The following is a 57,671-nucleotide window of genomic DNA, read 5'->3' as shown; positions in this document are numbered from 1 at the left end:
GCATCCAGACCATTAAGTGGGAGCTCGAAGACCTTTCGTTCGCCGTGCTCTACCCCAAGCTCTACGTCGAGATTGAGAACCTGGTCAAGCAGCGAACCCCGCAGCGCGAAGAATTCGTGCAGCAGGTCATCGATTCGGTGAAAGACGACCTCAAGGCCTCGAAAATCAAGGGCAAGGTGGTCGGTCGGCCCAAGCAGTATTACTCGATCTATCAGAAGATGATCGTGCGCGGTCGCGAGTTCGACGAGATCTATGATCTGGTCGGAATTCGTGTGCTTGTGGGGTCCGTACGCGACTGTTACGCCGTGCTCGGGTCGATCCACGCGCGCTGGAATCCGATCCCCGGTCGTTTCAAGGACTACATCGCGACGCCAAAGTTCAACCTCTACCAGTCGCTGCACACCACGGTGATCGGTCCAAAGGGCCGCGCGGTCGAGATCCAGATTCGCACCGACGAGATGCACCAGCGTGCTGAGTTCGGTGTGGCGGCGCACTGGAAGTACAAGGAACGCGTCAACAGCAAGGGCTCCTCGAGCGAGACGAGCGATGACGGCGACATGGCCTGGCTTGCCCACATCACGGACTGGCAGGCCGAAACCGCGGACCCCAACGAGTTCCTCGATTCGCTGCGCTTCGAGATCGGTGCCAAGGAGGTCTACGTCTTCACCCCGCAGGGCAAGGTGATCGGCCTCCCCGCGGGAGCCACCCCGGTCGACTTCGCCTACGCCGTGCATACCGAGGTTGGCCACCGCACCATGGGCTCAAAGGTCAACGGGCGGTTGGTTCCGCTCGAGAGCGCCCTCAATTCCGGTGACGTTGTCGAGATCTTCACCTCGAAGAACCCGGATGCCGGTCCAAGCCAGGGCTGGCTCACTTTCGTCAAGAGTCCACGGGCCCGCAACAAGATCAAGCAGTGGTTCACGAAAGAACGACGCGACGAGGCGATCGAGCAGGGCAAGGATGCGATCGCGCGTGCCATGCGTAAGCAGAATCTGCCACTGCAGAAGCTGATGAACCAGGATTCCTTCAACGAGGTCGCGGCACAAATGCGATACGAGGACATCTCTGCGCTCTATGCGGCAGTCGGAGAGGGGCATGTTTCCACCCAGTCGGTGATCGAGAAGGTGCTCGGTACCCTGCACACCGAGGCGGAGACCGAGGATGTCGATATCCCGTTCCCCAGCAGGGGGCGGAGTAAGCAACTTCGTAATAGTGACTCGGGTGTTCTTGTGCGTGGAGCGCCGGATATTCTCGTGAAGCTCGCGAAGTGCTGTACTCCGGTGCCCGGCGATGAAATCGTCGGATTCGTCACTCGCGGTTCAGGCGTTTCTGTGCACAAGGATGACTGCCACAATGTGGCCTCTCTGCTGGCCGAGCCCGAGCGCATGGTCGACGTGGAATGGGCGCCGACCTCGTCGAGCATTTTCCTCGTGCAAATTCAGGTGGAGGCCCTTGACCGGGCAGGATTACTGTCGGACGTGACGCGGGTGCTCTCCGAGAGTCACGTCAATATCCTGTCAGCCTCTGTGTCGACCTCGAGCGATCGTCTGGCCTTGAGCCGTTTCGTCTTCGAGATGGGTGACACGACACACTTGGATGCTGTTCTCAACGCGGTTCGCCGCATTGACGCCGTCTACGACGTGTATCGGGTCAACGGCGGTTGACCCCAGCCTCTGTCTGAGCATGAGGAACAGGGCTAAGCAGTCTCAGCGCCTCATCGATCCGCTCGAGTGCGAGACGTTTGTGGGGCAGATTGCGGCGTCGGTCGAGCACCGCACGACACTCCTCGATTCCAAATCGTCCGATCCGCATCAGATCGCCGACGGCTCGAAGGTCGTCGTTTGTGAAATTCACGCTCGACCGCGCGAGATCCACTACCGTACGCAGCGGCGTGGTGACCAACAGCCCGGCGACGTGCACCAGTTCACTTGCATCGATCACGACTTCGCGCACGGTGATGGCGACGAGCGCAGGGGGCCGGACCCGCGCGGAGATATCCGCGCAGAATTGATGCTGCCGAGGCGCGCGACTGAAGGCGCCATAGATCCAGGCGGCGGTGCGTTGTTCGGCGATCAGTCGGGCAGGCACCGTGAGGGTCAGGGCCCTCGCTCGATTCCACAGCCAATCGATCTCGTCGACGGGGCTGAAGCACCGGTCGACAGGGTAGAGCTCACCGTCCAGCTTTGCCGCATGAAGTTCCGCCTCCGGAAGATCGGAGTGGAACAAAACGGCGGGGAGACGGGACATACGTTCCATGGTTCTGGACGGTAACGGTCGACATCAGGTACCCGCGCCAATCTGTGGACAAAGCGCGGTGAGCCGCCGCGCGGAGAAGTGGTGCTAGCCGATGGCCTTTAGCCAAGCCCTTCGGGCATCGAGAGCCTCTTCGGCATCCGTCACCTTCTTGGCATCGCCGCCCACTTTTGCCGTGACGAGCTCGGCTTCGAGCTTGGCAATCGCGTCCTGCAGCTGGCCGGCCAGGCCCTCCGCGCGCGCGAGGCGCTCCGGGTTGCTCTGGTGCCAGTGGTCCTCGTCGAGCTTGCGCACGGCGGTCTCGACCTTGCGCAAGCGATCCTCGAGGGGCTTTACCTTGTCACGCGGCACCTTACCGATGGCGTCCCAGCGTCGCTGGAGCGAGGCAAGCGCGTCCTTTGCCTTGACGCGGTCCGTCACGGCGACCAGCGGCTCGGCCTCGGCGAGAAGGGCCAACTTGAGTTCGAGGTTGGCGCTGAACTCTTCATTGTCCTTGGCATCCACCTCGGACTTGGCCGAGTAAAGAGCGTCTCCGGCGGCCTTGAAGCGAAGCCAAAGCGCGTCATCGAACTTCTTGCCCGCGCGGCCCGCCGCTTTCCAATCGTCTAGCAGGGTGCGGTAGACGGGGATGCCGTCTAGGCCCTGGGCGATGAGGGATTCCGCCTTCTCGGCGAGATCCTGCTTCTTATTGCGGGCATCCTTGTGCACGGAGTCGAGCTCGGCAAAGAAGGCCTTGCGATGTGTCTCGATAATGGTGCGGGCGGCCCGGAATCGTTTCCACAACTCGTTGCTCTCGTTCTTGGGCAGCCGGGGACCATCCGCCTGGTGCTTCTGCCAGCGCGCAAAGATGTCATCCAGCGTGACGCTGACCTGTTTCCACTGCGCCTTGGCCGGGTCCTGGGCGGCAAGCTTCTCGGCTTCGACCACGAGTGTTTCGCGTTCAGCCAGAGCCGCCTCCGTGGCTGCCTTGGTCTCGGCGGTCTGCTTTTCGGTGAGTTCGCCGACCGCCCCCTTCAGGGCGCCGAGTCGCCTGGTGAGGGAGGGCAGGTCGCCGACGGCGTTGGCAGAGCTGACCGTCACCGTGAGAGCGGCGATGGTCTTCGCGACATCCGCTGCCGCCGTGCCGCGCTTGATGCGCTGCTCGAGCAGCGTCACCTGGCCCGCGAGTTCGATGTACTTGCGCTGGAAGTAGGCCATCGCCTCTTCGGGAGTACCGTCCGGGTACTGACCTACCGCGCGCTCACCCTCTCCGTCACGCACGAAGACCGTGCCGGTGTCGTCAACGCGGCCCCATGGGGCCTGATCGTCTGTCGCCAAAAGTCTCACCTTTGCTTGTCGGCCATGCTGTGGAATAGCCGATCTCCAGCCTATTGCACGGTCAGTTGTGTGATCTTCGTCGGAATAACCGGGGTGCCATCGGTGGTGCTCTGCGCCGACGCTGTGACGCCCCCGTCAGCGATCTGGCTCACGAACGCGGGGAGACCGCTCGTGACGCTTCCGAAAAGGGTGTACCCACCGGTGGTGGAGGGCAACTTCGTGTCGGCATAGGTGATGAAGAACTGGCTGCTCTGCGAGTAGGCGGAGTCGCCGCGGGCCATCGCAATAGTTCCGGCGGGATAGACGCCGTCGGTCGGCACGTTCTCGAGCGGTCCAAAACTGAAACCCACATCGCCGGCGCCTTTGCCGTCGACCGAACCGCATTGAATGAGTTTGAACGAATCGCCGTTGGTGAGACGGTGGCAGGTCGCGCCGGTGGTCGTGTAGAAACTCTTCTTCGCGAGATCGATGAAGACCGATGCGGCCTGCGGCGCCTTTGCGCCGTCGAGCGAGATCCCCAGCTTCACAGTATTCAGAGCGAGCGTTCCGGTCCACGCACGACCCTTGGCGATGGTCTTGGCCGGGACAGGGCCGACGTTCTTTTCGGCTGACGCGCTGCTTGATGGGGAGGGTGAAGCGGTCGGAGCGGGCATCCCCGGACCTGCGGTGAAATAAAAGACCTGGGTGAAAGTGGCGAGAGCAGCGATCACGACGACGCTGACGATGGCGACCACATTGTCGCGTCGGCGCCGGGTGACCTGAAGGCTGTGCACGGACTGCCGAGCGTTGTATCGGCGTAGTCGGTCGCGCGCCTCGCGCGCGTCGCGGTCGGCGTTCTTGCTGGATGCCACGGCTAGTCCTTCGGGGTCGGCGCCGCGCTGACGGCAGGAATGTCCTCCTGCACTGTATAGGACGAGCGGTCACCGTCAGGGGCGCTGACTACCATTGATCTCATGGTGGACGACCGGATCGGACTGCGCGCCGGCGCGACCCCTCTCGCCGTGCGGATGCGACCTCGCAGCCTTGACGAGGTCGCGGGCCAGCGCCACCTGCTCACTCCCGGTTCGCCGCTGGTGAGCCTCGCCTCGGACAAGACGGGGGAGCAGGGCGCTACCTCAGTAATCCTCTGGGGCCCGCCCGGCACCGGAAAGACCACCCTCGCCCAGGCCATCGCGCATTCCTCCAGCCGTAAATTTGTCGAGCTCTCTGCGGTCAATGCCGGCGTCAAGGATGTACGCGAAGTCATGGAGCAGGCGATGTCCGCGCGCGACCTCTACGGCGTCACGACCGTGCTCTTCCTTGACGAGATCCATCGTTTCAGTAAGGCCCAGCAGGATGCGTTGCTTCCCGGTGTGGAGAACGGCTGGGTCATCCTCATCGCGGCCACGACCGAAAATCCCTCCTTTTCGGTAATCTCCCCGCTGCTGTCCCGATCCCTGCTCTTGACCCTCGAGGTACTGAGCAACGAGGACTTGGGAACGCTTGTCGACCGGGCAGTGGTGGACCCGCGCGGTCTGGCCGACAAGGTCGTGCTCGAGGACGAGGCCAGGGCCCTCATCATCCGTCTCGCCTCCGGGGACGCCCGGCGTGCCCTCACCGCTCTAGAAGCGGCGGCGCTGTCGGCGTCGTCGACGACCGAAGACAACGAGAAGCCGATCGTGACCGCCGACATCGTTGCGATGGCTGTTGACCGCGCGCTGCTGCGCTATGACCGCAACGGTGACGAGCACTACGACGTGATCAGCGCGTTCATCAAATCGATCCGCGGCTCCGATGTGGATGCCGCGCTGCACTACCTCGCCCGAATGATCGAGGCGGGTGAGGATCCCCGTTTCATCTCTCGCCGGGTGATGATCAGCGCGGCCGAAGACATCGGTATCGCCGACCCGCAGGCTCTTCTCATTGCCGTCGCCGCTGCAGACGCCGTTCAGTACGTCGGGATGCCCGAGGGGCGCATACCGCTGGCGGAAGCCGTCGTGTACCTCGCCACAGCACCGAAGTCCAACGCTTCGTACCTGGCCCTGGATGCTGCGATTGCGGACGTGCGCGCCGGTCGGATCGGACGTGTACCCAAGCATCTGCGTGACGCGCACTATGCCGGCGCAAAGAAGCTCGGGCACGGAAAGGGCTACCGGTATTCGCACGACTCAGAGCTTGGGGTGGTGCAGCAGCAGTACCTCCCCGACGAATTGCGTGACACTCGCTACTACACGCCCACCGAGCACGGTAACGAACGGGATGTGAAGGCACGATTGGAGAAGCTGCGGCGGATCATTCGGGGGGACTAGCAATCTGTTAGTCTTCTTGGTGGTTCTGAGGAGTTCTCTCGGGCCGAAGCCCTCTTCCCAATCTGTCCGCGCTCACGCACGGGCCTCCACGGTGCACTTCCGTTTCGTGGGGGCGAAGAGAATCGAAAGGATTCCGTGTCTACCCAGTCACGTACCCGCAGCAAGACGCGCCTGTCGCGTGCGTTGGGCATCCCGCTCACGCCGAAAGCCGCCAAGTACCTCGAGAAGCGCCCGTACCCTCCGGGGGAGCACGGCCGAACGAAGCGAAAGACCGACAGCGACTACGCCGTCCGTCTTCGCGAGAAGCAGCGACTGCGCGCCCAATACGGCATCCGCGAGGCCCAGCTCAAGATCCAATTCGAAGAAGCTCGCCGCGCCTCGGGGCTGACCGGTGAAAACCTGGTTGAGCAGCTTGAAATGCGTCTTGACGCACTCATCGTTCGTGCCGCGATCGCGCGCACTACCGCGCAGGCCCGCCAGATGATCGTGCACCGCCACATTCTGGTCGACGGCCAGCGCGTCGACCGTCCGTCGTTCCGCGTGAAGCCGGGACAGCTCATCCACGTTCACCCCAAGAGCGAGGGCATGGAGCCGTTCCAGGTTGCCGCGGCCGGCGGTCACGTCGACGTGCTTCCGAAGCTCCCGCCGTACCTCGAGGTCGAGATTGACAAGCTGCAGGCGCGCCTCGTGCGTCGCCCGCTTCGTGCCGAGGTTCCCGTGACCTGTGAAGTACAGCTCGTCGTGGAGTACTACGCGGCACGCTAGGCCTGAATAGGGTGCTTGGCACCCCGTTCGTTACAGTGGGAGCGGATCATCTTCGGATGGTCCGCTCCTTCTGTGTTACCTCGATCGATTGGTGCATCTCATGAGTGGTGGCGACATCGCCGGACTGATCAGCGCCGGCGTGTTTGCGGTGCTCGTCGGCCTCTTGGCTATCCCACTGGTCAAGCTCGGCCGCGTGTTCGACGAAGCAGGAACCGCCATCCGGGACCTTGGCACGAATGTGACGCCGCTCCTCGAAGAGGCCACCACGACGATTTCCGAGACCAACAAACAGCTCGCCCGGGTTGACACGATCACCAGGGGCGTCGCGGAGGCCACGGGCAACGTGGCGTCGCTCGTCGCACTCACGGCCGCCACCGTCGGCGGTCCGCTTATCAAGCTCGCCGGCTTCTCGGCTGCCGTCAAGGTCGCCCTTGGCGCCCTGAAGAGTGGCGCCCTGAAAAGTGGCGCCCGAGGGCCGAAATCTCGTGCGAAGTAAACTGGCATAACCCGCCGCGCCGCAGCATCCGCCACCACTCTAGGGAGCAACCATGAAGAACATCCTCTGGCTCATCGTCGGCGTCGGGCTGGGATTCCTCGCCGCCCACCAGATCAACAAGACCCCGGAGGGTAAGCGGTTCTTCGAAGACGTGGACAGTCGTGCTCACGAGTTCTCCAGTGCTGTTATCGATGGCTATAAGGAGCGCGAAGCCGAGCTTCGTGCCGCCGTGGCCGATGCCGGAGACGCCCTCTCCGATTTCACCGCACGCTGAAAAAAATTCTCTTCTTCGCCATCGGCGGCCCGGAGGGGCACGCCCAGACCTCAGGACACCATGCAGACCGCTGACATCCGAGCCCGCTGGCTCGACTTCTTCGCCGAGCGCGGCCACACCGTAGTTCCCTCCGCCTCCCTCGTGAGTGACGATCCGACGCTGCTGTTCACGGTGGCGGGCATGGTGCCGTTCGTGCCGTACCTGACCGGGCTCGTGCCGGCGCCGTATCCACGTGCAACAAGCGTGCAGAAGTGCATCCGGACCCTCGACATCGAAGAGGTCGGCAAGACGCCACGTCACGGCACCTTCTTCCAGATGAATGGCAACTTCTCCTTCGGTGACTATTTCAAGGAGGGGGCTATCGGCTATGCCTGGGAGCTGCTGACGACCTCCGAAGCCGATGGCGGGTACGGGTTCGAGGAGAGGGATCTCTGGGTGACGGTCTATGAAGAAGACGATGTCTCCTTCGACCTGTGGCGCCGCATTGCCGGGCTGCCTGAGCACCGCATCCAACGCCTCGGCAAAGATGAGAACTACTGGTCGACCGGTCAGCCGGGACCGGCCGGGCCCGACTCCGAGATATTTTTCGATCGTGGGCCGGCCTATGGTGCCGATGGCGGGCCGGCGACAGGGGATGATCGCTACGTCGAGTTCTGGAATCTCGTCTTCATGCAATACCTGCGCGGTGAAGGATCTGGGTACGACTTTCCGATCCTCGGCGACCTTCCGAAGCAGAATATCGACACCGGCATGGGACTCGAGCGGGTTGCCTTCCTCAAGCAGGGCGTAGAGAACATTTACGAGATCGACCAGATCCGCCCGGTGCTCGACCGGGCAGCTGCTCTCTCGGGCCGCCGCTACGGCGCCGACCCCGAAGATGACGTGCGGATGCGCGTGGTCGCCGACCACATTCGTTCCGGACTCATGCTGATGTCGGACGGCGTTACCCCGTCAAACGAGGGCCGCGGCTATATCTTGCGCCGCTTGCTTCGCCGCTCCGTGCGCTCCATGCGCCTGCTCGGTGTGGATGCCCCTACTTTCACGGAGCTCTTCGCTGCCTCGAAGGACGCGATGAAGGCGGCCTACCCGGAGGTCGAGTCCGACTACGACCGCATCCGCAATCTCGCAACGGCGGAGGAGGAGACATTCCTCCGCACCCTCGCCAGCGGCACGACCATCCTCGACCTCGCGGTGGGCAAGACTCAGCGGTCGGGCTCGAAGCAACTCGCGGGAGACACCGCGTTTCTTCTGCACGATACCTTCGGCTTTCCCATCGACCTCACGCTCGAAATGGCGGAGGAAGCCGGCCTCAGCGTCGACCGCATCGCCTTCGACGCCCTGATGCTCGAACAGCGCACGATGGCGAAGGCGGATGCCAAGGCCAAGAAGACGCTTCTGGCCGACCTCTCCGTCTACAGTGCGTTCCGGGCGCTGGGTGAGACGGTCTTCACCGGCTATGACCATTTCGACACCGACACGAGAATCCTCGGCCTCATTGTTGACGGGGTGTCAGTGACGAAGGCCGTCGCCGGTGAGATCGCGGAGGTGATCCTTGCGGAGACCTCGCTCTACGCGGAGGCTGGTGGCCAGGAAGCGGATGCCGGCAGCATCGTCGGCACCGGGTTCGATCTCGAAGTGCTCGATGTGCAGCGCCCGGTCAAGGGGCTCGTGAGCCATCGCGTGCAGGTGCGCAGCGGAGAGGTCGGGGTGGGGGATGCCGCTACCAGCGTGGTTGATCGCGACTACCGCCGCGGCGCAACCCAGGCGCACTCGGCGACCCATCTGATTCACGCCGCGCTGCGGGAGGTCCTCGGACCGGATGCTCACCAGGCCGGATCCGACAACCGTGCGGGGTACCTGCGACTCGACTTCAACTGGAACAAGCCGCTGTCGTTGGCGACGCGCACCGAGATCGAGGGTATCGCGAACGACGCCGTGCGGCAGAATCTCGAGGTGTCGACGCGAATCATGCCGCTTGATGATGCTCGCGCGCTCGGCGCGATGGCTCTGTTCGGCGAAAAGTATGGCGATGAGGTGCGGGTCGTGGAAATCGGCGGACCCTGGTCGCTTGAACTCTGTGCGGGCACCCATGTCGCTCGCAGCTCGGAGATCGGCCTCATCAACGTGATCAGTGAGGCCTCGGTCGGGTCGAGCAACCGTCGTATCGAGTCTCTGGTCGGCAGGGAAGGGTTCCGCGACCTCGCTGTTGAGCGCGCGATCGTCAGTGAACTGACGTCGACCCTGAAGACACCGCGAGATCAGGTTTCGGCGCGCATCTCCGAGTTGCTCGCCAGTCTCAAGGCAGCGGAAAAGCGCATTTCTGAGTTCGAGGACGCAGCGCTCACAGAGCGTGTTCCCGCGCTCTTGGCCGAGGCGACCAGGATTGGAGCCGTGACCGCAGTGATCAGCAATGTGGGCACTCTCTCTTCTTCCGACGACCTGCGTCTGTTGGTAACCTCTGTGCGCGGTCGGCTCGGTACCGACCCGGCCGTAGTGGCACTCGCGGCGGATGTCGCAGGCAAGCCCGCAGTGATCGTCGCCACCAATGAAGCGGCACGCGCCCTCGGGTCTCGGGCCGGCATGCTCGCCAAGAGCGCTGCGGGGATCCTCGGCGGCGGTGGCGGCGGCAAAGACGATCTCGCCCAGGGTGGCGGATCGAACGTCCGCGCAATCGCCACGGCGCTCGAGGCCATCTCGGCCGGACTTCCGAGGTAACGGTGCGACCAGGCGTGCGCCTCGGGATCGATGTGGGGAAAGTGCGTATCGGGGTTGCTTCGAGCGACCCGCACGGGATGCTGGCCACCCCGGTGAGCACGATTGCTCGAGGCGATGGTGATATCGCTCGGATCCTGGCCGAGGCAACCGAGCGTTCCGTGGTCGAAATCGTGATCGGGCTGCCACTCGCACTGTCGGGAGCCGATTCGGCCTCGACCCGGGATGCGCGAGACTTCGCGTTGCGGGTGGCGATGAGCGGCGACATCCCGGTACGGATGGTCGACGAACGGTTATCCACAGTGTCGGCGACCCGCGCGTTGCAAGCGTCAGGTCGCAACTCGCGCCGGTCGCGGTCCGTGATCGACCAGGTTGCGGCCGTGATAATTTTGCAGCATGCCCTCGACGTCGAGCGCACCGGTGGAGCACTGCCGGGAGCGGTTGTCGTCTCCCCCGAAGGACGGTAACCGTGGCCGATGATCCGAGCTGGGATGAGATCTTTTCGTCACAACCCCCGTCCGGCGGCGGTGCTACCGACGCGCCACCGCCAGCTGCTTCAGCTCCGAAGAGCCGCCGGGAAGCCCGAGGATCGGCGGCCACCACACACAATGCCTCCCACAATGCAGCCCGCGATCGAGCCGCGACCCGGCGAGGACACTCTGGCCGGGTTGACGAGCATGGCCTCGTGCGGCGCAAGAAACCCCGCCGGAGCCTCGCGTGGCTCTGGGTGTTTCTCTCCATCATCGTGGTGCTCGGGGTCGTGTCGACGGCGGTGTGGTTCACCTTCCAGCCCCAGATCCAGAAGGTCCTCGGGGTGGAACCGCCGATCGACTACACCGGTGGCGGCAGCGGAAAAGTCGTCGTGACCATCGAAAACGGCCAGGTTGGCGGGGACGTTGCCAAGACACTTGCGGTTAGAGGCGTGACGAAGACTACGACGGCGTTCTACAAGCTTCTGCTTGTGCAAGTCCCGCAGGTGACCTTCCACCCTGGTAGCTACCAACTCAAGAACCGCATGAGCGCCAAGGCCGCCCTTGCGGCGCTCGTTGACCCGAAGAATAGGGTATCGACCCGCGTCTCGTTTCCCGAAGGAATTACCGTCAAGGGCATCATCGCGAAGCTTTCCAACCTCAGCGAAAGCACGGGGGTCACCAAGGCCCAGCTTGAAGCCGCGGCCGCGGACTATACGTCATTCGGGCTCCCCGCGGCGGCCCCGAGCCTCGAGGGCTATCTCTTTCCGGCGACCTACTCGTTCGAGCCGGGCCAAACAGCCCACCAGATCCTCCAGGGCTTCGTGACCGAGATGTTCACGCGGCTGGATGCGGCGGGCGTCGCCGTTGCGGACCGGCACAGGGTGCTGACGCTCGCAGCCCTTACGCAAAAGGAGGGTGGTCCCGTCGCGGACTTCCCGAAGGTCTCCAGGGTTTGGGATAACCGCATCGCGAAAAGCATGAATCTGCAGTCGGATGCGACGGTGGCCTACGGCGCGGGGTCGACGAGTATCAACACCACGCCCGCCCAACGCGCCGATAAAGGCAACCGATACAACACCTATGCCAACCAGGGCCTGCCGATCGGACCGATCTCGAATCCCGGAGAAAAGGCGATCGAGGCGACGCTTCATCCCGTGGACGGCACCTGGCTGTACTTCGTGGTTGTGAACTGCTCAACGGGAGAGACGGCGTTCTCCGATACCTTCGCTCAGCACCAGGCTGCGAACGCACAGCTCGGCGCCTGGCTGAAGGCGAACCCGGGCGGGTGCAATTAGCTGCATGGTGACGAGACTCGCCGTGCTCGGATCTCCGATAGCTCACTCGAAATCCCCTGCCCTGCACAGCGCCGCCTATCGAGTACTCGGACTCGATTGGCGCTACGAGGCGATCGAGGTCGCGCCGGCCGGCCTCGAGGACTTCATCAGGTCTCGTGGAGTTCAGTGGCGCGGACTGTCCCTGACGATGCCGCTCAAGCATGACGTGCTGCCCCTGCTCGACTTCGCGGACCCGGTGGCCGCGCTCAGCGGAGGAGCCAACACGGTGTTATTCCGCCAAGGCGAGGGCGGGCCGACCCTGCACGGCTTCAATACGGACGTGTTCGGCATTGCCGAAGCATTTCGCGACGCCGGCGTCGCGCGCCTCTCTACGGTGCGGATGCTCGGAGCGGGCGCGACCGCCGCATCGGCTCTCGTCGCCGTTGCCCAACTCGGTGCGGATCGCGTTCTCGTTTCGGCCAGGTCAGAGATCAAACTCGTTGTACTGGTGGAACTCGGCCGGCAGCTCGGTGTCGACGTGCGCACGGCGCGCTCGGACAGCGTCGACGGCGGCATCGTGCCGGATGCGGTGATCAGCACCCTGCCCGGCGGGGCGGATCATCCGTATCGATTCGATGCCTCGACCCGAGAGTCCTCGGTACTGTTCGACGTGGCCTACGACCCGTGGCCCTCGCCCCTTGCGGCGAGTTGGCTCGAAGCCGGTGGCCGAGTGATCCCGGGTATCGAAATGCTGGTGAACCAGGCCCTCATGCAGGTGCGGATCTTCGTGGGGGGCGGGGTCGATCGCATCCTCCCGCGCGAGGAGGCGGTGCTTGCGGCGATGCGGGAATCAGTCGGGCTTTAACCGCAGGGTCGCTCGTCTGCCTTTGCCTATTTGACTCGAGATGCAGCGAATGCGGTGTCGTGGGCGTCCGCAGCGACCAAGCATCTTCGTCTGCTGTGGGAGGATTCTCTTATGCTTCGATGGTTGACCGCAGGGGAATCGCACGGTCCCGAACTGATCGCTATTCTTGAGGGTCTCCCGGCCGGAGTGCCGGTGTCGATGGCGGCCATCCAGGCTGACCTGCACCGCCGAACACTCGGCTATGGGCGCGGAGCGCGCCAGAAGTTCGAGCAGGATGCGCTGACCATCAGTGGCGGCATCCGCTTCGGACTGTCGATGGGGAGCCCGGTCGCGCTACGGATCGGTAATACCGAGTGGCCGCGCTGGGTCGAGGTGATGAGCGCAGAGCCGGTAGACCCCCTGTCGCTGCCGAAGGGTCGTGGTGCGCCGCTCACCCGTCCGCGGCCCGGTCATGCTGATCTTGTCGGGATGCAGAAGTACGGCTTCGAGGAGTCTCGGAACGTGCTCGAACGGGCGAGCGCCCGGGAGACTGCGGCAAGGGTCGCGCTCGGTGCCGTTGCCCGGGCGTTCCTTGGTGAGCTGGGTATCCACCTGGTGTCGCACACCCTCTCGATCGGAGCGACGCGGGTTCCTGACGGATCGGCGCTTCCCGGTATCGCGGATGTGCCGGCGCTGGACGCCGACCCCTTGCGCTGTTTCGACCCCACGACCTCCGCGCTCATGGTGGCCGAGGTGGATTCCGCACACGAGGATGGCGACACCCTCGGGGGTGTCGTCGAGGTGCTCGCCTACGGACTGCCTCCCGGCCTTGGCTCCTACACGCACTGGGACCGGCGGCTCGACTCCCAGCTCGCGGCTGCGCTCATGGGCATTCAGGCCATCAAGGGCGTCGAACTCGGAGACGGATTCCTCACCGCAACGCGACGCGGCTCAGAGGCCCACGACGAACTGTTCCAGAGCGTCGACGGGATCACCCGATCGAGCGATCGCGCCGGCGGAACCGAGGGAGGCATGAGTACCGGAACGGTCCTGCGGGTGCGCGCGGCGATGAAACCGATCTCGACAGTGCCCCACGCCCTCCGAACGGTCGACATCGCCACCTCGGCGGCGGGCGAGGCCCACCACCAGCGATCGGATGTCTGCGCCGTGCCTGCCGCCGGAGTCGTCGCCGAAGCCATGGTCGCCCTCGTACTCGCAAACGCCGTTCTTGAGAAGTTCGGCGGCGATTCGGTGGTCGAGACAAAGCGCAACCTCGACGGCTACGTCGCCGCGATCCCGGCCAACCTCGCCACGGCCTCCGAATCCGATCTCCTGCTCGGCTCATGATCGATCGCACTCCCGAGCCCGGACAACCGCACCTTGTCCTGATCGGGCCTCCGGCGGCGGGAAAGACACGACTCGGGAAGAGGATCGCCCGGATCCTGGGGGCATCGTTCATCGACACCGACCGTCGGATCGTGGCACGGCATGGGCCGATCGCCCAGATATTCAGCGAATACGGTGAGAAGTACTACCGCGCGCTCGAGCGATCGGAAGTGACGAAGGCGCTGGGGGAACGCGCGGTCGTGGCGCTCGGCGGAGGCGCGATCATCGATCCGCTCACCCAGGCAGACCTCGTAGCCCATCGGGTTGCGCTCATCACCGTGAGTTCCGATGCGGTCGCCGCGCGGATTCTCGACAGTAAACGTCCCCTCGTGTCGGGTATCGACACCTGGTCGGAATTGGTCGCCTCCCGACGCGAGATCTACGAACGGCTCGCCACTCGCACCTGGGACACCTCTCACCGGCCGATCGATGAGATCGCCAGCGAGATCGCGGGCTGGATCATCGAAGTGACTCCGCCAAAGTGACTCCGCCAAATTGACTCCGCCAAATTGACTCCGCCAATTGACTCCGCCGAATGAATGAGGAGCTGCCATGAGCACAACAACCATCACCGCGATGGGTGTCGATCCCTACGACATCCTCGTGGGCCGCGACATCCTCTCCACACTTCCCGCGTTGATCGGTTCGAACGCTCGCAAGGTGCTCATCGTGCACCCGGCGACACTCGGTGCGCGCGCTGAGGGCTTGCGGGAGGCGCTCAGCGCCGACTATGAGGTACTTCTTGCCGAGATTCCGGATGCCGAGACTGGCAAACGCGTCGAGGTCGCGGCGTTCTGCTGGCAGGTGATGGGACAGGCAGATTTCACCAGAACCGACGTCGTGATTGGATTCGGTGGGGGAGCGGTCACTGATCTCGCAGGGTTCGTTGCGGCGACCTGGCTGCGTGGCATCCGCCTGGTAAATGTTCCGACGACGCTGCTGGGAATGGTCGACGCGTCGATCGGCGGCAAAACCGGTATCAACACCAACGAGGGCAAGAATCTTGTCGGAGCCTTCCACGCCCCGGCCGGCGTGGTCGTCGACCTCGATACGCTTGTCGGGCTCAGCCAGATGGAGATCCTCGCCGGCTTCGGGGAAGTGGTCAAATGCGGCTTCATCGGGGAGCCGGAGATCCTCGACATTATCGAGCGGAATGTGGATGTCGCGACCGATTCGACATCCGAGGAGTTCCGCCGAATGGTCGAGCTCTCGATCGGGCTCAAGGCAAGGGTCGTGAGCGAGGACTTCAAGGAGAATGGGCTGCGGGAAATCCTGAACTACGGCCACACCCTTGGCCATGCGATCGAATATGCGGAGCGGTTCCAGTGGCGCCACGGGGCCGCCGTCGCGATCGGAATGGTCTACGCCGCGGAGCTGGCTCGGCTCACCGGGCGACTGCCGGATGTCGTGGTTGACCGGCACCGCAGCATCCTCACCTCGCTACAGCTGCCGATTTCTTACCCGGCCGGACGGTGGCAGACGCTGCTCTCGGTGATGAAGCGCGATAAGAAGGCCCGTGGAGCGCTGCTGAGATTCATCGTGCTCGACGACATCGCGAAGCCGACAGTGCTTACCGGGCCCGACGAGAGCCTGCTGTTCGCGGCGTACCAGGAGATCGGCTCGTAGGCTCAGCGGAGTCGAGCCGTCAAGTGGAGGTCTGCAACACCCTGCGCGCCCGCGTGTGACACGCGCGCCGGAAGGTGCGGGCGCGGGTGGCACTCGAGGGGGCGGAGGTGCGGAAAAGCGGTGCCTGGTATTCGCCGAGACTCTCAGGATCCGCGTCGGGCATCCCCTCAGCCCAGCGACCGCTAAACTCGCTCGCATGGTGAGCATCCTCGTTCTCAACGGCCCGAATCTCGGCCGCCTCGGAAGCCGCGAACCGGATGTCTACGGCAGCGGCACCCTTGATGACCTGCGTGTCGCGTTGGATCGTGAGGCTCCTCCCGCCCACGCGATCGATCTTCGCCAGACCAACGACGAGGCCGAGTTGATCGCCTGGCTCTATGAGGCCGTCGATACCGCGAGCCCGGTCATCCTCAATCCGGCCGCCTTCACGCACTACTCCTACGCGCTACGGGATGCCGTGGCGCTGGTCACCAAGGCCGGGTTGATCCTGGTGGAGGTGCACATCTCGAACCCCCACGCCCGGGAGGAATTCCGCCATAACAGCGTGATTTCGGGGGTGGCGACCGGGGTGATCGCCGGATTCGGATTCGACTCGTATCTGCTCGCGCTCGACGCGATCAACCGCAAACTCGGCTGAACCGGTAGACTCGCTAGCTGGTTTCCCCGCGCGGGATCGCTGATTCTCTTCACCCTCAGATCGAACGGATTTACAGTCATGGCCTCAACCGCTGACATCAGGAACGGCGTCGTTCTCAACATGGACGGCCAGCTCTGGACCGTGATCGACTTTCAGCATGTGAAGCCGGGCAAGGGTGGCGCCTTCGTTCGTACCAAGGTCAAGAACGTGATGAGTGGCAAGGTCGTCGACCGCACTTTCAACGCCGGCGCGAAGATCGAGACCGAGACTGTCGATCGCTCCGAGTTTCAGTACCTCTACGCCGACGGCGAGAACTACGTGTTCATGGACGTCGGAAACTACGACCAGATCACCCTCACCGCAGCACAGGTCGGGGATGCGGTCAACTTCATGCTCGAGAACCAGAACGTGACGATCGCGCTTCACAACGGCGACCCGCTCTATGTGGAGCTCCCGGCATCCGTCACTTTGGAGATCACCTACACGGAGCCCGGACTCCAGGGTGACCGTTCGACCGGCGGTACGAAACCCGCGACAGTGGAGACCGGCTACCAGATCCAGGTGCCGCTTTTCCTGGAGCAGGGAACCAAGGTGAAGGTCGACACGCGCGACGGCAGCTACCTGGGTCGCGTCAACTAGTGGGTGCGCGAACCAAGGCGCGCAAGCGCGCGATCGATCTGCTGTACGGAGCTGACCTGCGCGAAATCTCGTTAAACGCGGCGATCGCGCTCGAGGCGGATCGCGCGAAGAGCGAACCCGACCGCTGGAACTCCTGGGTCTACGCCCGCACCATCGTGGAGGGGATCGGCGAGCACGGCGATGAGATCGACGAGCTCATCGAGACCTACGCGCAGGGCTGGACAATCAACCGTATGCCGGTAACCGATCGTGCGATCGTGCGCATCGGCATCTGGGAGCTGCTCTTCAACGATGAGATCCCCGACAGCGTGGCGATCTCCGAGGCTGTTGAAGCGGCCAAGTCGCTGAGTACAGCGGATTCCGCCGGGTTCGTCAACGGCCTGTTGGGACGGATCGCCCAGACCCGCGCTTAGCGTTTGCGGGCCCGTTCACTGGATGGGTGCTCACGGCGCTGCGGATGGCGACTGCCGGAATATTTCGCTTCGTTACCCTTCGGTTCGATTCGGGAGGACCGGAACCGTAGCTTCATAGGGTGACTGCTTCTTTTCCCGCTCGCCCCGTCAGCGCCCCTGCGCTTTCGGTGTCGCTCCGCGGAGTCAGCCGGTCCTTCGCCGCATCCGAACGCGGGATTCCTGCTCGGCAAGTTCTCACCGATGTGACGCTCGAAATCTCTCCCGGCGAGATCGTGGCGCTCATCGGTCCCTCCGGTTGCGGAAAGTCGACCCTACTCCGGCAGGTCATCGGGCTGGATTCACCCAGTTCCGGCGAGGTGCGCATCGACGGTAGCGCGCTCGTCGGCATCGATCAACGCTGCGCCATCGCGTTCCAGGAGCCGCGGCTCCTCCCGTGGCGTTCGATCGTCCGAAACGTCGAAATCGGTTTACCCCGCGGTACGGATCGCGCTAGCGGAAACTCCAGGGTCACAGAGCTCCTTCATCTCGTGCAGCTCGAAGAGTCGAGTCAACTTCGCCCTCGCCAGGTTTCCGGCGGAATGGCACAGCGGGCGGCTCTCGCCCGAGCCCTCGCTCGCGGTCCCGGTGTGCTCGTGCTCGACGAACCATTCGGTGCTCTCGATGCGCTGACTCGGCTCACCATGCAGGATCTCCTCCTCGACATTCATGCCGCGGAACCGGCGACGATCATTCTGGTCACACACGATGTGGACGAGGCGCTCTACCTCTCTGACCGCGTTGTGCTCCTCGGCCAGGCCCCGGGGACGGCCCCTGGCAGCGGATCCGGCATCGTACGAATCGTGGATGTGCCGGGCGCCAGGCCTCGAGATCGCGCGGATGCCCGGCTCGCGCGCATCCGCTCTGAACTTCTTGAAGGCCTGGGTGTTGAGCGTCATCACCAGGTCATTCCGCAGCCCACCTGAGCAAAAAAGCACTCACTCTTCCCGCCCGATTACAGAGGAAAACAGCATGCATAAGAAAATCATTGGTTTCGTGGCCCTTGCCGCCACGGTCGGCCTTCTGCTCGCCGGCTGTGCCGGGGAGGGCTCTGCTTTAGTGCCGAAATCGACAGCGGCACCCACTGTGGAGAAGTGGAGCGCTCCCGTGCTCAACATCGACTTTGCGACGTACAACCCGCTGAGCCTGATCATCAAAAACAAAGGCTGGCTCGAGGCCACACTCGGCGACAAGGTGAAGGTGAACTGGGTTCAGTCGGCTGGTTCGAGCGCGGCGAATCTCGCCTTGCGTTCCGGTGCAATCGACATCGGCTCGACCGCTGGATCGGCTGCCCTCCTCGCTCGCTCAAACGGTTCCCCGATCAAGACGATCGACGTCTACTCGCAGCCCAACTGGGCTGCGATCGCCGTGCCCAAGGGTTCAACGATCAAGTCGGTTGCCGACCTCAAAGGGAAGACGATCGCGGTAGCCAAGAGTACCGATCCGTATTTCTTTCTTCTCCAGTCGCTCGAGAAGTTCAAGGTACCGCTCGACTCGGTCACCATCGTGAACCTCGCCCACGCTGACGGGAAGGCTGCTCTTGAAAGTGGTCGGGTCGATGCGTGGTCCGGTCTTGATCCGCTTCTGTCCGCCAGCGTCGTGACCTCGGGATCGTCGGTGATCTACGACAACCCCTCCTTCAACAGCTACGGTTTCCTGAACGCCACCGAGTCGTTCATTTCCCGGTCTCCTGATCTGGCGCAGCTAGTTGTCAACGCCTACGAGAAAGCCCGTGCGTTCGCGGTCAAGGATCCGTTGGCAACGGCGACGATCCTCTCCACCGTTGCCGCCATCAGTCCGTCGATCGCCACCAACGTCATTGAGAACCGCAGCAAACTCGACATCTCCCCGATCCCGGGCGCCCGCCAGACCGCGGTGCTCAAGGTCATCGGACCGGTGTTCGTCCAGTCTGGGGATGTCGCCAATCAGGGTCTGATTGACGCTGCCCTGAAGAGCCTGTACGAGACTTCCTTCGCGAAGAAAGCCGATCCGTCGGCTCTGAAATAGCGGTGGCAATCCGATCGAACAGCGAAGCGGATGTCGCCGCAAACGAGGCCGCTACGGTGCTGCAGTCTGCACCAGAGTTCGAACACTCGGTCGAGGGTACGGCGCTCGCCCCGCCCATCCGCCGCACTCAAAAACGGCCACGCTGGTTCACATTTCTGGTCGGTGCGGTTGTGCCGGTTGCTCTCATCGTCTTCTGGCAGTTGCTGTCAACATCCGGGATCATTCCGGCCTATCGTCTCCCTACCCCGATCTCGGTGTGGGAGGCGGGTGTCGACCTGTCCGCGCGCGGACTGCTTCTGCAGGACGTGGCGATCTCGACGCAACGGGTACTTTTGGGTTTCTTCTTAGGATCGATCAGCGGGCTTGCCGTCGGAGCAGTCATCGGGCTGTCGCGATGGGCGAGCCTGCTGGTCGCCCCGACAGTGGGCGCGTTCCGGGCGGTGCCCTCACTGGCGTGGGTGCCGCTGCTCATCCTGTATCTCGGTATCCACGAGGACTCCAAAGTCTTGCTGATCACGATCGGTGCGTTCTTTCCGGTCTACACAACAGTCTCGGGGGCGCTTCGCCATGTCGACCATCAGCTGGTCGAGGTGGGACGAGCATTTGGCCGCAGCCGGATGAACCTGCTGCTGATGGTGCAGCTCCCGGCGATCGTGCCGACTGTCGTTTCGGGTCTCCGGCTTGCCCTCGCACAATCGTGGCTCTTTCTTGTCGCGGCCGAGTTGATTTTCTCATCCATCGGTCTCGGCTTTCTGCTCAAGGAATCCCAGGACAACGGACGCATCGACCGATTGTTCCTCGCGATAATTCTTCTCGCGGTCCTCGGCAAGCTGACGGATGCCCTCATCGGTGTGCTTGAGCGGTCCCTACTGCGCCGATGGAGCTGATATTCCGGTGGAATTGGTGAGGCTCGGGAGGCTCATGGGGTTCGGCGAAAAGGTGGAGTGGGGCAGCTCGGCTGAGGATGATCCGTGGCCGGTGTTGAGTTGCCCCACTCCCTGTCTTCCTGTCTTCCTGTCTTCCCGTCCGCCCGTCTTCCCGTCCGCAGCGCGGGAGGGAAATCTGTTGCAGCGGCGAAAATTTCCCTCCTTCCGGTGTTGATTTACGAAAAGTCCCTCCCTCGCGGATGCAAAGTCGCGGCCCGTACGTGACGAGGAGGGCTGTGGGAGCTCGCACGCGCGTTCCCCGCGCCAGCCTCAGAGTGTGCCGTAACAGCGACCCCGGTTTCACCACGCTGACATACATCCGCCGCACCGGGCCAGTGGCGACCCGCTACAGTAGGAGCCACTAGACATCCTTAAATTCCGTCCGGAGAGGCGGGGAAGGAGGTCAGATTGCCCGCACGAACTGTGCTTCAGCAAGCTGATATCACCCGGGCGTTGACTCGGATCTCCCACGAGATCCTCGAGTCCAACCGAGGGCCTGAAAACCTCGTCGTAATGGGCATTCCTACTCGCGGGGTGGTACTCGCAGCTCGCATCGGTGCGATGCTCGCAGATATCTCGGGAACCGTGGTTCCGAGCGGGTCGCTCGACGTCACGATGTATCGCGACGACCTCGGCCGAAATCCCACCCGGGTGCCGTCACCGACCGAGGTTCCGCCCGGCGGCATCGATGGCAAGACTGTCGTGCTCGTCGACGACGTGCTTTATTCGGGCCGCACCATCAGGTCGGCCCTCGATGCGCTCGGTGCGATTGGGCGTCCGAGTATCGTTCGGCTCGCGACGCTCGTCGATCGCGGGCATCGGGAGCTTCCGATTCGGCCTGACTTCGTCGGCAAGAATCTGCCCTCGGCGACGAATGAACGAATCAACGTGCATCTGCTGGAGATCGATGGCGATGAGTTCGTGACGATCGAAGAGACCGAGGGAGGCGAGTGATGCGGCACCTGCTCAGCACTCGCGACCTCTCGCGGGACGAGGCGATCACCATCCTCGATGTGGCAGAGGACATGGCGGATGTCGCGGAGCGTGAGGTGCGCAAGGTCCCCGCCCTGCGTGGCAAGACCGTGGTGAACCTCTTTTTCGAAGACTCCACCCGCACGCGTATCTCGTTCGAAGCGGCCGCGAAGCGATTGAGCGCGGATGTCATCAACTTCAGCGCAAAAGGTTCGAGCGTCTCCAAGGGGGAGAGCCTCAAGGACACCGCACAGACTCTCGCCGCAATCGGAGCCGACGCGGTCGTGATCCGGCACGGGGCATCCGGGGCGCCATATGTGCTCGCGAATTCGGGCTGGATCGATGCCGCCATCGTCAACGCCGGAGACGGCACCCACGAGCATCCGACCCAGGCGCTGCTCGACGCCTTCACGATCCGCCGCCGCCTGCACGGCGCCGATTCTCGCGGACATGATCTTGACGGGGTATCGGTGACGATAGTCGGCGACATTCTGCACTCCCGGGTTGCACGGTCGAATACCTGGCTTCTCAGCACTCTTGGTGCGAGCGTCACCCTCGTGGCCCCGGCGACTCTTCTGCCGATCGGCGTCGAGAACTGGCCGGTCGAAGTGCGCTACGACCTGGACATCGCCCTGGGAGCGAAACCCGATGTCGTGATGATGCTGCGCATTCAGGGCGAGCGGATGCACGCCGCCTTCTTCCCGAGTGCACGGGAGTATTCCCGCATCTGGGGGCTCGACGACGAGCGGCTGGCCGTCCTCGCCGCCGATAGCATTGTGATGCACCCCGGACCGATGAATCGTGGTCTCGAGATCTCGGCGGCGGCTGCCGACTCGCCGCGCTCGACCGTGCGGGAACAGGTTGCCAACGGGGTATCGATTCGGATGGCCGTGTTGTATCTCACGCTGTCCGGCGAGGGAGGAAAGCAATGACCGAGACCATCCTGGTGAGGGCGGTGACTCTCGTGGACGGCACGAGCACCGACATCCTCGTGCGTGACAGTCGCATCGCCGAGCTTGGTCGCGCGATCTTCGCCTCGGCCGATCGTCTCATCGACGGAGCAGGCCTCATCGCCCTTCCCGGCCTCGTCGACCTGCACACCCATCTGCGGGAGCCCGGTTTCGAGCAGAGCGAGACCATATTCAGCGGCTCCCGCGCCGCGGCGATTGGCGGATTTACGGCGGTGCACGCGATGGCGAACACTTCGCCAGTGGCCGACACCGCCGGCGTGGTCGAGCAGGTGATGTCCCTCGGTGACCGGCATGGCTATGTGACGGTGCGCCCGATCGGTGCGGTGACCCGCGGTCTTGAGGGACAGCAACTCAGCGAGATCGGCGCGATGGCGAACAGCCGAGCCCAGGTGCGCGTGTTCTCTGACGATGGCAAGTGTGTCTCCGACGCCCTGCTCATGCGCCGCGCGCTCGAGTACGTGAAGACCTTTGGGGGAGTGATCGCCCAACATGCCCAGGAACCGCGGCTCACCGAGGGCGCCCAGATGAATGAGGGCACGCTTTCGGGCGAGCTGGGCCTCGCCGGTTGGCCCGCGGTCGCCGAGGAGGCGATCATCGCCCGCGATGTACTTCTCGCCCAGCACGTGGGCGCTCGCCTTCACGTCTGCCACCTCTCGACCGCCGGGTCCGTTGAGGTGGTGCGCTGGGCAAAGGCCCGCGGCATCGACGTCACCGCCGAGGTCACCCCGCACCACCTGTTGCTCACCGAACAGTTGGCGGTGGGCTATGACTCGCGGTATAAAGTGAACCCTCCGCTGCGCCGGGATGAGGATGTGCGGGCGGTGCGCGAGGGCCTCGCCGACGGCACGATCGACATCATCGCAACCGACCACGCGCCGCATCCGGTCGAGGCAAAGGACTGCGAGTGGGAGGCCGCCGCATTCGGTATGGTCGGCCTCGAGTCGGCCCTCAGCGTGGTGCAGGCCTCCGTGGTCGACACCGGACTGTTGGACTGGGCGGACATCGCCCGAGTTTTCTCGAAGACCCCGGCGGCGATCGGCCAACTCGCAGGGTATGCGCAGGGTATCGCGGTCGGCGCACCGGCATCCTTCACCCTCTACGACCCGAGCGTGAGCCGCGTATTCGAGGCGACGCAGTTGCGCGGCAAGGGAGTGAACTCGCCCTACCTTTCGACCACGCTTCCGGGACGAATCATGGCGACATTCCATCGCGGCTATGCCACGGTACTCGACGGTGAACTGGTGGATGCCGAGACGGTGGCAGCAGCAGCCCGGGCGCACGATCAGGCGGGAGTCGGCCGTGGATAGAACCACCTCGACGACGATCGTGATCGCCGTCATCCTGCTCGCGCTCGTTGGGATGGTCATCGGCTGGCGTGGGCGCCAGAAACGGCAGGCCCATCTGCCCCGACCGGATGCCGTTCCGGCGGACACCGGGGCGGAACTGTTCAGCGCCGATGCTTTCTACGTCGCCACGACGCTGGCCGACGACGAACTCAACCGAGTCGCGGTGTCGGGGCTCGGCTTCCGTGCGCGCGCCACCGTGACGGTCACGGCTGCGGGAGTCATCCTCTCGCTCGCCGGGACACCCGAGGTCTTCATTGCCCGGGCGGCACTTCGCACGATCGATCGCGCCACCTACACGATCGATCGCGTTGTCGAGAAGGGCGGTCTGGTGAGGCTCGCCTGGGCGCTCGGCGCGACACCCGTCGATAGCTACCTGAGACTCACCGATCCGGCCGATGCTACCGCGCTGATTGACGCGGTGAATCCACTCTTCCCCACTCCCGCTCCCCTGGAAGGCGATGCCACATGAAGCGTTTCGACCCCGCTGTTTTCGTGCTCGAAGACGGCACCCGCTACTCTGGCAACGCCTACGGTGCCCGCGGTACCACTCTCGGTGAGGCCGTCTTCGCCACCGGCATGACCGGCTACCAGGAGACGATCACCGACCCCTCCTACGCCGGCCAGATCGTGCTGATGACGGCGCCGCACATCGGTAACACCGGGGTGAACGACGAGGATCGGGAATCCCGTCGCATCTGGGTGGCCGGGTTCGCGGTGCGCGACCCCTCCCGCATCGTGTCCAACTATCGCGCCGCCGGCAGCCTCGACGATCAACTCGTCTCCGAGGGGATCGTCGGCATCAGCGGGATCGACACTCGGGCCGCGACACTGCACCTGCGCGATTCCGGCGCTATGCGTTCCGGCATCTTCTCCGGACCGGATGCCTCCCTCGATCCCGCCGAACAGCTGGCGATCGTTCGCGGGGGAGCGGAGATGGCGGGGCTCAACCTCTCCGCGCAGGTCTCGGTCACCGAGCGGGTCACGATCCCCGCCGAGGGGCAGCGGATCGGGTCGGTGGCAGTTCTCGACCTCGGCGTGAAGAACGCAACCCTCGGATACCTCTCCGCGCGCGGACTCGAGGTGCACGTTCTTCCCCAGGACGTGACGATCGACGAGCTCCTGGCCCTCGCGCCAAACGCGGTGTTTTATTCCAACGGACCGGGTGACCCCGCGGCATCCGAGACCCATGTCGCGCTGCTTCAGTCCGTGCTGCGCGAGGGACTTCCGTTCTTCGGCATCTGTTTCGGCAATCAGTTGCTCGGCCGCGCCCTCGGGCTCGGTACCTACAAGCTGCCCTTCGGGCACCGCGGCATCAACCAGCCCGTGGTCGATCGTGCCACCGGGCGGGTGGAAATCACCTCCCACAACCACGGATTCGCGGTGGACGCGCCCCTCGACGGGCCATTCGAGTCGCCCGCGGGCTTTGGCCGGGTCGAGGTGAGTCACGTCAATCTCAACGACAACGTCGTGGAGGGGCTCAACGCGCTCGACATCCCCGCCTTCTCGGTGCAGTACCACCCCGAGGCCGCAGCCGGTCCGCACGACGCCAACTACCTCTTCGACCGATTCCGCGACCTGGTCGTCGATCACCTGCACGAGACCTCCACCCCCGCCAGCGACCAGACGGAAAGTAACTAATGCCCAAGCGCGACGACATCAACTCGGTGCTCGTGATCGGCTCCGGCCCGATCGTGATCGGCCAGGCCTGCGAATTCGACTATTCGGGAACCCAGGCCTGCCGTGTGCTCCGTGAGGAGGGAGTTCGGGTCATCCTGATCAACTCCAACCCGGCCACGATCATGACCGACCCGGATTTCGCCGACGCCACCTACATCGAACCCATCACCTGGCAGGTGATCGAGACGATTATTGCGAAGGAGCGCCCGGATGCCATCCTGCCAACCCTCGGCGGACAGACCGCGCTAAACGCGGCCATCGATCTCCACCACCACGGCATCCTGGAGAAATACAACGTCGAGCTGATCGGTGCGAACTTCGAGGCAATCAACCGGGGTGAGGACCGCCAGATTTTCAAGCAGTTGGTTTTGGATGCTGGCGCGGATGTCGCCCGCAGCCACATCGCCCACACGGTCGCTGAAGCGATCGAGTTCGCGAAGGACCTCGGCTATCCGCTGGTGGTGCGCCCCTCGTTCACCATGGGCGGACTCGGGTCCGGTTTCGCCCACACCGAGAAGGAACTCGTGCGCATCGTGGGCGACGGCCTGCATCAAAGCCCAACCACCGAGGTGCTGCTCGAAGAATCAATCCTCGGCTGGAAGGAATACGAGCTCGAGCTGATGCGGGATACGGCGGATAACACGGTGGTCGTCTGCTCCATCGAAAACGTCGACCCGGTTGGCGTGCACACGGGCGACTCGATCACCGTCGCGCCGGCTCTTACGCTCACCGACCGCGAATACCAGAACCTTCGCGACATCGGCATCGACATCATCCGCGCCGTCGGCGTCGATACCGGCGGATGCAACATCCAGTTCGCCATCGACCCTGCCGACGGTCGCGTCATCGTCATCGAGATGAACCCCCGGGTCTCCCGCTCAAGTGCACTCGCGTCAAAGGCCACCGGCTTCCCGATCGCAAAGATCGCTGCGAAACTCGCCATCGGCTACCGACTTGACGAGATCCCCAACGACATCACCAAGGTCACACCGGCCTCGTTCGAGCCGACTCTCGACTACGTGGTCGTGAAGGTGCCCCGGTTCGCCTTCGAAAAGTTCCCGGCCGCCGACCCCATGCTTACCACCACGATGAAGTCGGTCGGTGAGGCCATGGCCATCGGGCGTAACTACTCGACGGCATTGCAGAAGGCGCTGCGCTCACTTGAGAAGCGCGGATCGAGTTTTCACTGGGACGGTGAGCCAGGGGATAAGGACGTTCTTCTCTCGGTCGCGGCGGTACCGACCGACGGCCGGATCGTCACGGTGCAGCAGGCACTGCGGGCCGGAGCGACAATCGAGGAGGTCTTCGACTCCACGAAGATCGACCCGTGGTTCATCGACCAGATCGTACTCATCAACGAGGTTGCCGAGGAGATCGGCTCCTCCCGTCTGCTGGATGCTTGGCTCTTTCGCCTCGCGAAGGACCACGGTTTCAGCGACATCCAGATCGCGGCTCTCCGCGGCCTGACCGAGGACGAGGTGCGCACCATCCGCCATGAGTTCGGGGTGCGTCCGGTATTCAAGACGGTGGACACCTGCGCGGGAGAGTTTCCGGCTCGCACTCCCTATCACTACTCGAGCTATGACCAGGAGACCGAGGTGAGGCCGAGCGATCGCCGCAAGGTTGTGATCCTCGGTTCCGGCCCCAACCGCATTGGCCAGGGCGTCGAGTTCGACTACTCCTGCGTTCACGCCTCCTTCGCCCTGTCGGATGCCGGCTACGAGACGATCATGATCAACTGCAACCCGGAGACGGTGTCGACCGACTACGACACGAGTGACCGGCTCTACTTCGAGCCGCTCACGCTCGAAGATGTGCTCGAGGTGATCCACGCGGAAAGTGCGAGCGGCGAACTCGTCGGCGTGGTCGTACAACTCGGGGGCCAGACCGCTCTCGGTCTCGCCAAGGGGCTCAAGGCGAACGGCGTCACGATTCTCGGCACCACTCCCGAGGCGATCGACCTCGCCGAGGAGCGCGGGCTGTTCCAGGGCATCCTGGATGCTGCGGGTCTGGTTTCCCCTCGAAATGGCACCGCGCACGACTACCGAGGGGCCGTCGCCGTGGCGGAGGAGATCGGATATCCGGTGCTGGTGCGGCCGTCGTACGTGCTCGGAGGTCGCGGCATGGAGATCGTCTACGACAGTCCGTCCCTCGCCGATTACTTCGAACGGGTGGCAGGCCAGGGCATCGTTGGGCCGGATCATCCGCTGCTCGTTGACAGGTTTCTCGACGATGCGGTAGAGATCGACATCGACGCGCTCTACGACGGTCACGAACTCTACGTCGGCGGCGTCATGGAGCACATCGAGGAGGCCGGCATCCACTCCGGCGATTCGAGTTGCACGCTGCCGCCGGTCACGCTCGGGCGCGACCAGATCGAGCGCGTGGTGGAGGCGACACACGCGATCGCCAGGGGCATCGGCGTGCGCGGGCTTATCAACGTGCAGTTCGCCATCGGGGCGGGAGTGCTCTACGTGCTCGAGGCGAATCCGCGCGCGAGTCGCACCGTGCCCTTCGTCGCGAAGGCTCTCGGCCTGCCGATCGCCAAGGCTGCCTCGCTGATCATGGTTGGACAGAGCATCCGCTCTCTCGTGGAATCAGGCATGCTTCCCGCTGCAGACGGATCCGTCGTGCCGATGGACTCGCCGGTCGCCGTGAAGGAGGCCGTGCTGCCGTTCAAGCGTTTCCGCACCACAGAGGGACTCATCGTCGACTCGGTTCTCGGTCCGGAGATGCGCTCCACCGGAGAGGTGATGGGCATCGACTCCAACTTCCCGAAGGCCTTCGCGAAGAGCCAGGAGGCCGCCTACGGTGGGCTCCCGACGAGCGGCAGCGTCTTCGTCTCGGTGGCGGATCGCGACAAGCGCGCGATCATCCTGCCGGTGCTGCGGCTGCAACAGCTCGGCTTCGAGATCCTCGCGACACTCGGCACTGCCGAGATACTCAGCCGCAATGGCATCGCTGCCCGCGTTGTGCGCAAATTCGACCATGGCGATGTGTCGGTGAAGGGAGAGCCTTCGATCGTCGAACTGATCAACCTGTCGCAGGTCGACATCGTGATCAATACCCCGAGTGGACGAAGCGCTCGCGTCGACGGCTATGAGATCCGGGCGGCCGCGGTCGCTGCTGATCTTCCGTTGTTCACCACGATCGCCCAACTCGGCGCGGCGGTCGCATCGATCGAGTCGATTCGCGACGGGTTCGAGGTGAAGTCATTGCAGGATTACGCGAGCGAGCGGGCTGATCGGCTGGCCGCTCTTGTCTAAACGGTCCGCAACATCTTTCGGTGAGCGTCTGGTCGATCAATTCGACATCTTCGGACAGTTGTGTGTTGGGATCGACCCGCACCCCTACCTCCTCGACCGGTGGGGACTTGCGGACGATGCTGCGGGTCTTCGTCAGTTCGGACTGTGCGTCGTCGAGGCTGCTGCCGGCCGTGTCGGAATTATCAAGCCACAGGTGGCATTCTTCGAAAGACACGGATCGGCTGGCTATGCGGCTCTCGAGACAATCCTCGAGTCGGCTCGCCAGGCGGGGTTGATCGTTATCGCCGATGCCAAACGTGGCGACCTTGGGACCAGCGTCGAAGCCTACGGGCAGGCCTGGTTAACGCCAGGCAGCGCACTAGAGGTTGACGCTCTTACGATCAGTGCATACATGGGCCTCGGTTCGATCGAGGCCCCGATGACCCTTGCCGAGCAGACGGGTAAGGGACTGTTCGTACTCGCAGCGACATCGAATCCCGAAGCATTCTCACTGCAGACCGCTCGCATTTCTTCCGGATCGCATGTCGGTCGGACGGTTGCGTCCAGTATCGTCTCAGGGGTGAGTGAGTGGAATGTGTCCCAGGGGTCGGCTGCAGCCGATCGCGAAGTGGGCTCGATCGGCCTGGTGCTCGGCGCAACGGTCGACTTCAGCGCATTCGAGCTTGATCTCGCCGTGATCGCCACTGCGCCGGCCTCACCGGTCCTTGCCCCGGGTTTCGGTCATCAGGGGGCCCGTTTTTCCGAGCTTGCGCATCGCTACGGTGCTGCCGCACCGACCACTATCGTGAGTGCGTCCCGAAGCATCCTCGACGCCGGTCCGGATGGCGTCGCCGACGCGATCCAGACTCAGGCAGCGGAGGTGTTCGCATGCCGCGGGTAGCTCCTCCCGAGGTCGACAGGGTCGCCGCCGCCCACGCAGCCGTCGCCGCCCGGCGGGCGCGGGCATCGGTCAAGCTGGCCGTTCATGACCGAACGCGCAGCGCCGTCGATGTTGTCGAAGCGGCGTGGGCCGATCCTTCGGCCACCGCCGAGGCGAGCCTGCGAGTGCGCGAACTGCTGACGAGCATCCCGACCCTCGGTCCCACTCGCACCTCCAAAGCAATGGAGCAGCTGGGAATCGCGGAATCCAAGCGCGTCGGCGGTCTCGGCGTTCGACAGCGGCAGAAGCTCGTGGACTGGTTGGCTCATCGCGAACATCGCGACACCCGCCACCAGGCTCGGCTCGTGGTGCTCGCCGGACCGACCGCGGTCGGCAAGGGCACGGTATCGGCGTACATCCGCGAAAACTATCCGGATGTTCATCTCTCGGTTTCTGCAACGACCCGCGCCCCGCGCCCCGGTGAGGTGCACGGAGTCAACTATTACTTTGTGAGCGACGCCGACTTTGATCGACTCATCGAGACCGGGCAGATGCTCGAGACCGCGACCGTGCACAATGCTTTCCGCTACGGCACTCCGCGAGCCCCCCTCGATGAGGCACTCGCTGCCGGAAAGAGCGTGCTGCTTGAGATTGATCTGCAGGGAGCGCGGTCGGTGAGAAAGCTCATGCCGGAGGCGGTGCTCGTGTTCCTCCTGCCTCCCACCTGGGAGGAACTGGTGAGGAGGCTCATCGGCCGAGGTACCGAAAATATTGTGGAACAACAGCGCCGACTCGAGACGGCCAAGGTCGAATTGGCCGCCCAGAACGAGTTCGATCACCGCATTGTCAACTCCGACGTGAGCGCCGCCGCCCGTGAAGTCGTAGACTTGATGGCAATCCCCAAAAACAACAGGAGTTTTACGCATGGTTGAACGCGCCAAAGGCATCATCGATCCGCCCATCGACGAATTGCTGTCGAAGGTCGACTCGAAGTACGCTCTGGTGATTTTCGCTTCCAAGCGTGCTCGCCAGATCAATGATTACTACGCCGATCTGCACGAGGGGAGCCTGTTCGACAATGTGGGACCGCTCGTGGACTCCACTATTGACGACAAGCCGCTCTCCGTTGCGATGCATGAGATCAACGAGGACAAGCTGGTCGTCAAGGCGCTCGCCGAGCCGGTCGAGTAACTTCCCTTGGGGCTTCTCGTATGAGCGGCCAGTTGAATATTGTCGTCGGCGTCACCGGCGGCATCGCCGCCTACAAGGCAGTGAATGTGATTCGCGGTCTGGTGCTCGCCGGACACAATGTTCATGTTGTGGCAACAGAGGGCGCGCTTCGCTTCGTCGGCAAGCCGACACTCGAAGCCATCAGTCGAAACATCGTGCACACCGATCTTTACGAGGGTGTTGCTGAGGTTCGGCACGTGGCCATCGGCCAGGCGGCCGACCTGATTGTGATCGCTCCAGCGACCGCGAACACCATTGCAAAGCTGGCTGTTGGCCTCGCCGACGATCTGCTGGGCAACACCGTGCTTGCGAGTCGGGCGCCGGTGGTGATCGCCCCGGCGATGCACACCGAGATGTGGCAGCACCCGGCGACCGTGCACAACATCACTGTGCTCCGCTCCCGCGGAGTCACCGTTGTCGGGCCTGCCGTCGGGCAGCTCACCGGAACAGACTCCGGACCCGGTCGACTCGAGGAGCCGGACGAAATCGTGCGCGCTGCGCTTGCGGTGATTGCGCCCAAGGACCTCGCGGGCCATCGAATCCTGGTCACCGCCGGAGGCACCCGCGAACCGCTCGACCCGGTGCGCTTCCTCGGCAACCGTTCGAGCGGTAAGCAAGGGATAGCATTTGCGCTTGCGGCCGTTGCCCGCGGCGCCGAGGTTACCCTCATCGGTGCCAATCTCGAGGTCGCGGCTCCGGGCTCGATGCGTGTGCGCCATGTCAGCTCAACGCTCGAACTCGCAGCGGCGGTAGAGGATGCCGCCCCCGACGTCGATGTCGTGATCATGGCGGCAGCGGTAGCCGACTATCGCCCCGCGGTGATCGCCGAGTCGAAGATCAAGAAGGAACTCGCTGGCGACCGGTTAACGCTCGAGCTAGTGAAGAACCCCGACATTCTCGCGCGCCTCGCAGAGGCTCGTCGGCCCGGCCAGGTGATTGTTGGGTTCGCCGCCGAAACGGAACAGGATGCGGATGCGCTGCTCGCGCTCGGTCGCACCAAGATCGCTCGAAAAGGATGTGACCTACTTGTCCTCAACAGAGTGGGCTGGACAGAGGGTTTCGGAGCCGATAGCAACAGTGTCATCGTGCTGGATAGGCTCGGAGATATAGTGATGGAGGCATCCGGGAGCAAGCAATCGGTGGCCAACCGCACCCTTGATGCCGTGGCCGCTCGCCTCGCCTGACTTCAGACCACGGTGGTCACTCGGCCCCCGATTCACCTTCACTCTGTTTCACCTTCACGCTGGGAATACCATGAGCGCAGCATCCACCACGCCCCTTCGTCTGTTCACCTCGGAGTCGGTGACCGAGGGTCATCCCGACAAGATCTGCGATCAGATCTCAGACAGCATCCTGGACGCCCTGCTCTCCGTCGATCCCCATAGCCGGGTCGCTGTCGAGACACTGGTCACGACGGGTCTCGTGCATGTGGCCGGGGAGGTCTCGACGTCGGGCTACGTCGATATTCCCCTGATCGTGCGAGATCGCATCTGGAACATCGGGTATAACTCGTCCGACGTCTGGTTCGACGGGCGGTCCTGCGGTGTCTCCGTGTCGATCGGTGGCCAGTCGCCGGATATCGCCCAGGGGGTCAACGACGCCTTTGAGGCCCGTGAGGAGTCGAGTATCGATGATCTCGACCGCCAGGGCGCGGGCGACCAGGGCATCATGTTCGGCTATGCGACCACCGAGACGCCGGAGTACATGCCCGTGCCGATCTGGGTCGCCCATCGACTGGCGGAACGACTCGCTGAGGTTCGCAAATCCGGCATGGTCGATTACCTTCGTCCCGACGGAAAGACCCAGGTGACGGTCGGCTACGACGGGATAGTGCCGCGCACCGTTGATACCGTGGTGCTCTCGACCCAGCACTCGCCTCGCGTGAGCACGGAGATGTTGCGCGCAGAGATCGAGGAGCTCGTGATTCGACCGGTGCTCGACCGTGTCGAACTCGACACTGTCGATCCGCGCGTGCTCATCAACCCGACGGGCCGTTTTGAAATCGGCGGGCCCCAGGGGGACGCCGGGCTCACCGGCCGCAAGATCATCGTCGATACCTACGGGGGAGCGAGCCGCCACGGCGGAGGTGCCTTCAGCGGCAAGGACCCCTCGAAGGTCGATCGCTCGGCCGCCTACGCCATGCGCTGGGTGGCCAAGAACGTCGTCGCGGCTGGCCTTGCTGATCGCCTCGAGGTTCAGGTGGCCTATGCCATCGGCAAGGCGGCTCCGGTAGGACTCTACGTCGAGTCCTTCGGCACGGCCCATGTCGACGAGGCCTCCATCATTGAGGCGATCCGCGAGGTGTTCGATCTTCGCCCCGCTGCGATCATCCGCGATCTCGACCTCCTGCGGCCGATCTATGCCGCAACATCCACCTATGGTCATTTTGGGCGCGAGCTGCCCGAGTTCACCTGGGAGAAGCTCGACCGGGTAGACGCCCTCCGCAGCCAGGCCGGACTGTAGATCCGGGTACCGCCCTCACCATGAACGACGGTTCGGGCGTGACGACGCCGAGGATTGCGCGGGTGCTCATTGACTCGCCGCTGCCACAACTCGACCGTCTGTTCGACTACAGCATCCCCGCAGCCATGGCGGAAGAAGCGTTGCCGGGCGTGCGAGTGCGGGTACCCCTTCGGTCGATTGGTCGCGTCGCCGACGGCTTTATCGTGGGGGTGGTCGGTCAGGGTGACTACGTCGGCACGCTGAGCGAGCTCGAAGCGGTGGTCTCTGCCGCCCGGGTACTCGCGCCAGAGGTCTGGACGCTGTCCCGACGTCTCGCCGACCGCGCCGCGGGCAGCGCGAGCGATATCGTGAGGCTTGCCGTGCCCAAGCGGCAGGTGCGCGTGGAAAAGGCTTGGCTGCTGGAGGCCGCAGCCGAGACATCCGGCCCCGTCACACCGATTCTGCTGACCGGATTCGATACCGATCGAATCGATCTCGCCCTGGCGACCGGCGGACGCCTCGCGGTGGATGCCGTGCCTCGCGTGGTCGAAGTCCGCTCGAGCGCGGATGCCCCATCAGAGTGGGTGGGACACTGGGCGGCCACCATGGCCGCGACCGCCACCCGCGCTCTGGCCGCGGGAGGGTCGGCGATTCTCGCCGTACCGGACTATCGGGACCAGGAGCAGCTGGTGGCTGCTCTGCGAGCTGTGTTGCCGGCGGATCGGATCGTTCATCTCGACGCGCGCCAGTCCAATCCCGATCGCTATCGGGCGCTGCTGGCCTGTCTCGGCGACACCCCGCTCGCGATCGTCGGAAATCGTTCGGTGCTCTACGCACCGGCGGTGACGCTCGGACTTATCGCGGTGTGGGACGAGGGCGATCCGCTTCACAACGAACCGCTGAGCCCCTACGTGCACGCCAGGGACATCGCACTGGTGCGCCAGGAACTGCAGGGCTGTGCGCTGCTCTTTCTCTCGCATGCGCGAAGCACCGAGGTGGAGAGGCTCGTCGAGGTCGGCTGGCTCGACGAACTCGCCGCCACGCGTCCCTTCGCTCCGAAGGTGCTTCCGACCGCCCAACAGCAGTCCCAGGATCGCCTTGCCGCCCAGGCCCGCATCCCCTCATCCGCCTGGCGAGAGGCCCGCTCGGCACTCGAACACGGTCCCGTTCTGGTGCAGGTGGCGCGGCCTGGCTACGCGCCGCGGCTGGCCTGCGCGAGCTGCGGCAACACGGCACGCTGCCAACGCTGTGAGGGGCCTCTGCGGCTGAAGACCGCGCGATCCACTCCCTCCTGTGCCTGGTGCGGCAAGCTGGCCACCGACTGGAGTTGCTCGAACTGCGCGGGCACCGGGCTCCGGCTGGTCGGCCAGGGCACCGGGCGCACCGCCGAGGATCTCGGCCGGGCATTCCCGGGCGTTCGGATCATCATCGCCGACGGTGACCGGCCCATCCTCACTGTCGACGCCGAGCCCGCCCTGGTCATCGCCACGCGCGGGGCCGAACCGATCGCTGCCGGGGGCTACCGGGCGGTGCTGCTCCTCGACGGGGAGCGGATGATTGCAAGGGAAAGCCTTCGTGTGGGAGAGGACTGCCTTCGCTGGTGGTCGAACGCGATCGCCCTTGCGGCTCCGGGGGCGACGACCGTACTGGTCGGAGTGGGGGGCGCCCTGGCATCCGCTCTCGCCACCTGGCGTCGTTCGGACTACCTGCGCGCTGAACTGAGTGACCGGCGCACGCTGCGCTTCCCGCCCGCGGTGCGCGTCGCCACTGTCACCGGGACGCCGGAGACCGTGCAGGCCGCGGTCGACATTGTGCGGGCCATCGACCGAGTCGATGTTCTCGGCCCGGTGGAGACCGCGGATGGGGCTGTTCGGGCGATCGTACGATTTGACTATGGGGAGGGTGCTGCCGTGGCGTCCGGACTGCGCGCCGAGGTGATCCGGGCCGCAACGAGCCGGCGGAAGCAGGCCGGCGGCGCAAACGGGCGGGTCCCGCTGCCTACACTGAGAGTGCGTTTCGACGACGCGCTGTCCTTTGACAGCGCCGAGTAACGCGTCAACCCCCAACGAACGAGTGCTTCTATGTCCGACCTGGTTATCGTCTTCGCGGGAAGCCCGGCCGCCGCGGTGCCGAGCCTCGAGGCGCTCGCGGCGAGTCGTCATGACGTCGCTGCGGTGCTCACGCGCGAGGATTCACCGCAGGGGCGTCGGCGCGAGCTCACCCCGACCGCGGTTGCCGCCTCCGCGACAGAACTCGGGCTTCCGATCATCCGGGCAAATCGTCTGGCCGGAGCAGCGACTGAGGCGGTCACGGCGCTTCGCCCCGACCTCGGGGTGATCGTGGCGTACGGCGGGCTCGTGCGCGAGCCGTTGCTCACCGTTCCGCGTCTCGGCTGGATCAACCTGCATTTCTCGTTGCTGCCACGCTGGCGTGGCGCAGCTCCCGTGCAGCGCGCGATCATCGCGGGGGACGAGGTGAGCGGAGCATCCGTCTTCCAGCTGGTTGCGGAGCTCGACGCTGGCGACGTGTACGGGCAGTTCACCCAGGCGATCGGTGCCAACGAGACGGCGGGACACCTGCTCGAGTCGCTGTCGGTCGGCGGCGCCGAATTGCTGGTGCGGGTCGTGAATTCCCTCGCCGATGGTGTCGCGCGTGCCGAGCCCCAGGTTGGAGACGTGACTCTCGCCCCGAAGCTGGATCTTCCGGACGCACGACTGGACTTTGGCCAACATGCGTCCACCGTGCTCGACCGCGTGCGCGGGGTCACCCCCGAGCCCGGGGCCTTCACCGTGGTAGACGAGATGCGGATCAAGATCCTTGAGGCCGTGATTGCGCGCGACGAACTGCGGCTGGCCACCGGGCAACTCGAACTCCGGGACGGCAGGGTAGTGGTGGGAACCGCGAGCGATCCGATTGAACTGGTGTCGGTGCAGCCGGCCGGAAAGAAGGCGATGAGAGCCGCAGACTGGTGGCGCGGTCGCCCGTCCGACGCCGGAACGCTGGCGAGATGAGCGACCGGCGACCGACTCGCGGCCCTCGCGCTGCTGCGCCGATCTCTCGAGTTCAGCCGGCCCGTCGCATCGCACTTGAGGTGATCATGGCGGTGCGGGAGACGGATGCCTACGCCAACCTCCTGCTGCCGGTGAAGCTGGAGCGGGCTCGGCTGAACCCCCAGGATGCCGCCCTCGCGACGGAGTTGACCTACGGCACGCTGCGCCAGCAGGGCTACTACGACGCGGTGATCGAACTCGCGGCCGGGCGATCGACCGACGAGATCGACTCCCCGATCCTCGACGTGCTTCGGCTCGGAACCCACCAGCTGCTTTCGATGCGGGTGGCGCAGCACGCGGCCGTCGATGAGGCGGTATCCCTTGCAAAAGAGGTAGGGTCCCGCTCGGCGACCGGATTCGTCAATGGGGTACTGCGAACCATCACGCGCAGCGAGCCGTCAGCCTGGCACGACCGGGTAATGGCGAAGCCGCGCAGCGACGACGAGCGCCTCTCGCTTGAGCACTCGCATCCACTCTGGATCGTGCGCGCCTTCCGCCAGGCACTGGCCGCAGAAGGTCGCGAAGAGGAGTTGGAAGACCTGCTGATCGCCGACAACTTCGCCCCGCGGGTGAGTCTTGTCGCGCTGCCAGGGCTCGCGACCATCTCGGAGATCCGGGGCACCCAGAAGGCGAAATATTCCCCGTACGCCGCGCTGAGCGACGGGGGAGACCCGGCGCTCTGGCCCGCCGTGCACGAGGGTCGTGCCCGGGTGCAGGACGAGGGATCGCAACTCGCCGCGCTCGCGCTCAGTCGCGCCCGGCCCGTAGTGGCGGGGGAGCGCTGGCTTGACCTGTGTGCCGGCCCCGGCGGGAAGGCTGCGCTACTCGCCGCCGAGGCGCGAGAGAGCGGAGCGATTCTCGTCGCCAACGAGATCACTCCCGCGCGTGCCGAACTGGTGCGAAGAGCGCTGGCCGTGTTCCCCGATCCGCCCCAGGTGCTCGTACAGGATGGCACCCTCTTCGGCGAGCGGATGCCGCAGCAGTTCGACCGCATCCTCCTGGACGCACCCTGCACGGGTCTCGGGGCGCTCCGCCGCCGACCGGAGGCGCGCTGGCGCAAGCAGCCGAGCGACGTCGCCGAGCTCAGCGGGTTGCAGATCGCGCTCCTCGAGTCGGGGCTCGCGGCGCTGAAGCCCGGCGGAGTCCTTGCGTATGTCACCTGTTCGCCGCATCTGGCCGAGACGAAGGTCATCGTGGAGACGGTGCTGAGGCGCACCGAGGGCGTATCCCGTGTCGACACTGCCGCGGTTCTTGCCGGGGTTACCAAGCGCGAACTTGAGCTGGGGGAGTCCTCTGGCGACGGTCATGTTCAGCTGTGGCCCCACCGTCACGGCACCGACGCCATGTTTATCTGCCTGCTGGAGAAGTCCCTCTAGGCTGGCGCACGTGACCGTACGCATCAGCCCGAGCATCCTCACCGCCGATTTCGCCAATCTCGAGCACGAACTTGCTCGCATCGCGACCGCAGACCTGGTGCATGTCGACGTGATGGACAACCATTTCGTGCCGAACCTCACGTTCGGCCAGCGCATGGTGGAGTCGCTGCAGCGCGTCTCGCCGCTGCCGCTGGACATCCACCTGATGATCGACGATCCCGACCGCTGGGCGCCGGGCTACGCCGAGGCCGGAGCCTTTTCGGTCACCTTTCACGCCGAGGCGGTGGCCGATGCCGCGGCTCTCGCACGCCGCCTGCGAGACATCGGCGCCCGAGCCGGCATCGCGGTGAAGCCTGGCACCCCGATCGAGCCATACCTTGAACTGTTGCCGGAGTTCGACCAGGTGTTGGTGATGACGGTGGAGCCCGGCTTTGGCGGGCAGTCGTTCATCGACTCGACCATGCCAAAACTGGTGGCACTTCGCGCGGCGGTTGCGGCATCCGGGCTCGACATCTGGCTTCAGGTGGATGGCGGAATCACGGAGAGCACCATTGCGATCGCGGCCGATGCCGGTGCCGATACCTTCGTCGCGGGCTCGAGCGTTTTCAATGCGGGGGAGCCAGCGGAGCAGATCGCGCGGCTGCGGGCGGCAGCGGCAGCTCACGCTCACTGGCCCGTAGCACCTGCCGACTCTGCTTGAATTGGATCATGACTGAGTTCAACAAGACCAAGCCAGAGATCGAGTTCTACGAGGGCGACGCGCCCGTCGAGTTGGTGTCCATCGACATCGAACTTGGGAGCGGGGAAGAAGCCAAGGCCGGCGATAAGGTCGACGTGCACTATCTCGGCGTCGACTTCGAATCCGGCGAGGAGTTCGACTCCTCCTGGGGCCGTGGCCAGTCGGTGAACTTCCCCCTGCGCTCCCTGATCGCGGGCTGGCAGGAGGGCATCCCTGGCATGAAAATCGGCGGACGCCGCCAGCTCATCGTGCCGCCGGCCCTCGCCTACGGTGTCGCCGGCTCTGGGCACCAACTCTCCGGCCGCACCCTGATCTTCGTGATCGACCTGCTCGGCGTCAGCTGACCCAAGCTGAATCGCTCCCCGGCGTGCCGCGGTGCCGGATGCCGCGGGCTCTCGCGGCGGGGGATACGCGGTCTCGCGGCGGGGGATACGCAGTCTCGCGGCGCCATAAAGTTGCCCCGGCGGGGGATAAACCAACTCGCGGCGCCAGAAAGTCATCCCGGCGGGGGTTACGACTCCCGCCGCGAAGTGTTCTCTCCTCCGCGACCGAGCCGAGCGTCTCGCCCGTGACCACGCCCGGGCTCGTGCCCGCGGCCACGCCGCCCACCACCCACCTTCCGTTTTTGCGACCACCTCGGTGTTTACACACGGAGGTGGTCGCAAAAAGGGGAGATGGACTGCCGGGGGCCGGATCGGTGCCGGATGCCCGGCCGGGGTCACACCCAGGGAAGAGTGAGCGTATCGACGACCTCGCCCGCGCGCACTCCCTGCGGCGGAACGACCAGCACGCCCGCCGAATCTGCAAGCCCTCGCATCATGCCGGAGCCGAGCCAGGGAGTGGCCACCGCCTGCTGCTGCTGCAGGCGGAACGGCACGAGGATGCTGGTGCCGGCCCGGCCCTCGAGTGCCGCTGCGGAGGCGACGCGCCCAACCTCGGAGATCTGCCCTTGGAAGGCGGCCAGAAGCGGCATGCCGATTGTGAGCAGACCCATCATTGCGGCGAGCGGATTGCCCGGCAACCCGAGAAGCAACCGGCCGTCGGGCAGCCGGGCGAGCATGGTCGGTCCGCCGGGACGCATCGCGATCCGGGAGACCAGAAATTCGGCGCCAAGAGCGTGCAGCGCCGGCCGCAGGTGGTCTACCGCTGAGGAGCCGGTACCGCCGGTGGTGACGATCACCTCTGCCAAGCCCGGGGAGTCCCGCAGGGCCGCGACCGTGGCGTCGAATTCGTCGGGGATGCGACGCCGCGAGACGACCTCTGCTCCGAGCATCCGGAGCACGGTTGGAAGTTGGGGGCCGAAACTGTCCCGCACCCGTCCCGGCGAGGGAATTCCTCTCTCGTCGACTTCATCGCCCGTGAGAAGAACGCTCACCCGGGGGCGGCGGATCACCCCAATGGCATCGTGCCCACAGCCGGCGGCGAGGGCGACGTGTGCCGGGTTGAGGAGCGTTGTTGCGCTCACGACGAGTTCTCCCAAGCGCGCTTCCCCTCCGGCGGCACGGAGGTGCTGCCCGGGATGCGGTTCGCCGGTCGCGGAGACCGACTCGAGCCGCCCGGCGCGCACAGTGCCGCTCTCGCTGCGCAGGACCGCGTCTGTGCCGACCGGGATCACTCCTCCGGTCACGATGACGGCGGCCAATCCGGGTCCGAGAACCGGCCCGTCGACGAGCTGCCAGGGGCCCGCACCGGTGACCGCCCAGCCGTCCATTGCCGAGGAGGCGTAGTGCGGAACATCCGTCAGCGCTCGCAGGCCATGGGACAGAACACGACCGATACTCTCGTCGAGGGCGACAGTCTCTGTACCGAGGGCGGATGCTGCGGCCTCGGCGACGGCGCGCGCATCGTGCCACTCGAGCGAGTCAGTGCGACGAGCAGGGGTCACCGTTCGATGGATTTCGCGAGAGCCATCGTGGTCTTCGCAGCACTGGTGAACCCCGCGTTCCCTCCCCCGGAGGAAGCGGCGGCGACCCCGGCCGCATAGCCCACGAGATAGGTGGTCACGGGCGCCGCGGGGCGCATAATCGCGTGAGCGGCGGTGCCGGCGAGAGCAAGCACAGCGTCGATGTCGACCTCCACCCCCTCGATGCCGAGCGCCGCGCTGAGGCGATCGCTCCAGTCCGTGAGGGCGGCCAGTGTGGCGGTCTCGTCCTGGTCGCTCATGGGTAATCCTTTCGTGGGGAGCGCGGGCTCCGGTGCGGTCAGGGAGGGTGGCGATATTCCGAATCCAGCGGCATCCGTCCAGGTGTCGATGTCGTCGGTCGACCCGGGTGGTACGGGTACGTCGGCGAGGTCGAGAGGAGAAAGCAGCGCCCTCACGGACAGGTTCTGGATGTCAGACCCGCGCTCGCGCACCGCACAGGCGAGCGCCTCGGTGCGATACACCCCGAGCAGGGGCTGACGACGGCCCTCGGAGTCCACCGCGATGACGCCGTGCGGCCCATCGGTCGGTCGGGCGAGAAGTGTGCGCACCGCGGCGGCGCTGTGCGGGACATCGCACGCGAGCACAAGCACGAAATCAGCGGGTGGATTCGCGCTGAGGGCCTCGAGGCCCGCGGCGATGGCGGCGGCTGGACCTCCGAACGCCGGACTTTCCCTGGCTACTAACACTCCGGGGGGGACCGCAGGCGAAGGGCCGACCACAACGATGTCTCGGGAGTCGGCTGCCGCATCTATCGCGAGGGACAGTAATGATCGCCCCCCGACTACGAGTTCGGCCTTCGACGCGCCGTCGAGACGGGATGCTCGCCCCCCGGCGAGCACGATGGCGTCGAAGATCATGGGTCCAACTTTAGGTCTCGCGGTCCGGTCGCTGGGAAGCGAGTCGCAGGGAGGGTGCCGAGAGTCTGCCGATTCGCCGGGGGTGTCGTTGTTTACCGCCGCCGGTAATGCTACTCATGAGTATGGGCAGAATAACGGTTCGACGTCAGGTCACACGGGTAACGGTGGGGGAGGGGGCCGTTCGGAGAGAAGACGTGCTCGCCGTCGAGGAACCATTGGAAATCCGGGTCGGGGGAAAGGCACTCGCGATCACGATGCGCACGCCCGGTCATGATTTCGATCTCGCAGCGGGTTTTCTGGTCTCCGAAGGGGTCGTCTCGCGTGGCGACCAATTCGCCGCGGCCCGCTATTGCGCCGGGGCGACGGTCGGCGGGGAAAACACCTATAACGTGCTGGATGTGACTCTCGGCGCGGGCGTTCCGGCGCCAGATCCGAGTCTCGAGCGCAACTTCTTCACCACGAGTTCGTGCGGATTGTGCGGCAAGGCGAGTATCGACGCGGTGCGCACCCTCTCCGCGTACACGGTGGCCGACGATCCGCTTCGGGTCGACGCTGAGCTGCTCGCGACCTTCCCCGACCGGCTGCGGGCCGGCCAGGATGTTTTCGAGAAGACCGGTGGGCTGCACGCCGCCGCTCTGTTCGACGGCGCGACCGGCGAGATGCTCGTCCTTCGCGAGGATGTTGGTCGGCACAACGCCGTTGACAAGGTGGTGGGCTGGGCGCTCACCCAAAATATGCTGCCCCTGCGCGGAATGGTGCTGATGGTCTCCGGTCGAGCAAGCTTCGAACTCACCCAGAAAGCCTCCATGGCTGGCATCCCATTCCTCGCCGCGGTGTCGGCGCCATCCTCTCTTGCCGTCGAGCTCGGCACCGAGCTGGGGATGACCGTCGTCGGCTTCCTGCGCGGACCATCGATGGTGGTCTACAGCGGCGAGCACCGCCTCGAAACTACGGGAGACCCAGACGAACATCCACACGCGCACACAGACCAAAACACAATGAACCTAACTGAGACGGCGGCAATCCGATGACCAAGACTCCAATGGATGCGGACGCTGGTTATCCCGATCTGCACGTGGGTAAAGTGCATGACTGGGCTGTCGGAGTGCCGGCCATCCTCCACTCCATGGAGCCCGCGCTCCTGAAGATGGGCGTCGCCCGCACGGCGAAGCTTTTCACCTCGATGAACCAGAAGGACGGCTTCGACTGCATGAGCTGTGCCTGGCCCGATCCGGAACACCGGTCGGTCGCGGAATTCTGCGAGAACGGTGCAAAGGCCGTCACCTGGGAGGCCACCCCGATCACCGTGCCGACGAGCTTCTGGGCGGAACATTCAATCGACGACCTGCTGTCGCGGTCGGAGTACTGGCTCGGCATGCAGGGAAGACTCGTCGAGCCGGTCTACCGTCCTGCCGGCGCTGACCACTACGAACCGGTGTCCTGGGAACGTGCATTCGAGATAATCGCGACGAAGCTCAACGGTCTTACCTCACCCGACGAAGCCGCCTTTTATACGAGCGGCCGAACTGCCAACGAGACAGCTTTCGTCTATCAGCTCTTCGTGCGGGCCTTCGGCACCAACAACCTGCCGGACTGCTCGAACATGTGCCATGAGTCCACCGGGACTGCCCTCGGTGAGACCATCGGGATCGGCAAGTCGACAATTGCCTACGATGATTTCGAGAAATCCGATCTCGTGATCATCATGGGGCAGAACCCGGGCACGAATCATCCGCGCATGCTCACCGCCCTCGAAGCGGCGAAGCGCAACGGAGCGAGCATCGTTGCGGTGAATCCACTGCCCGAGGCCGGTCTCATGCGCTATAAGAATCCGCAGAAGGTTCGGGGGATCATCGGATCTGGCACGCCGCTGGCCGACCAGTTCCTGCAGATCCGCTCTGGCGGGGACATGGCTCTATTGCAGGCCGTCTCGAAGCGCGTGCTCGACGCGGAGACGGCGAAGCCAGGAACAGTGCTCGACCACGCCTTTCTCGACGAATTCACCCTCGGTCTCGATGCCCTCACCGAACATCTTGGCCACCTCGATGAAGCGACCGTGCTGCTCGCCACCGGCCTCACCTCGGCAGAGATCGACGAGCTTGCCGAGCGCTACATCGCCGCCGATCGGGTTATCATCACCTGGGCGATGGGTCTTACCCAGCACAAGAAGTCGGTCGACACCCTGAAAGATCTGATCAACCTGCTGTTGCTCCGCGGCAACATCGGCAAGCCCGGGGCCGGAGCATCCCCGATCCGCGGCCACAGCAACGTGCAGGGTGACCGCACCATGGGGGTGTGGGAGCAGATGGACGATGAGTTCCTCGACGCCATCGAGAAGGAGTTCTCGTTCGCACCGCCCCGGGCCCACGGCACGGATGCCCTCAAGGCGATCGAGGGGATGCAACGCGGCGAGGTGAAGGTCTGGTTTGCCCTCGGAGGCAATCTCGTCGCCGCAATCTCGGACACCGGTGCGGCCGAGAAGGCAATGCACGGCACCGAGATGACCGTGCAGATATCGACGAAGCTCAACCGCTCTCACGCGGTCATCGGCACGGAGGCGCTGATCCTGCCGACGATGGGCCGCACCGAGGTGGATCTCCAGGCCACCGGACCTCAGTTCGTCTCTGTCGAGGATTCTGTCTGTGCAGTGCACGGCTCCCATGGCCGGATCCCGCCGGTCGCTCCCGGCCTGCTGTCCGAGATCTCTATCGTTACCCGCCTGGCGCGGGCCGTACTCGGGGATTCCGTGCCCGTGGACTGGGCCGGATTCGAGGGGAACTACGACCTCATCCGCGATCACATCAGTCATGTCGTTCCCGGCTTTGAGAAGTTCAACGTTCAGGTGCGCCAAAAGGGCGGCTTCATCCTGCCGAATGGTCCGCGCGACTCGCGTACCTTTGCCACGAAGACCGGCAAGGCGATGCTCACCGTCAACGAGCTCGAGGCGCTCGAGCGGCCCGTCGGTCGACTGATTCTGCAGACTATGCGCTCACATGACCAGTTCAACACCACGATCTACAGCCTGAACGATCGCTACCGTGGCATCAAGAACGGTCGGGACGTGATCTTCGTGAACCCCGACGATCTGATCGAGCTGAATCTCGAAGACGGCCAGCGTGTCGACATCTTCAGCGAGTGGAAAGATGAGCCGGATCGCGTGCTGCGCGGCTACCGCATCGTTTCATATCCCACGGCGAAGGGATGCGCCGCGGCGTATTATCCCGAGGCCAATGTGCTGGTTCCACTATCGAGTGCGGCGGTGGGTAGCAATACCCCGGTGTCGAAGGCCGTCATCGTGCGCCTCGAGCCGGTGGCATCCGCTGGCACCCGGTAACCTTGCAGATGTGAAATCGTTCGACGACTTGTTTGCTGAGCTCAGTGAGAAGTCTGTGTCGCGCCCCGCGGGTTCTGGCACCGTTGCGGAGCTCGACGCCGGAGTTCACGCCATCGGTAAGAAGATCGTCGAAGAGGCCGCCGAGGTCTGGATGGCGGCCGAATTCCAGTCGCGTGATGAGACGGCGGAAGAGATTTCCCAGCTGCTCTACCATCTGCAGGTGCTCATGATCTCAAAGGGCCTGTCCACAGCGGACGTCTACCGACATCTGTGAGTTCGCCTCTCCCACCTGTCACCGACCACTGAAGCCTGTCACCCACCACTGAAGAGACCCCGATGATGTTGCGAATCGCAGTGCCCAACAAGGGCTCCCTGAGCGAGACCGCCGCCGAGATGTTGTCCGAGGCCGGATACGCCGGCCGTCGCGACCCGCGCGCACTCAACCTGTCCGACCCTCGCAACGACGTTGAGTTCTTTTTCCTTCGTCCGCGGGACATCGCCACTTATGTTGGCTCCGGCGCGCTCGACGTCGGAATCACCGGCCGCGACCTCCTGCTCGATTCCGGGTCGACCGCGGTCGAGATTGCGAGCCTCGACTTCGGCGCATCCACCTTCCGGTTCGCCGGCACAGCCGGGCGCTTCTCGGCTCTCGGTGACCTGGAGGGAGTGCGGGTGGCGACGAGCTATCCCGGACTGGTCGGGGATTTTCTGTCACGGCACGGAGTGAACGCCACACTGGTTTCCCTCGACGGTGCGGTCGAATCGGCGGTCAAACTGGGCGTAGCGGATGCCGTGGCCGACGTCGTCTCCACCGGCTCTACCCTGCGCGCTCAAGGCCTCGAGATCTTCGGTCCGGTCATCCTCGAATCCTCGGCTGTGCTGATCAGCGCGAAGACAGGACTGGCCGGAATCGCTACGCTGAAGCGTCGGTTAGAGGGCGTGCTCGTAGCCCGCCAGTACGTGCTCATGGACTATGACCTGCCGATCGCCCTGATTGAGCCGGCCTCGGCCATCACACCGGGCCTTGAGTCTCCGACGGTCTCCCCGCTGCGGGACCGCGCGTGGGTGGCGGTACGCGTGATGGTGCCACGCGAAGACACTAACGAGATCATGGACCGACTCTATGAGCTCGGTGCCCGTGCCATCCTGGTCAGTCCGATTCACGCGGCTCGGATCTGATCATGCCCGTCGCAGTCCGCGTGATCCCGTGCCTGGATGTTGCGGCTGGCCGGGTGGTCAAGGGCGTCAACTTTCTCGATCTGCGGGATGCTGGCGATCCGGTCGAGCTCGCGCGGCGATATTATGAGCAGGGAGCGGACGAGATCACCTTCCTCGACGTCACGGCTACGGTCGACGACCGAGCGACCATGTACGACGTGGTCAAGGCCACAGCCGAGCAGGTCTTTATTCCGCTCACCGTGGGTGGAGGCGTGCGCTCTGCAGAGGATGTGGCCAGACTCCAGGGCCACGGCGCCGACAAGATCGGTGTGAACAGCGCCGCGATCGCCCGCCCGGCCCTTCTCGGCGAGATTGCCGATCGCTTCGGCGCGCAGGCCCTCGTTCTTTCCCTTGACGTGAAACGCTCCGCTCGCGGAGCCAGCGGCTGGGTCGTCACCACCCACGGCGGGCGCACCGAGACCGATATTGATGCCCTGGCCTGGGCCATCGAGGCCATCGAACGGGGTGCGGGCGAGCTACTCGTGAATTCCATTGATGCGGATGGCACGAAGAATGGCTTCGACCTGGCGTTGATTGCCGCCATTCGCGAGGTCAGCGCGGTGCCGGTGATCGCCAGTGGCGGGGCTGGCGCGGTCGCACACTTCGCGCCGGCGGTCGCTGCGGGGGCCGATGCCGTGCTCGCGGCATCCGTATTCCACACCGGTATGCTGACCGTCGCTGACGTCAAGAAGGGGCTCGCTGCGAGCGGCATGCTGGTGAGAAGCTAAGGATGACTATGGACACGACAATCGACCAGGGGGAGCTCGAGGCTGTTCTGGCGAGGGCGAGTTTTGACGCGCAGGGGCTTCTGCCCGCGATCATCCAGCAGTGGGACTCCCACGAGGTCTTGATGCTCGGGTACATGGATGCCGAGGCGCTGCGGCGAACCCTCTCGGAGGGCCGCGTCACCTTCTGGTCGCGGTCACGTCAGGAGTACTGGCGCAAGGGCGATACCTCCGGGCACCGCCAGTACGTGAAGGGCGCTGCCCTGGATTGCGACTCCGACACCCTGCTCGTGCAGGTCGAACAGATTGGAACAGCCTGTCACACCGGCGCTCACGCATGCTTCGATGTAGACCCACTGCACCCCACGACACTGCACACTACGACGCTGCACCCGACGAATGGCGACACCAATGAGTGAGACCACCGGTCGCGAGCATTTCGATTCGCTGCTTGAGGGGCACCGTGTGGTGCCGGTGATTCGCGAGCTCTTCGCCGATGGCGAGACGCCGGTGGGCATCTACCGCAAGCTCGCCAAGGGCGAACCCGGGAGCTTTTTACTGGAGTCCGCGGAACAGGGGGGCATCTGGTCGCGCTACTCCTTCATCGGGGTCGCAAGTTTTGGAGTACTCACCCAGTCGACCGATGAGACCGGGGCGGATGCCGCGGTCTGGCTCGACTACGGGCTCTCGGCCGAGCGCGCGCTCGGGTCCGACTGCCCGACCGGACCGCTCGCGGCGCTTGCGCACCTCTATGAACGCTGGGGCACGCCTCACGTTGCCGGGCATCCCCCCCTCACCGGCGGCCTGGTCGGTTTTATCGGCTGGGAGGCGATCCGTCAGATCGAGCGGCTGCCTCGCGTGCCACCGGCCGATTTCGACTTTCCTGGCCAGGCGTTGAGCTTCGTCTCTGAGCTTGTCGTCGTCGATCACCGCACCGGCACCGTGCTGCTCATCGCCACGGTTCTCAACGACGGAGTGGATGCAACGGATGGGCTGTGGACGCTCGCCCAGGCGCGTTTGGACACCATGCAGGCCGCCCTCGCCCAGCCGGCCGAAGCGTGGCTGGCCGAGGTAGACCTGTCGATCGCCGCAACGCCGGTCCCGCGCATCCAGGCACCGGAATTCCACGAGGCGATCGAGCGCTCGAAGAAATTCATTCGAGATGGGGATGTTTTCCAGGTGGTGATCTCGCAGAGATTCGATCACGAGATCACGGCCGACGCAATTGACGTGTATCGCGTTCTGCGCACACTCAACCCGAGCCCGTACATGTACCTGCTCTCCCTTATCACGCCGGGCGGCGAACCATACTGGATAGTGGGGTCCTCGCCGGAAGCTCTCGTCAAGGTGGAGAATTCCCGCGTCTACATGCATCCGATCGCAGGGTCCCGCCCTCGGGGCATCGGTCCTGAGGAGGATCTCGCCCTCGCCGACGAGCTGCTCGCCGATCCGAAGGAGCGCGCCGAACACCTGATGCTCGTCGATCTCGCCCGCAACGACCTGCTGAAGGTGTGCATCCCTGGCACGGTCGAGGTCAGTGAATTCATGCAGGTCGAGCGCTTCAGTCACATCATGCACCTCGTGTCCTCGGTCGAAGGCGACCTGCGGCCCGCGGCCAATTCGATCGACGTGTTCCGCGCGACCTTCCCCGCTGGAACTCTTTCCGGGGCTCCCAAACCACGCGCACTCGAGATCATCGATGAGCTTGAGGTCGCCCAGCGCGGTCTTTACGGGGGAGTGGTTGGCTATTTCGGCTTCGCGGGAGATCTCGACCTCGCCATCGCCATCCGCACCACTACGATTTCGGGCGGGGTCGCCCGCGTGCAGGCCGGCGCGGGGCTGGTCGCCGATTCCGACCCCCAGAGCGAATACCTCGAGTCGCAGAACAAGGCTGCGGCGCCTCTTCGCGCGGTGGCGGTCGCCAATGCCATGCGGCGGGTGAAGTAGCTTGTGTCACCTCGTCGACTGAAGAACCTGACTCTCCTCGCCGCGATCGTGCTTGGCGCGCTCACGCTAGTGGTGTGGACCGGAGAGTGGTTCTCCCTCACCCTGCGCGAATCGGCGACCGGGCATCCCGTGCTCAGCGTTACCGGGGATGTCGCGGCGCCAGCGCTCATCGCTCTCGCACTCGCGAGCCTCGCGCTCGTCGCGGCCCTTGCCATCAGTGGCCCGGTCTTGCGGGCAGTGCTCGGCGTGCTCCAGGTGGTGATCGGATTCATGGTGGCACTCTCGGCCGCGCTCGCGGTGTCGAATCCGGTGCGGGCGTCCGAGTCCGCGGTTTCCGCAGTGACCGGAGTCGGCGGGTCGAATTCCATCGCCGCTCTCGTGTCCGCAGTGTCGCAGACCGCCTATCCGGTTATCGCGATCATCGTGGGCATCCTCACGATGGCACTCGGCATTTTCGTGCTCGCGACCGGTCGGCGCTGGCCCGGCTCTTCCGGGCGCTACCGCCAGCCCGTGGTGCTCGAGGCCCCGGAGGTCGTCGGTGGCGCTGACGCCGACTCAGCGCCCGAGGATGCCGCAGCCCACGCGGTATCCGACTGGGACACGCTGAGCGGCGGAACCGATCCGACCTCGCGATAGACTCGGTTCTGAAGATCCACGAAGGAGTACTGTGAGCGACGAATTCCCCGATCCGGGAGAGGGTAATTCCCCGGCGGCCTGGACGGCAGTGATCATCATGCTCGTTGCCTTCAGCATCGGCACTGTCGCGTTCTTCTTCGACGTGCAGGTAATGGTGTGGGTCGCGGTGGCACTTCTCGTGATCGGCATGCTGGTCGGCTATGTGCTCAAGAAAATGGGCTACGGCGTCTACGGCGCCAAATACACGCCGAAAGGCCACTAACTCAGTTGCTCTCTGATCTCGTCTCCGGGGCCCTTTTCGACGCCGCGGAGCGTCGCCTACATCGCAGTCTCGCCGTCGTCGAGGCGGAGGCCTTCGCCCGCCCCCCTGCCATTGATGCGCTTGCGGCGCTCGCCCCGTCGTCTCGAGTGCGCATCATCGCCGAGGTGAAGCGAGCGAGCCCCTCCCGCGGTGCTCTTGCGGACATCCCCGATCCCGCCGCCCTTGCCGTGTCCTACGAGACCGGTGGAGCGAGCGCGATCAGCGTGCTCACCGAAGGCCGAAAGTTCGGTGGATCGCTCGCTGATCTCGAGGCGGTCCGGGGGGCGGTGTCGATCCCGGTGCTCCGCAAGGACTTCATCGCGGAGCCCTACCAGGTACTCGAGGCACGGGCGGCCGGAGCCGATATCGTGCTCCTTATTGTTGCTGCCCTCGACCAGGTGACCCTCGCCAGCCTGTTCGATCTGACCAGCACGCTCGGCATGGCTGTGCTGGTAGAGACCCACAGCGCCGATGAGGTGTCCCGTGCTCTCGATATTGGCGCGGGGCTGGTCGGGGTCAATGCTCGTGACCTCAGTACCTTCGAGCTTGATCAGAATCTTTTTGGTACCCTCGCCGGCCAGATTCCCTCTGGCGTCATCCGAGTGGCCGAGTCCGCGGTACTTACCGCCGCGGATGTTACCCATTACCGCGAGGCGGGAGCGGATGTCGTGCTGGTCGGAGAGGCGCTGGTCACAGGAGATCCGGTGCGGACGCTGGCAGACTTCCTCGGTAACTAGTCATTCTCAAGCAAGGGCGATAGATCCATGGCACTGCGCGACCAACTCGGACCGTACTTCGGCGAATACGGAGGACGGTTTGTTCCCGAATCCCTGATTGCGGCACTGGACGAACTCGACGCCGCGTACACAGCGGCAAAGGTTGACCCCCTGTTTCAGGAGGAACTCGCCGAACTGCACCGCACCTATACGGGTCGTCCGTCGATCATCACCGAAGTGCCGCGCTTTGCCGCTCATGCCGGTGGCGCCCGCATCATCCTCAAGCGCGAGGATCTCAATCACACCGGGTCGCACAAGATCAATAACGTTCTCGGCCAGGCGATGCTCGCGCGTCGACTTGGCAAGACCCGACTGATCGCCGAAACCGGAGCCGGCCAGCACGGCGTGGCGACGGCGACGGCCGCAGCGCTCTTTGGCATGGAGTGCGTCGTGTTTATGGGCGAGGTCGACACTGAGCGCCAGGCGCTCAACGTAGCCAGGATGCGCCTGCTCGGCGCTGAAGTCATCCCGGTAACCGCAGGGTCGCGCACCCTCAAGGACGCCATCAACGAGGCCTTGCGAGACTGGGTCGCGAACGTCGAAAATACCCACTACCTCCTGGGGACGGTTGCGGGGCCGCATCCGTTCCCGGTGATGGTGCGCGACTTTCATAAGATCATCGGCGAGGAAGCCCGTGCCCAGGTGCTCGAGCTCACGGGCGCGCTGCCGGATGCGGTCACTGCCTGCGTAGGAGGCGGCTCAAATGCGATGGGGATTTTCCACGCATTCCTCGACGATCCGGACGTGGCGCTCTACGGCTACGAGGCAGCCGGAGACGGAGCGGACACCCCCAGGCACGCCGCGACCATCACCAAGGGCCGTCCCGGCGTGCTGCACGGAGCCCGCAGCTACCTGCTGCAGGATGAAGACGGCCAGACTGTGGAATCCCACTCGATCTCTGCGGGCCTCGACTATCCGGGCGTCGGTCCGGAGCATTCCTGGCTCGCCGATATTGGACGCGCGCAGTACCGGCCGATCACCGACGACGAGGCAATGTCGGCCATGCGCCTGCTGTCGATGACCGAGGGAATCATCCCGGCCATCGAGACGGCCCATGCGCTGGCCGGCACGATAAAGCTCGGCCTCGAGCTCGGTCCGGATGCGACCATTCTGGTAAACCTGAGCGGCCGCGGGGACAAAGACATGGAGACCGCCGGCAAGTATTTCGACATCCTTGACACTGCGACCCCCATGGTCGAGGTCCCAGCGGGGCTCTCGACGCTGTCCGGATCGATCAGGGACAGCCTGTGAGCACCGCGACAGCGAGCACCGTCGAAGCGGTCATCGCCGCACGGAAGGCGGCCGGAAGCGGTGCCCTAGTCGGCTACCTGCCGGTCGGTTTCCCCGACCTGCGCACGAGCATCGAGGCCGCGGTCGCCCTTGCCGAGAACGGCGTCGACGTGATCGAGCTCGGCCTGCCATACTCCGACCCGGTGATGGACGGGCCCGTGATCCAGGAGGCCACGCTCACGGCTCTCAAGGGTGGCTTTAAGCTGCGCCACGGGTTCGAGGCGATCGCGGAGATCAAGGCACGCACAAACGTGCCGGTGTTGCTGATGACCTACTGGAACCCGGTGGTTCAGTACGGCGTCGACCGCTTCGCAGACGACCTCATCGCGGCCGGGGGAGCTGGACTCATCACCCCCGACCTCATTCCCGACGAGGCACGTGACTGGTTGGCCGCGTCGAGTCGCACCGGGCTTGATCGCGTGTTCCTCGCTGCACCGTCGTCCACCGACGCCCGGCTCGATCAGGCGGTTCGGCAGAGCCGGGGCTTCGTCTACACGGTCTCCACCATGGGCATCACCGGTGCCCGCAGTGACGTGGATGTCGCGGCCAAGACTCTCGTCGCGCGCCTGCGCGAAGCGGGCGCAACGTCCACTTGCGTGGGGCTCGGTATCTCCTCTCCGGATCAGGTGCGGGAAGTCCTGCGCTATGCGGACGGTGCCATTGTGGGTTCTGCGCTGGTGAAGGCCCTCGCCGACGGGGGCGTATCCGCCGTGGCAGCGACGGCCGCGCACCTCGCGACCGGTACGCTTAGCTAATTCGTTATGAGCAATTAGCTTTAGAGCAATTGGTTTCCGGGGTAGTCGGCTACCGAAACTCCCGCATCAGACGTCCGCAGCACAAGAGCGTCAGTACGAAAGGCACCCTCGACCGTGGTTCTTCCCCTGAGCATCCCCAGCCCGAGCGAACCGTGGCAGGCGATCCACCTCGGTGAGTGGCTGAACAGTCTCGGTCTCTCGTTCATCTCGCCGAACCTCAGCATCCGCACCTATGCGATCTGCATTCTTGTCGGGATCGTCGCTGCGACGGTCCTCACCAACGAGCGGCTGAAGGCACGCGGTGCCGAGTCCGGCGTTGTGCTGGACGTCGCGCTGTGGGCTGTGCCGCTCGGTATCATCGGTGCTCGCATCTTCCATGTGATTACTCACCCGGACGATTACTTCGGCTCAGCGGAGAAGATGCTGCACATTCTCTTCATCTGGGAGGGTGGCATCGCGATCTTCGGATCGCTCATTGGCGGTGCGATCGGCGTGTACATCGGCTGCCGAATGACGGGTTTGCGTTTTTGGACCTTTGCGGACGCGCTCGCCCCCGGCCTCCTGCTCGCCCAGGCCTTCGGTCGCTTCGGCAACTGGTTCAACCACGAGCTGTACGGCGTGCCGACAAACGCGTGGTGGGGCCTCGAGATCGAGAAGAGCAACCCGGCATTCCCCGCTGGCCTGCCGGTCGGCACCCTGTTTCAGCCGACCTTCCTCTTCGAGGTGATCTGGAACGTGGCCGGCGTGCTCGTGATCCTCTCCCTATCGAAGAAGTTCACCCTCCAGTGGGGCAAGACGGTCTCGGTTTACCTGATCTGGTACGGCCTCGGCCGAAGCTACTTCGAGTCGATTCGCATCGACCCGAGCCTGATCTTCCTCGGCGTTCGCACGAACGTGTGGGCGGCCTACGGGGCGATCCTCGTCGGCGTCATCATCTTTGTGGTGCAGTCGCGCCGCCATCCTGGACTGGAGCCGAGTGCGTACCTGCCGGGACGGGAGTGGACGCCGACGCCTGCGGTAGACTTGGAAAATACCTATTCCGAATACGACGAGGTCGACAACGATGCCGATCTGGACAGCAACTCGCACTCTGAACCGGCCAGGGCATCCTCTGCACAGGGCGATGCCGTCACAAGCGGGAAGTCCGTCACAAGCGGGACTCGCCCGCGATAACAGGATAGTGCCGCAAAAAGTGGCATCGCAGGTATGGCGCCGAATCCCCGCGCTTGACTGCCGTCACAATTTTGGGCTTCATCCCCTCGGGCCGCCGCCGTCCCATCTGCCGACGTAACCTCGTGAGGACGGTTCGACCATGGCACTCAGGCCAGCTTTCTCCCGTTTCAGCACCATCCCCGCAGCGACCGGGCTTTACGACCCGCGCCGCGAGAAGGATGCCTGCGGTCTCGCGATGGTCGCGACCCTGCGTGGCTCGGCGGGACACGACATCATCGACCTCGCCCTGACAGCGCTCCGCAACCTCGAGCACCGAGGGGCCATCGGGTCGGATGCGGGCACCGGCGATGGCGCCGGGATAGTGACGCAGATTCCGGATGAGTTCTTCCGTGCGGTAGCGGGCATTCCGTTGCCCCCCGCCGGGCAGTACATCGTCGGCACGGCCTTCCTGCCCGTCGACGGGGTCGAGCGGGCCGCGGTCAAGGCGGGAATCGAGGCTCTCGCCCTGCAGGAGCATCTCTCGGTACTCGGCTGGCGCGTTGTGCCGGTGCGTCCAGCGGTTTTGGGAAACCTCGCGCGCGACGCGATGCCGATGGTTGAACAGGTCTTCCTCTCGAGCATCCTTGGCTCCCCCAGTGAGCCGGTTCATGGCATCGCCCTTGACCGGCAGTCGTTCCGACTGCGAAAGCGGGCCGAGCGTGAGCTCAACGCCTATTTCCCGTCGCTGAGCTGTCGCACCATCGTCTACAAGGGCATGGTTACGACACTCCAGCTCGAGCCGTTCTACCCCGACCTGTCCGACGAGCGATTCACCTCGCGCCTCGCTCTCGTGCATTCGCGATACTCCACCAACACCTTTCCCTCGTGGCCGCTAGCCCAGCCGTTCCGTATGATTGCCCATAACGGCGAAATCAATACGGTCCAGGGCAACCGCAACTGGATGCGTGCCCGACAATCCCAGTTAGAATCTGCGCTGCTCGGCGACCTTTCTCCGCTCTTCCCCATCGTCACTCCCGGTGCGAGCGACTCGGCATCCTTCGACGAGGTCGTGGAGTTGCTGAACCTCGGTGGGCGGTCTTTACCCCACGCCATGATGATGATGGTGCCGGAGGCCTACGAGAACCAGCTTGATATAGATCCAGCCCGCCGGGACTTTTACGAGTATCACTCGATGCTCATGGAGCCGTGGGATGGTCCGGCCGCCCTCGTCTTCACCGACGGATCCCTGGTGGGCGCGACCCTCGACCGCAATGGTCTTCGGCCCGGCCGCTATCTCGTTACCGATGACGGCCTGGTCGTGCTCGCAAGCGAAATCGGAGTCCTCGATATCGCCCCCGAGCGCGTCGTCCGCAAGGGTCGTCTGCGCCCAGGCAAGATGTTCCTCGTCGACACGGAGGCTGGACGCCTCATCGAAGACGACGAGATCAAGAGCGAGCTCGCCGCTTCGGAGCCTTGGGGCACCTGGCTGGACGGTAGTCGCATCAACCTCAAGGACCTGCCAGAACGAGAGCACATCGTGCACACCCCCGCTTCGGTCACTCGGCGCCAGCGCACCTTCGGCTACACCGAGGAAGAAGTGCGGATGCTGCTGAAGCCGATGGCGGAGAACGGCGCGGAGCCACTCGGCGCCATGGGCTCCGATACCCCGATCGCGGTGCTGTCGAAACGTCCGCGCTTGCTCTTTGACTACTTCACCCAGCAGTTTGCGCAGGTCACCAATCCGCCGCTCGACAGCATTCGTGAAGAAGTGGTCACCTCGCTCAAGCTGGGCCTCGGTCCAGAGCGCAACCTCCTGGACGCGACTCCGGAGCACGCCCGCCAGGTGATCCTCGACTTTCCGGTGATCGACAACGATGAACTGGCCAAAATCCAGCACATCGCACCGAAGTCATCCCGGCAGGCCTTCAATCCCACTCGCACGATCAAAGGGCTGTACCGCGTCGACCAGGGGCCGAAGGCCATGGAACAGCGGATCGCCGCGATGTGCGCGGAAGCGGACCGCGCTATCGATGACGGAGCGCTCTTCATCGTGCTCTCCGACCGCGATTCCAATAAGGATTTAGCACCGGTGCCATCTCTCCTCATGCTGGCGGCGGTGCATCACCACCTCATTCGCGCCCAGAATCGGATGAAGGTCGGCCTCATCGTCGAGGCTGGTGATGTGCGCGAGGTTCATCACGTTGCCCTACTGGTCGGGTACGGCGCGTCAGCGATCAACCCGTACCTCGCCATGGAGTCCGCGGAAGAGCTCGTACGCAATGGCATGATTTCCAGCATCGACGCTCAGAAGGCCGTAAAGAACCTGATCAAGGCGCTGGGCAAGGGTGTGCTCAAGATCATGTCGAAGATGGGCATCTCGGTGGTCGGGTCCTATGCCGGTGCCCAAGCCTTCGAGGCGGTCGGGCTCGACCAGTCCTTCGTCGACCAGTACTTCACCGGCACCTCGAGCCTGCTCGGCGGTGTCGGTATCGATGTGATCGCCGCCGAGAGCGCGTCACGCCACGCGGCGGCCTACCCAGAGGACGGCGCTATCAACGCTCACGAACGACTGGCTATTGGCGGCGAGTACCAGTGGCGCCGCGAGGGCCCGCCTCATCTCTTCAACCCGGACACCGTGTTCAAGCTGCAGCATGCGACGCGGTCGAGACGCTACGACATCTTCCGCGACTATACGAAGCTCGTCGACGAGCAGGCGACCAACCTGATGACCCTCCGCGGACTGTTCTCGTTTCGCGACGGAGTGCGGCCGGCCGTCCCGATCGACGAGGTCGAGTCCGTGGCATCCATCGTCACGCGCTTTTCCACCGGAGCCATGAGCTACGGCTCGATCAGCGGCGAAGCGCATGAGACGCTCGCGATCGCGATGAACCGCCTCGGAGCACGGAGCAATACGGGAGAGGGCGGCGAAGATACCGCCCGGCTTCTCGATCCTGAACGTCGAAGCGCGATCAAGCAGGTCGCGTCCGGCCGATTCGGCGTCACGAGCATGTATCTCACTCACGCCACCGACATCCAGATCAAGATGGCGCAGGGCGCGAAGCCAGGAGAGGGTGGCCAGCTGCCCTCGAACAAGGTTTACCCGTGGATTGCGAAAACCAGGCACTCAACCGCAGGCGTCGGCCTGATCAGCCCGCCACCGCATCACGACATCTACTCGATCGAAGACCTCAAGCAGCTGATCTTCGATCTCAAACGCGCTAATCCGGATGCCCGCGTTCACGTCAAACTGGTGAGCCAGTCGGGTATCGGCGCGGTCGCGGCGGGGGTGACCAAGGCCCTCGCGGACGTCGTACTTGTCTCCGGTCACGACGGGGGTACGGGCGCCAGCCCGCTCAACTCCCTCAAGCACGCGGGGACCCCCTGGGAGCTCGGCTTGGCGGAGACCCAGCAGACGCTCATGCTCAACGGTATGCGCGGCAGGGTCGTCGTGCAGGTTGATGGCCAAATGAAGACCGGCCGAGACGTGATTGTGGCCGCGCTCCTCGGAGCGGAGGAATATGGATTCGCTACTGCTCCTCTCGTCGTATCCGGCTGCATCCTCATGCGCGTCTGTCATCTCGACACCTGCCCGGTCGGCGTGGCGAGCCAGAACCCGGAGTTACGCAAACGCTTCACTGGCAAGCCGGAGTTCGTGGTCAATTTCTTCGAATTCCTGGCCCAGGAGGTGCGGGAGTACCTCGCGGAGCTCGGCTTTCGGTCTCTCGAGGAGGCTGTCGGACACTCGGAGCTTCTCGACGTAAACCGGGCGATCGAGCATTGGAAGGCGGACGGGCTCGACCTCTCGCCGATCCTGGATGGTCCGGTGTTCGGTCCGGAGGAGCCACGTTACAACGTCTCACAGCAGGACCACGAGCTCGACAAGCACTTCGACGTCGAACTGATCCGGCAGAGTGAAGGTGCCCTCCATGCGGGCGAGTCCGTCGCTATCTCTCTTCCGATCCGCAATACCGAGCGTGCCGTCGGCACCATGCTCGGCCACGAGGTCACTCTCCGCCACGGCGAGAACGGCCTGCCCGCCGGCACAATCGACATCACCCTCCGGGGGACCGCCGGCCAATCGTTCGGTGCGTTCCTGCCGAGCGGCATCACCCTGCGACTCGAGGGAGACAGTAACGACTACGTCGGCAAGGGGCTTAGTGGAGGCCAGATCATTGTGCGCCCCGACCGCAACAGCGTCTTCCCGGCCGAACGCAACGTGATCGCCGGTAATGTCATCGGTTACGGCGCGACCGAGGGAAGTATGTTTCTCCGCGGAATCGTCGGCGAGCGATTCCTCGTGCGCAATTCCGGTGCAACGGCGGTCGTTGAGGGCGTCGGTGATCATGCCCTCGAATACATGACCGGTGGGCTCGCGGTGATTCTGGGAACTACCGGCCGTAACCTCGGGGCGGGGATGTCCGGCGGCACGGCCTATGTATACGACCTCGCTCCCGAGCGGGTC

Annotated in this window: 53 protein-coding genes (2 of these 53 running past the window's edge); 48 read left to right on the top strand and 5 right to left on the bottom strand. The window is 64.5% G+C overall.

Going from position 1 to position 57,671, the window contains the following annotated elements; genetic code table 11:
- Positions 1-1,664, top strand: partial view of a RelA/SpoT family protein gene (locus RCH11_RS10555; protein ID WP_327056959.1) — the 3' portion only. Its footprint begins 628 nt before the window's first position; only the last 1,664 of its 2,292 coding nucleotides appear in the window; the start codon falls outside the window, past its left edge; the stop codon is at positions 1,662-1,664.
- On the opposite strand, the gene RCH11_RS10550 is transcribed toward RCH11_RS10555, so the two are convergent.
- The 3 genes from RCH11_RS10550 to RCH11_RS10540 form a co-directional block, all read right to left on the bottom strand.
- Positions 1,651-2,247, bottom strand: coding sequence for a type IV toxin-antitoxin system AbiEi family antitoxin (locus RCH11_RS10550; RefSeq protein ID WP_327056958.1), 597 nt, complete (start codon positions 2,245-2,247; stop codon positions 1,651-1,653). The genes RCH11_RS10555 and RCH11_RS10550 overlap by 14 nt on opposite strands.
- Positions 2,248-2,340: 93 nt before the next feature.
- The gene (locus RCH11_RS10545) at positions 2,341-3,570 is read right to left on the bottom strand and encodes a DUF349 domain-containing protein (RefSeq protein WP_327056957.1); all 1,230 of its coding nucleotides are present in this window, start codon (positions 3,568-3,570) and stop codon (positions 2,341-2,343) included.
- A gap of 50 nt (positions 3,571-3,620) precedes the next feature.
- Entirely contained in the window at positions 3,621-4,421 is an 801-nt protein-coding gene (locus RCH11_RS10540; protein ID WP_327056956.1) for a peptidylprolyl isomerase, read from the bottom strand.
- Between the two features lie 102 nt (positions 4,422-4,523).
- Between RCH11_RS10540 and RCH11_RS10535 the strand changes: the two genes are divergently transcribed.
- The 33 genes from RCH11_RS10535 to RCH11_RS10375 all read left to right on the top strand — a co-directional run bounded on the left by RCH11_RS10535 (position 4,524) and on the right by RCH11_RS10375 (position 38,638).
- On the top strand, positions 4,524-5,858 hold the full coding sequence (locus RCH11_RS10535; RefSeq protein ID WP_327056955.1) for a replication-associated recombination protein A: 1,335 nt from the start codon (positions 4,524-4,526) through the stop codon (positions 5,856-5,858).
- A gap of 135 nt (positions 5,859-5,993) precedes the next feature.
- On the top strand, positions 5,994-6,623 hold the full coding sequence (rpsD, locus tag RCH11_RS10530; protein ID WP_327056954.1) for a 30S ribosomal protein S4: 630 nt from the start codon (positions 5,994-5,996) through the stop codon (positions 6,621-6,623).
- A 100-nt stretch (positions 6,624-6,723) separates the two neighbouring features.
- Positions 6,724-7,119 carry a DUF948 domain-containing protein gene (locus RCH11_RS10525; RefSeq protein WP_327056953.1) on the top strand — a complete coding sequence of 132 codons (396 nt, stop codon included), beginning with the start codon at positions 6,724-6,726 and terminating at the stop codon, positions 7,117-7,119.
- 52 nt (positions 7,120-7,171) lie between these two features.
- Entirely contained in the window at positions 7,172-7,393 is a 222-nt protein-coding gene (locus RCH11_RS10520) for a hypothetical protein (protein ID WP_327056952.1), read from the top strand.
- Positions 7,394-7,453: 60 nt separating this feature from the next.
- Complete coding sequence (gene alaS, locus RCH11_RS10515) at positions 7,454-10,108, top strand: alanine--tRNA ligase (RefSeq protein WP_327056951.1); 2,655 nt, start codon at positions 7,454-7,456, stop codon at positions 10,106-10,108.
- 2 nt (positions 10,109-10,110) lie between these two features.
- On the top strand, positions 10,111-10,572 hold the full coding sequence (gene ruvX, locus RCH11_RS10510) for a Holliday junction resolvase RuvX (RefSeq protein ID WP_327056950.1): 462 nt from the start codon (positions 10,111-10,113) through the stop codon (positions 10,570-10,572).
- A gap of 218 nt (positions 10,573-10,790) precedes the next feature.
- Positions 10,791-11,873 carry an endolytic transglycosylase MltG gene (gene mltG, locus RCH11_RS10505; RefSeq protein ID WP_327056949.1) on the top strand — a complete coding sequence of 361 codons (1,083 nt, stop codon included), beginning with the start codon at positions 10,791-10,793 and terminating at the stop codon, positions 11,871-11,873.
- Between the two features lie 4 nt (positions 11,874-11,877).
- Positions 11,878-12,717, top strand: a complete 840-nt coding sequence (locus RCH11_RS10500; protein ID WP_327056948.1) for a shikimate dehydrogenase family protein — start codon at positions 11,878-11,880, stop codon at positions 12,715-12,717.
- Positions 12,718-12,828: 111 nt separating this feature from the next.
- Complete coding sequence (aroC, locus tag RCH11_RS10495) at positions 12,829-14,043, top strand: chorismate synthase (protein WP_327056947.1); 1,215 nt, start codon at positions 12,829-12,831, stop codon at positions 14,041-14,043.
- Positions 14,040-14,567 carry a shikimate kinase gene (locus tag RCH11_RS10490; RefSeq protein ID WP_327056946.1) on the top strand — a complete coding sequence of 176 codons (528 nt, stop codon included), beginning with the start codon at positions 14,040-14,042 and terminating at the stop codon, positions 14,565-14,567. Before aroC ends, RCH11_RS10490 begins: the two co-directional genes overlap by 4 nt.
- A gap of 67 nt (positions 14,568-14,634) precedes the next feature.
- Complete coding sequence (gene aroB, locus RCH11_RS10485) at positions 14,635-15,708, top strand: 3-dehydroquinate synthase (RefSeq protein WP_327056945.1); 1,074 nt, start codon at positions 14,635-14,637, stop codon at positions 15,706-15,708.
- 196 nt (positions 15,709-15,904) lie between these two features.
- The gene (locus RCH11_RS10480; RefSeq protein WP_327056944.1) at positions 15,905-16,345 is read left to right on the top strand and encodes a type II 3-dehydroquinate dehydratase; all 441 of its coding nucleotides are present in this window, start codon (positions 15,905-15,907) and stop codon (positions 16,343-16,345) included.
- 78 nt (positions 16,346-16,423) lie between these two features.
- Complete coding sequence (gene efp, locus RCH11_RS10475) at positions 16,424-16,984, top strand: elongation factor P (protein WP_327056943.1); 561 nt, start codon at positions 16,424-16,426, stop codon at positions 16,982-16,984.
- Positions 16,984-17,397 (top strand): transcription antitermination factor NusB, encoded by a 414-nt coding sequence (gene nusB, locus RCH11_RS10470; RefSeq protein ID WP_327056942.1) that lies wholly within the window; start codon positions 16,984-16,986, stop codon positions 17,395-17,397. Before efp ends, nusB begins: the two co-directional genes overlap by 1 nt.
- Before the next feature lie 119 nt (positions 17,398-17,516).
- A complete protein-coding gene (locus RCH11_RS10465; protein WP_327056941.1) occupies positions 17,517-18,359 on the top strand; it encodes an ABC transporter ATP-binding protein in 843 nt (280 codons plus the stop codon).
- 46 nt (positions 18,360-18,405) lie between these two features.
- Positions 18,406-19,440 (top strand): aliphatic sulfonate ABC transporter substrate-binding protein, encoded by a 1,035-nt coding sequence (locus tag RCH11_RS10460; RefSeq protein WP_327056940.1) that lies wholly within the window; start codon positions 18,406-18,408, stop codon positions 19,438-19,440.
- 2 nt (positions 19,441-19,442) lie between these two features.
- The gene (locus tag RCH11_RS10455) at positions 19,443-20,327 is read left to right on the top strand and encodes an ABC transporter permease (RefSeq protein WP_442789036.1); all 885 of its coding nucleotides are present in this window, start codon (positions 19,443-19,445) and stop codon (positions 20,325-20,327) included.
- 447 nt (positions 20,328-20,774) lie between these two features.
- Positions 20,775-21,320, top strand: coding sequence for a bifunctional pyr operon transcriptional regulator/uracil phosphoribosyltransferase PyrR (gene pyrR, locus RCH11_RS10450; RefSeq protein WP_327056939.1), 546 nt, complete (start codon positions 20,775-20,777; stop codon positions 21,318-21,320).
- Complete coding sequence (locus RCH11_RS10445; protein ID WP_327056938.1) at positions 21,320-22,270, top strand: aspartate carbamoyltransferase catalytic subunit; 951 nt, start codon at positions 21,320-21,322, stop codon at positions 22,268-22,270. The genes pyrR and RCH11_RS10445 overlap by 1 nt, the downstream gene beginning before the upstream one ends.
- Positions 22,267-23,616: a dihydroorotase gene (locus tag RCH11_RS10440; protein ID WP_327056937.1), complete on the top strand. Its 1,350-nt coding sequence runs from the start codon at positions 22,267-22,269 to the stop codon at positions 23,614-23,616. The genes RCH11_RS10445 and RCH11_RS10440 overlap by 4 nt, the downstream gene beginning before the upstream one ends.
- Complete coding sequence (locus RCH11_RS10435) at positions 23,609-24,124, top strand: PH-like domain-containing protein (RefSeq protein WP_327056936.1); 516 nt, start codon at positions 23,609-23,611, stop codon at positions 24,122-24,124. The genes RCH11_RS10440 and RCH11_RS10435 overlap by 8 nt, the downstream gene beginning before the upstream one ends.
- Positions 24,121-25,293 (top strand): glutamine-hydrolyzing carbamoyl-phosphate synthase small subunit, encoded by a 1,173-nt coding sequence (carA, locus tag RCH11_RS10430; RefSeq protein WP_327056935.1) that lies wholly within the window; start codon positions 24,121-24,123, stop codon positions 25,291-25,293. The genes RCH11_RS10435 and carA overlap by 4 nt, the downstream gene beginning before the upstream one ends.
- Entirely contained in the window at positions 25,293-28,598 is a 3,306-nt protein-coding gene (gene carB / locus RCH11_RS10425) for a carbamoyl-phosphate synthase large subunit (RefSeq protein WP_327056934.1), read from the top strand. The genes carA and carB overlap by 1 nt, the downstream gene beginning before the upstream one ends.
- Complete coding sequence (gene pyrF, locus RCH11_RS10420; RefSeq protein WP_327056933.1) at positions 28,591-29,478, top strand: orotidine-5'-phosphate decarboxylase; 888 nt, start codon at positions 28,591-28,593, stop codon at positions 29,476-29,478. The genes carB and pyrF overlap by 8 nt, the downstream gene beginning before the upstream one ends.
- Positions 29,466-30,389 carry a guanylate kinase gene (gmk, locus tag RCH11_RS10415; protein WP_327056932.1) on the top strand — a complete coding sequence of 308 codons (924 nt, stop codon included), beginning with the start codon at positions 29,466-29,468 and terminating at the stop codon, positions 30,387-30,389. The genes pyrF and gmk overlap by 13 nt, the downstream gene beginning before the upstream one ends.
- Positions 30,382-30,648 (top strand): DNA-directed RNA polymerase subunit omega, encoded by a 267-nt coding sequence (rpoZ, locus tag RCH11_RS10410; protein WP_185200659.1) that lies wholly within the window; start codon positions 30,382-30,384, stop codon positions 30,646-30,648. The genes gmk and rpoZ overlap by 8 nt, the downstream gene beginning before the upstream one ends.
- Before the next feature lie 20 nt (positions 30,649-30,668).
- Complete coding sequence (gene coaBC / locus RCH11_RS10405) at positions 30,669-31,871, top strand: bifunctional phosphopantothenoylcysteine decarboxylase/phosphopantothenate--cysteine ligase CoaBC (protein WP_327056931.1); 1,203 nt, start codon at positions 30,669-30,671, stop codon at positions 31,869-31,871.
- Positions 31,872-31,941: 70 nt separating this feature from the next.
- Positions 31,942-33,150, top strand: coding sequence for a methionine adenosyltransferase (metK, locus tag RCH11_RS10400; protein ID WP_327056930.1), 1,209 nt, complete (start codon positions 31,942-31,944; stop codon positions 33,148-33,150).
- A 20-nt stretch (positions 33,151-33,170) separates the two neighbouring features.
- A complete protein-coding gene (locus RCH11_RS10395) occupies positions 33,171-35,180 on the top strand; it encodes a primosomal protein N' (protein ID WP_442789035.1) in 2,010 nt (669 codons plus the stop codon).
- A gap of 39 nt (positions 35,181-35,219) precedes the next feature.
- Entirely contained in the window at positions 35,220-36,140 is a 921-nt protein-coding gene (gene fmt, locus RCH11_RS10390) for a methionyl-tRNA formyltransferase (RefSeq protein ID WP_327057039.1), read from the top strand.
- Entirely contained in the window at positions 36,137-37,555 is a 1,419-nt protein-coding gene (locus RCH11_RS10385; protein ID WP_327056928.1) for an RsmB/NOP family class I SAM-dependent RNA methyltransferase, read from the top strand. The genes fmt and RCH11_RS10385 overlap by 4 nt, the downstream gene beginning before the upstream one ends.
- 10 nt (positions 37,556-37,565) lie before the next feature.
- Positions 37,566-38,255: a ribulose-phosphate 3-epimerase gene (gene rpe, locus RCH11_RS10380; protein ID WP_327056927.1), complete on the top strand. Its 690-nt coding sequence runs from the start codon at positions 37,566-37,568 to the stop codon at positions 38,253-38,255.
- Between the two features lie 8 nt (positions 38,256-38,263).
- Positions 38,264-38,638: an FKBP-type peptidyl-prolyl cis-trans isomerase gene (locus RCH11_RS10375; protein ID WP_327056926.1), complete on the top strand. Its 375-nt coding sequence runs from the start codon at positions 38,264-38,266 to the stop codon at positions 38,636-38,638.
- Positions 38,639-39,012: 374 nt separating this feature from the next.
- Here RCH11_RS10375 and RCH11_RS10370 read toward each other — a convergent pair whose 3' ends face one another.
- Positions 39,013-40,179 (bottom strand): molybdopterin molybdotransferase MoeA, encoded by a 1,167-nt coding sequence (locus RCH11_RS10370; RefSeq protein WP_327056925.1) that lies wholly within the window; start codon positions 40,177-40,179, stop codon positions 39,013-39,015.
- Positions 40,176-41,075 (bottom strand): NTP transferase domain-containing protein, encoded by a 900-nt coding sequence (locus RCH11_RS10365; RefSeq protein ID WP_327056924.1) that lies wholly within the window; start codon positions 41,073-41,075, stop codon positions 40,176-40,178. The genes RCH11_RS10370 and RCH11_RS10365 overlap by 4 nt, the downstream gene beginning before the upstream one ends.
- Positions 41,076-41,197: 122 nt before the next feature.
- Here RCH11_RS10365 and fdhD point away from each other — a divergent pair, with 122 nt between their 5' ends.
- The 14 genes from fdhD to gltB all read left to right on the top strand — a co-directional run.
- Positions 41,198-42,106, top strand: a complete 909-nt coding sequence (gene fdhD, locus RCH11_RS10360) for a formate dehydrogenase accessory sulfurtransferase FdhD (RefSeq protein WP_327056923.1) — start codon at positions 41,198-41,200, stop codon at positions 42,104-42,106.
- Positions 42,103-44,409 carry an FdhF/YdeP family oxidoreductase gene (locus RCH11_RS10355; RefSeq protein WP_327056922.1) on the top strand — a complete coding sequence of 769 codons (2,307 nt, stop codon included), beginning with the start codon at positions 42,103-42,105 and terminating at the stop codon, positions 44,407-44,409. Before fdhD ends, RCH11_RS10355 begins: the two co-directional genes overlap by 4 nt.
- 10 nt (positions 44,410-44,419) lie before the next feature.
- Positions 44,420-44,683: a phosphoribosyl-ATP diphosphatase gene (locus tag RCH11_RS10350; RefSeq protein ID WP_327056921.1), complete on the top strand. Its 264-nt coding sequence runs from the start codon at positions 44,420-44,422 to the stop codon at positions 44,681-44,683.
- Positions 44,684-44,748: 65 nt separating this feature from the next.
- Positions 44,749-45,588 (top strand): ATP phosphoribosyltransferase, encoded by an 840-nt coding sequence (hisG, locus tag RCH11_RS10345; RefSeq protein WP_327057038.1) that lies wholly within the window; start codon positions 44,749-44,751, stop codon positions 45,586-45,588.
- Between the two features lie 2 nt (positions 45,589-45,590).
- On the top strand, positions 45,591-46,355 hold the full coding sequence (gene hisF, locus RCH11_RS10340; RefSeq protein WP_327056920.1) for an imidazole glycerol phosphate synthase subunit HisF: 765 nt from the start codon (positions 45,591-45,593) through the stop codon (positions 46,353-46,355).
- 8 nt (positions 46,356-46,363) lie between these two features.
- Entirely contained in the window at positions 46,364-46,771 is a 408-nt protein-coding gene (gene hisI / locus RCH11_RS10335; RefSeq protein ID WP_442789040.1) for a phosphoribosyl-AMP cyclohydrolase, read from the top strand.
- Positions 46,764-48,299: an anthranilate synthase component I gene (locus RCH11_RS10330; RefSeq protein ID WP_327056918.1), complete on the top strand. Its 1,536-nt coding sequence runs from the start codon at positions 46,764-46,766 to the stop codon at positions 48,297-48,299. Before hisI ends, RCH11_RS10330 begins: the two co-directional genes overlap by 8 nt.
- Before the next feature lie 3 nt (positions 48,300-48,302).
- The gene (locus RCH11_RS10325; protein WP_327056917.1) at positions 48,303-48,935 is read left to right on the top strand and encodes a Trp biosynthesis-associated membrane protein; all 633 of its coding nucleotides are present in this window, start codon (positions 48,303-48,305) and stop codon (positions 48,933-48,935) included.
- 31 nt (positions 48,936-48,966) lie between these two features.
- A complete protein-coding gene (locus RCH11_RS10320) occupies positions 48,967-49,197 on the top strand; it encodes a DUF6704 family protein (protein WP_327056916.1) in 231 nt (76 codons plus the stop codon).
- Between the two features lie 5 nt (positions 49,198-49,202).
- Positions 49,203-49,973: an indole-3-glycerol phosphate synthase TrpC gene (gene trpC, locus RCH11_RS10315; RefSeq protein ID WP_327056915.1), complete on the top strand. Its 771-nt coding sequence runs from the start codon at positions 49,203-49,205 to the stop codon at positions 49,971-49,973.
- A 27-nt stretch (positions 49,974-50,000) separates the two neighbouring features.
- Positions 50,001-51,263 (top strand): tryptophan synthase subunit beta, encoded by a 1,263-nt coding sequence (trpB, locus tag RCH11_RS10310; protein ID WP_327056914.1) that lies wholly within the window; start codon positions 50,001-50,003, stop codon positions 51,261-51,263.
- Positions 51,260-52,057 (top strand): tryptophan synthase subunit alpha, encoded by a 798-nt coding sequence (trpA, locus tag RCH11_RS10305; RefSeq protein ID WP_327056913.1) that lies wholly within the window; start codon positions 51,260-51,262, stop codon positions 52,055-52,057. The genes trpB and trpA overlap by 4 nt, the downstream gene beginning before the upstream one ends.
- A 114-nt stretch (positions 52,058-52,171) precedes the next feature.
- Positions 52,172-53,230, top strand: a complete 1,059-nt coding sequence (gene lgt, locus RCH11_RS10300; protein WP_442789034.1) for a prolipoprotein diacylglyceryl transferase — start codon at positions 52,172-52,174, stop codon at positions 53,228-53,230.
- A gap of 139 nt (positions 53,231-53,369) precedes the next feature.
- Positions 53,370-57,671, top strand: partial view of a glutamate synthase large subunit gene (gene gltB, locus RCH11_RS10295; RefSeq protein ID WP_327056912.1) — the 5' portion only. 282 nt of this gene lie beyond the right edge of the window; only the first 4,302 of its 4,584 coding nucleotides appear in the window; it begins with the start codon at positions 53,370-53,372; the stop codon falls past the right edge of the window.

The sequence above is a fragment of the Glaciihabitans sp. GrIS 2.15 genome, assembly GCF_035984695.1.
GTDB lineage: Bacteria > Actinomycetota > Actinomycetes > Actinomycetales > Microbacteriaceae > Lacisediminihabitans.
The sequence above is the reverse complement of the archived record's forward strand: the minus strand, read 5'-3'. Positions and strand labels throughout refer to the sequence as shown.

What these genes read in the sequence shown, in the direction of transcription:
- RCH11_RS10500 (WP_327056948.1), top strand. Translation starts at nt 11,878, where the DNA reads ATGGTGACGAGACTCGCCGTGCTCGGATCTCCGATAGCTCACTCGAAA.
- RCH11_RS10490 (WP_327056946.1), top strand. Translation starts at nt 14,040, where the DNA reads ATGATCGATCGCACTCCCGAGCCCGGACAACCGCACCTTGTCCTGATC.
- carA (WP_327056935.1), top strand. Translation starts at nt 24,121, where the DNA reads ATGAAGCGTTTCGACCCCGCTGTTTTCGTGCTCGAAGACGGCACCCGC.
- carB (WP_327056934.1), top strand. Translation starts at nt 25,293, where the DNA reads ATGCCCAAGCGCGACGACATCAACTCGGTGCTCGTGATCGGCTCCGGC.
- RCH11_RS10550 (WP_327056958.1), bottom strand. Translation starts at nt 2,247, where the DNA reads ATGTCCCGTCTCCCCGCCGTTTTGTTCCACTCCGATCTTCCGGAGGCG.
- RCH11_RS10460 (WP_327056940.1), top strand. Translation starts at nt 18,406, where the DNA reads ATGCATAAGAAAATCATTGGTTTCGTGGCCCTTGCCGCCACGGTCGGC.
- gmk (WP_327056932.1), top strand. Translation starts at nt 29,466, where the DNA reads ATGCCGCGGGTAGCTCCTCCCGAGGTCGACAGGGTCGCCGCCGCCCAC.
- RCH11_RS10355 (WP_327056922.1), top strand. Translation starts at nt 42,103, where the DNA reads ATGACCAAGACTCCAATGGATGCGGACGCTGGTTATCCCGATCTGCAC.
- RCH11_RS10385 (WP_327056928.1), top strand. Translation starts at nt 36,137, where the DNA reads ATGAGCGACCGGCGACCGACTCGCGGCCCTCGCGCTGCTGCGCCGATC.
- RCH11_RS10395 (WP_442789035.1), top strand. Translation starts at nt 33,171, where the DNA reads ATGAACGACGGTTCGGGCGTGACGACGCCGAGGATTGCGCGGGTGCTC.
- hisG (WP_327057038.1), top strand. Translation starts at nt 44,749, where the DNA reads ATGTTGCGAATCGCAGTGCCCAACAAGGGCTCCCTGAGCGAGACCGCC.
- RCH11_RS10365 (WP_327056924.1), bottom strand. Translation starts at nt 41,075, where the DNA reads ATGATCTTCGACGCCATCGTGCTCGCCGGGGGGCGAGCATCCCGTCTC.
- aroB (WP_327056945.1), top strand. Translation starts at nt 14,635, where the DNA reads ATGAGCACAACAACCATCACCGCGATGGGTGTCGATCCCTACGACATC.
- rpoZ (WP_185200659.1), top strand. Translation starts at nt 30,382, where the DNA reads ATGGTTGAACGCGCCAAAGGCATCATCGATCCGCCCATCGACGAATTG.
- alaS (WP_327056951.1), top strand. Translation starts at nt 7,454, where the DNA reads ATGCAGACCGCTGACATCCGAGCCCGCTGGCTCGACTTCTTCGCCGAG.
- hisI (WP_442789040.1), top strand. Translation starts at nt 46,364, where the DNA reads ATGGACACGACAATCGACCAGGGGGAGCTCGAGGCTGTTCTGGCGAGG.
- hisF (WP_327056920.1), top strand. Translation starts at nt 45,591, where the DNA reads ATGCCCGTCGCAGTCCGCGTGATCCCGTGCCTGGATGTTGCGGCTGGC.
- RCH11_RS10520 (WP_327056952.1), top strand. Translation starts at nt 7,172, where the DNA reads ATGAAGAACATCCTCTGGCTCATCGTCGGCGTCGGGCTGGGATTCCTC.
- metK (WP_327056930.1), top strand. Translation starts at nt 31,942, where the DNA reads ATGAGCGCAGCATCCACCACGCCCCTTCGTCTGTTCACCTCGGAGTCG.
- coaBC (WP_327056931.1), top strand. Translation starts at nt 30,669, where the DNA reads ATGAGCGGCCAGTTGAATATTGTCGTCGGCGTCACCGGCGGCATCGCC.
- RCH11_RS10525 (WP_327056953.1), top strand. Translation starts at nt 6,724, where the DNA reads ATGAGTGGTGGCGACATCGCCGGACTGATCAGCGCCGGCGTGTTTGCG.
- efp (WP_327056943.1), top strand. Translation starts at nt 16,424, where the DNA reads ATGGCCTCAACCGCTGACATCAGGAACGGCGTCGTTCTCAACATGGAC.
- RCH11_RS10440 (WP_327056937.1), top strand. Translation starts at nt 22,267, where the DNA reads ATGACCGAGACCATCCTGGTGAGGGCGGTGACTCTCGTGGACGGCACG.
- RCH11_RS10445 (WP_327056938.1), top strand. Translation starts at nt 21,320, where the DNA reads ATGCGGCACCTGCTCAGCACTCGCGACCTCTCGCGGGACGAGGCGATC.
- trpB (WP_327056914.1), top strand. Translation starts at nt 50,001, where the DNA reads ATGGCACTGCGCGACCAACTCGGACCGTACTTCGGCGAATACGGAGGA.
- RCH11_RS10535 (WP_327056955.1), top strand. Translation starts at nt 4,524, where the DNA reads ATGGTGGACGACCGGATCGGACTGCGCGCCGGCGCGACCCCTCTCGCC.
- RCH11_RS10330 (WP_327056918.1), top strand. Translation starts at nt 46,764, where the DNA reads ATGAGTGAGACCACCGGTCGCGAGCATTTCGATTCGCTGCTTGAGGGG.
- fdhD (WP_327056923.1), top strand. Translation starts at nt 41,198, where the DNA reads ATGGGCAGAATAACGGTTCGACGTCAGGTCACACGGGTAACGGTGGGG.
- aroC (WP_327056947.1), top strand. Translation starts at nt 12,829, where the DNA reads ATGCTTCGATGGTTGACCGCAGGGGAATCGCACGGTCCCGAACTGATC.
- RCH11_RS10375 (WP_327056926.1), top strand. Translation starts at nt 38,264, where the DNA reads ATGACTGAGTTCAACAAGACCAAGCCAGAGATCGAGTTCTACGAGGGC.
- RCH11_RS10480 (WP_327056944.1), top strand. Translation starts at nt 15,905, where the DNA reads ATGGTGAGCATCCTCGTTCTCAACGGCCCGAATCTCGGCCGCCTCGGA.